Annotated in this window: 41 protein-coding genes and 1 tRNA gene (1 of these 42 running past the window's edge); 23 read left to right on the top strand and 19 right to left on the bottom strand. The window is 65.0% G+C overall.

The window, feature by feature from the left end; translation table 11 throughout:
- On the bottom strand, nucleotides 1-571 hold the 5' end (the start) of the coding sequence (locus IZR01_RS02705; protein WP_228558850.1) for an AfsR/SARP family transcriptional regulator. 2594 nt of this gene lie to the left of the window's left edge; only the first 571 of its 3165 coding nucleotides appear in the window; it begins with the start codon at nucleotides 569-571; the stop codon falls past the left edge of the window.
- 223 nt (nucleotides 572-794) lie between these two features.
- Between IZR01_RS02705 and IZR01_RS02700 the strand changes: the two genes are divergently transcribed.
- Nucleotides 795-1601 carry an alpha/beta fold hydrolase gene (locus tag IZR01_RS02700; protein ID WP_194922743.1) on the top strand — a complete coding sequence of 269 codons (807 nt, stop codon included), beginning with the start codon at nucleotides 795-797 and terminating at the stop codon, nucleotides 1599-1601.
- A gap of 136 nt (nucleotides 1602-1737) precedes the next feature.
- On the opposite strand, the gene IZR01_RS02695 is transcribed toward IZR01_RS02700, so the two are convergent.
- Complete coding sequence (locus tag IZR01_RS02695; RefSeq protein ID WP_194922742.1) at nucleotides 1738-2661, bottom strand: NAD-dependent epimerase/dehydratase family protein; 924 nt, start codon at nucleotides 2659-2661, stop codon at nucleotides 1738-1740.
- 121 nt (nucleotides 2662-2782) lie between these two features.
- On the opposite strand from IZR01_RS02695, the gene IZR01_RS02690 reads away from it, so the two are divergent.
- Nucleotides 2783-3757: a GlxA family transcriptional regulator gene (locus tag IZR01_RS02690; protein WP_194894494.1), complete on the top strand. Its 975-nt coding sequence runs from the start codon at nucleotides 2783-2785 to the stop codon at nucleotides 3755-3757.
- 141 nt (nucleotides 3758-3898) lie between these two features.
- Here the strand turns inward: IZR01_RS02690 and IZR01_RS02685 are convergent.
- Nucleotides 3899-3971: transfer RNA gene (locus IZR01_RS02685), tRNA-Ile, on the bottom strand.
- Nucleotides 3972-4578: 607 nt separating this feature from the next.
- On the opposite strand from IZR01_RS02685, the gene IZR01_RS52080 reads away from it, so the two are divergent.
- Complete coding sequence (locus IZR01_RS52080) at nucleotides 4579-4701, top strand: hypothetical protein (protein ID WP_267254748.1); 123 nt, start codon at nucleotides 4579-4581, stop codon at nucleotides 4699-4701.
- A gap of 490 nt (nucleotides 4702-5191) precedes the next feature.
- Here IZR01_RS52080 and IZR01_RS02680 read toward each other — a convergent pair whose 3' ends face one another.
- Nucleotides 5192-5647, bottom strand: a complete 456-nt coding sequence (locus IZR01_RS02680; protein ID WP_194894493.1) for a type 1 periplasmic-binding domain-containing protein — start codon at nucleotides 5645-5647, stop codon at nucleotides 5192-5194.
- 891 nt (nucleotides 5648-6538) lie between these two features.
- On the opposite strand from IZR01_RS02680, the gene IZR01_RS02675 reads away from it, so the two are divergent.
- Nucleotides 6539-17419, top strand: a complete 10881-nt coding sequence (locus IZR01_RS02675; protein WP_194922741.1) for a LamG-like jellyroll fold domain-containing protein — start codon at nucleotides 6539-6541, stop codon at nucleotides 17417-17419.
- Between the two features lie 12 nt (nucleotides 17420-17431).
- On the top strand, nucleotides 17432-17947 hold the full coding sequence (locus tag IZR01_RS02670) for a hypothetical protein (RefSeq protein ID WP_194894491.1): 516 nt from the start codon (nucleotides 17432-17434) through the stop codon (nucleotides 17945-17947).
- A 21-nt stretch (nucleotides 17948-17968) separates the two neighbouring features.
- Here IZR01_RS02670 and IZR01_RS02665 read toward each other — a convergent pair whose 3' ends face one another.
- Complete coding sequence (locus tag IZR01_RS02665) at nucleotides 17969-18400, bottom strand: transposase (RefSeq protein ID WP_228554626.1); 432 nt, start codon at nucleotides 18398-18400, stop codon at nucleotides 17969-17971.
- Nucleotides 18401-18533: 133 nt separating this feature from the next.
- Between IZR01_RS02665 and IZR01_RS02660 the strand changes: the two genes are divergently transcribed.
- Nucleotides 18534-19898, top strand: a complete 1365-nt coding sequence (locus tag IZR01_RS02660) for an ISL3 family transposase (RefSeq protein WP_194894489.1) — start codon at nucleotides 18534-18536, stop codon at nucleotides 19896-19898.
- A gap of 298 nt (nucleotides 19899-20196) precedes the next feature.
- Here IZR01_RS02660 and IZR01_RS02655 read toward each other — a convergent pair whose 3' ends face one another.
- On the bottom strand, nucleotides 20197-20628 hold the full coding sequence (locus IZR01_RS02655) for a hypothetical protein (RefSeq protein ID WP_194896067.1): 432 nt from the start codon (nucleotides 20626-20628) through the stop codon (nucleotides 20197-20199).
- A 707-nt stretch (nucleotides 20629-21335) separates the two neighbouring features.
- On the opposite strand from IZR01_RS02655, the gene IZR01_RS02650 reads away from it, so the two are divergent.
- Together IZR01_RS02650 and IZR01_RS02645 are read left to right on the top strand one after the other, a co-directional pair.
- On the top strand, nucleotides 21336-22172 hold the full coding sequence (locus IZR01_RS02650) for a vWA domain-containing protein (RefSeq protein ID WP_194922740.1): 837 nt from the start codon (nucleotides 21336-21338) through the stop codon (nucleotides 22170-22172).
- Nucleotides 22169-22981 (top strand): hypothetical protein, encoded by an 813-nt coding sequence (locus IZR01_RS02645; RefSeq protein ID WP_194896065.1) that lies wholly within the window; start codon nucleotides 22169-22171, stop codon nucleotides 22979-22981. Before IZR01_RS02650 ends, IZR01_RS02645 begins: the two co-directional genes overlap by 4 nt.
- 40 nt (nucleotides 22982-23021) lie before the next feature.
- On the opposite strand, the gene IZR01_RS02640 is transcribed toward IZR01_RS02645, so the two are convergent.
- Entirely contained in the window at nucleotides 23022-23231 is a 210-nt protein-coding gene (locus IZR01_RS02640) for a hypothetical protein (RefSeq protein WP_194922739.1), read from the bottom strand.
- Nucleotides 23232-23283: 52 nt separating this feature from the next.
- Here IZR01_RS02640 and IZR01_RS02635 point away from each other — a divergent pair, with 52 nt between their 5' ends.
- The 3 genes from IZR01_RS02635 (at nucleotide 23284) to IZR01_RS02625 (ending at nucleotide 26269) form a co-directional block, all read left to right on the top strand.
- Complete coding sequence (locus IZR01_RS02635; RefSeq protein ID WP_194922738.1) at nucleotides 23284-25116, top strand: hypothetical protein; 1833 nt, start codon at nucleotides 23284-23286, stop codon at nucleotides 25114-25116.
- A gap of 133 nt (nucleotides 25117-25249) precedes the next feature.
- A complete protein-coding gene (locus IZR01_RS02630) occupies nucleotides 25250-25840 on the top strand; it encodes a restriction endonuclease (RefSeq protein WP_194922737.1) in 591 nt (196 codons plus the stop codon).
- Between the two features lie 42 nt (nucleotides 25841-25882).
- Nucleotides 25883-26269 (top strand): hypothetical protein, encoded by a 387-nt coding sequence (locus IZR01_RS02625; RefSeq protein WP_194893306.1) that lies wholly within the window; start codon nucleotides 25883-25885, stop codon nucleotides 26267-26269.
- Between the two features lie 194 nt (nucleotides 26270-26463).
- Here IZR01_RS02625 and IZR01_RS02620 read toward each other — a convergent pair whose 3' ends face one another.
- Nucleotides 26464-26964, bottom strand: coding sequence for a YfbM family protein (locus tag IZR01_RS02620; RefSeq protein WP_212008538.1), 501 nt, complete (start codon nucleotides 26962-26964; stop codon nucleotides 26464-26466).
- Nucleotides 26965-27037: 73 nt separating this feature from the next.
- Between IZR01_RS02620 and IZR01_RS02615 the strand changes: the two genes are divergently transcribed.
- The gene (locus IZR01_RS02615; RefSeq protein WP_194893305.1) at nucleotides 27038-27205 is read left to right on the top strand and encodes a hypothetical protein; all 168 of its coding nucleotides are present in this window, start codon (nucleotides 27038-27040) and stop codon (nucleotides 27203-27205) included.
- Nucleotides 27206-27650: 445 nt separating this feature from the next.
- Here IZR01_RS02615 and IZR01_RS02610 read toward each other — a convergent pair whose 3' ends face one another.
- Nucleotides 27651-28832 (bottom strand): pentapeptide repeat-containing protein, encoded by a 1182-nt coding sequence (locus IZR01_RS02610; RefSeq protein ID WP_194922736.1) that lies wholly within the window; start codon nucleotides 28830-28832, stop codon nucleotides 27651-27653.
- Between the two features lie 90 nt (nucleotides 28833-28922).
- On the opposite strand from IZR01_RS02610, the gene IZR01_RS02605 reads away from it, so the two are divergent.
- Nucleotides 28923-29501, top strand: coding sequence for a hypothetical protein (locus tag IZR01_RS02605; RefSeq protein WP_194893303.1), 579 nt, complete (start codon nucleotides 28923-28925; stop codon nucleotides 29499-29501).
- Between the two features lie 92 nt (nucleotides 29502-29593).
- On the opposite strand, the gene IZR01_RS02600 is transcribed toward IZR01_RS02605, so the two are convergent.
- From IZR01_RS02600 to IZR01_RS02575, 6 genes are all read right to left on the bottom strand, one after another.
- Nucleotides 29594-31786 carry a DUF8548 family protein gene (locus IZR01_RS02600; RefSeq protein WP_194893302.1) on the bottom strand — a complete coding sequence of 731 codons (2193 nt, stop codon included), beginning with the start codon at nucleotides 31784-31786 and terminating at the stop codon, nucleotides 29594-29596.
- 314 nt (nucleotides 31787-32100) lie between these two features.
- Entirely contained in the window at nucleotides 32101-33105 is a 1005-nt protein-coding gene (locus IZR01_RS02595) for a C40 family peptidase (protein ID WP_194893301.1), read from the bottom strand.
- A gap of 13 nt (nucleotides 33106-33118) precedes the next feature.
- Nucleotides 33119-34345 (bottom strand): cytochrome P450 family protein, encoded by a 1227-nt coding sequence (locus tag IZR01_RS52940; protein WP_323746884.1) that lies wholly within the window; start codon nucleotides 34343-34345, stop codon nucleotides 33119-33121.
- Complete coding sequence (locus IZR01_RS02585) at nucleotides 34342-35589, bottom strand: MAB_1171c family putative transporter (RefSeq protein WP_194922735.1); 1248 nt, start codon at nucleotides 35587-35589, stop codon at nucleotides 34342-34344. The genes IZR01_RS52940 and IZR01_RS02585 overlap by 4 nt, the downstream gene beginning before the upstream one ends.
- Nucleotides 35586-36110, bottom strand: a complete 525-nt coding sequence (locus tag IZR01_RS02580; protein ID WP_194922734.1) for a hypothetical protein — start codon at nucleotides 36108-36110, stop codon at nucleotides 35586-35588. The genes IZR01_RS02585 and IZR01_RS02580 overlap by 4 nt, the downstream gene beginning before the upstream one ends.
- Nucleotides 36111-36177: 67 nt before the next feature.
- A complete protein-coding gene (locus IZR01_RS02575; protein WP_194893298.1) occupies nucleotides 36178-36708 on the bottom strand; it encodes a helix-turn-helix domain-containing protein in 531 nt (176 codons plus the stop codon).
- Between the two features lie 233 nt (nucleotides 36709-36941).
- Here IZR01_RS02575 and IZR01_RS02570 point away from each other — a divergent pair, with 233 nt between their 5' ends.
- The 10 genes from IZR01_RS02570 to IZR01_RS02525 all read left to right on the top strand — a co-directional run bounded on the left by IZR01_RS02570 (nucleotide 36942) and on the right by IZR01_RS02525 (nucleotide 53121).
- Complete coding sequence (locus IZR01_RS02570) at nucleotides 36942-37265, top strand: hypothetical protein (protein ID WP_194922733.1); 324 nt, start codon at nucleotides 36942-36944, stop codon at nucleotides 37263-37265.
- Nucleotides 37266-37309: 44 nt separating this feature from the next.
- Nucleotides 37310-38029, top strand: a complete 720-nt coding sequence (locus IZR01_RS02565; RefSeq protein ID WP_194922732.1) for a hypothetical protein — start codon at nucleotides 37310-37312, stop codon at nucleotides 38027-38029.
- 80 nt (nucleotides 38030-38109) lie between these two features.
- Nucleotides 38110-39408 (top strand): hypothetical protein, encoded by a 1299-nt coding sequence (locus IZR01_RS02560; protein WP_194922731.1) that lies wholly within the window; start codon nucleotides 38110-38112, stop codon nucleotides 39406-39408.
- A 5-nt stretch (nucleotides 39409-39413) separates the two neighbouring features.
- A complete protein-coding gene (locus IZR01_RS02555; protein WP_194922730.1) occupies nucleotides 39414-40940 on the top strand; it encodes an SCO6880 family protein in 1527 nt (508 codons plus the stop codon).
- A 2-nt stretch (nucleotides 40941-40942) separates the two neighbouring features.
- A complete protein-coding gene (locus IZR01_RS02550; protein WP_228558843.1) occupies nucleotides 40943-42466 on the top strand; it encodes a putative type IV secretion/conjugal transfer ATPase in 1524 nt (507 codons plus the stop codon).
- A 21-nt stretch (nucleotides 42467-42487) separates the two neighbouring features.
- Nucleotides 42488-44320, top strand: coding sequence for a type IV secretory system conjugative DNA transfer family protein (locus IZR01_RS02545; protein WP_194922729.1), 1833 nt, complete (start codon nucleotides 42488-42490; stop codon nucleotides 44318-44320).
- 191 nt (nucleotides 44321-44511) lie between these two features.
- Nucleotides 44512-45108 (top strand): hypothetical protein, encoded by a 597-nt coding sequence (locus IZR01_RS02540; protein ID WP_194893292.1) that lies wholly within the window; start codon nucleotides 44512-44514, stop codon nucleotides 45106-45108.
- Between the two features lie 45 nt (nucleotides 45109-45153).
- A complete protein-coding gene (locus IZR01_RS02535; protein ID WP_194893291.1) occupies nucleotides 45154-45606 on the top strand; it encodes a hypothetical protein in 453 nt (150 codons plus the stop codon).
- 54 nt (nucleotides 45607-45660) lie between these two features.
- A complete protein-coding gene (locus IZR01_RS02530) occupies nucleotides 45661-49629 on the top strand; it encodes a helicase-like domain-containing protein (protein ID WP_194922728.1) in 3969 nt (1322 codons plus the stop codon).
- A 33-nt stretch (nucleotides 49630-49662) separates the two neighbouring features.
- On the top strand, nucleotides 49663-53121 hold the full coding sequence (locus IZR01_RS02525; RefSeq protein WP_194922727.1) for a bifunctional DNA primase/polymerase: 3459 nt from the start codon (nucleotides 49663-49665) through the stop codon (nucleotides 53119-53121).
- On the opposite strand, the gene IZR01_RS02520 is transcribed toward IZR01_RS02525, so the two are convergent.
- The 4 genes from IZR01_RS02520 to IZR01_RS02505 form a co-directional block, all read right to left on the bottom strand.
- Nucleotides 53070-53660, bottom strand: coding sequence for a helix-turn-helix transcriptional regulator (locus IZR01_RS02520; protein ID WP_228554305.1), 591 nt, complete (start codon nucleotides 53658-53660; stop codon nucleotides 53070-53072). The genes IZR01_RS02525 and IZR01_RS02520 overlap by 52 nt on opposite strands.
- A 41-nt stretch (nucleotides 53661-53701) precedes the next feature.
- Nucleotides 53702-54184 carry an ATP-binding protein gene (locus IZR01_RS02515; protein ID WP_194893288.1) on the bottom strand — a complete coding sequence of 161 codons (483 nt, stop codon included), beginning with the start codon at nucleotides 54182-54184 and terminating at the stop codon, nucleotides 53702-53704.
- A 3-nt stretch (nucleotides 54185-54187) separates the two neighbouring features.
- The gene (locus IZR01_RS02510; protein ID WP_194893287.1) at nucleotides 54188-54493 is read right to left on the bottom strand and encodes a hypothetical protein; all 306 of its coding nucleotides are present in this window, start codon (nucleotides 54491-54493) and stop codon (nucleotides 54188-54190) included.
- A 1306-nt stretch (nucleotides 54494-55799) separates the two neighbouring features.
- Complete coding sequence (locus IZR01_RS02505; RefSeq protein WP_194922726.1) at nucleotides 55800-56882, bottom strand: integrase core domain-containing protein; 1083 nt, start codon at nucleotides 56880-56882, stop codon at nucleotides 55800-55802.
- Nucleotides 56883-57671 lie beyond the last annotated feature (789 nt).

Below are 57671 nucleotides of genomic sequence, written 5' to 3'. Positions count from 1 at the left end.
CCGCGGCCACCCGCTCCCGCAACGGATCGACGGCGAGCTCAGTGGCCAACTCCTCAACCACCCGGCCGGGACGACCCAGCGCGAGGTAGCACTGCGCCCGGTCCAACACGGCATCCAACCGCCGCTCAGCGAGCTGCGCGACGACATGCTCGGCGAACGGCATCCCGGCCACATCGGCCAACGCCGGCCCCCGCCACAACCCCAACGCCTCATCCAGGCTCTTCGCCGCCAGATCCGCCCTGGTACCCAGCAGCGCACCCCCCTCATCAACGAGCCGCAGGAAGCAGGACGCATCCACATCAGCGGGATCGACATCCAACAAGTAGCCGGTGGAACGGGCCACGACCACCGCCGGCCCGACCGCCGTCCGCAGCCGCTTGACCAGCGTCTGCAGCGCGTTCACAGCATTGCCCGGAAGATCACGCCCCCACAACCCGTCGACCAGCCGATCCACACCGATCACCCGCCCCGGCTCCGAAGCCAGGAACCCCAGCACCCCCCGAACCCGCGGCCCACCGAGGTTGACCACCTCGCCACTGTCGGCCACGGCCTGCACCGGCCCGAGAATCATGAAACGCACGCCCTCATGATGCCTGGCCCCGCCCGGAACCGGGACAACCGCCGCTCCGCAATGGCTATGGGTGCGGCGGTTCCGACCTGGCAGCGACCGGCCAACCTTCCGGCTACCGGAGAGTTCTCCACGTGAGCGGCCTTGACCCTTCGGTGACGGTACGGCCGATCGTTGTCTTAGCGGCCGATCCGGCCGCCGGGGACAAGCTATTCGAGGAGACCTCATGCCAAGCATCGTCACGACCGACGACACGTCGTTGTTCTACCGGGACTGGGGCACCGGCCGGCCGGTGGTGTTCGTTCACAGCATGCTGATGAGCAGCCAGATGTGGCAGCACCAGATGCAGTACGTGGTCGAGCACGGCTTTCGTGCGATCGCCTTCGACCGGCGGGGCCACGGCCGATCCGACGACCCCGGTACCGGCTACGACTTCGACACGCTCGCCGACGATCTCGCCGCCGTGCTCGACGGGCTCGAGCTCTCCGATGTCACCCTCGTCGGCCACTCGATGGGAGGCGGCGAGGTCATCCGCTACCTGACACGGCATCAGGCCCGGCGCGTCTCACGGTTCGCCCTCGTGGGCTCCACGGCACCGAAGCTGGACGTCGACCCCGCGAGTGGCGCGGCACTGCTGGAGACGCTGCGGGACGACTACGGCCGATGGGTGATGGACAACGCGGCCGCGTCCTTCGGCGCCGGACTCCCCGGCCGCGAGATCCCACAGCTGGAGAAGGACCGGACGATCCAGGAGTGGATGAGCGTGTCGCTCCAGGCCGCGATCGAATGCACCGCGGCCAACATCGCCGCCGACTTCAGGCCCGAGGCCAGCCGGATCCGGCTCCCGGCCCTGGTGATCCACGGCGACAGCGACGTCTTCGCACCCCTGGAGTCCTGCGGCCGCCGCTCAGCCGACCTGATCCCGGACAGCAAACTCGTGGTCTACCCCAACGGATCCCACATGCTCCAGCTATCGCATCGCCAGCAGCTCAACGCCGACCTGCTCGCATTCGTGGGCGAGAACACCCACTGAGTTGCTCGGGCGGCGGCGGCGAGACTTCGGGCATCCTGTTCGAAACGCTGCGGCTTCGACCGTGCCGCAGCTGATCGAACAACCCGTGTGCGGCGAGGCGCTTCCCGCCCTCGAAGTGATCGTTTCCCGGAAGCTCCTACAACTGGCCGTGGGCTGTGGCCATTTCGTCGAGGACGGCGGCTGTCCCGGTGGGTGTGACGTTCAAGGCCGCCGTCGTGATGGAGGCGTCGAGGACGTTCGGGCGGTCATACAGATACAGCATTTCCGGGACCTCGGCCATGACGGGGTTCGTCCGCCCGATCTCTTCGAGTTCGCTGACCGTCATGCGGCCCAGTTCGGGCGCGCGACTACCGGCAGTGGCCGCCAGACGTGCGGCCAGTTCGCGGACCGACGCCCCGGAGGTGGACGGTACGTGCCAAGCCCGCCCCCACGACTTCTCATGTCGGGCCGCGGCGATGAGTGTGCGTGCGGCATCACCGGTGTAGGTCCAGCTGTGCGGAGCGTCGAGGTCGCCGGGGTAGGAGACGGGCGAGCCGTTCAGCACCTGTGCACCGACCATGAGTGTGAAGGGCGAGATGGCGCCCGCGCCCAAGTAGTCGCCTGCTCGAACCTCGGTCACTCGTACCCGTCCCGCGTCGTGGGCGTCGAGGGCTTCATGCCACATCTGGGCTCGGATGTGGCCCTTGATGCTGGTCGGTCTCATGGGAAGGTCTTCGGTGACCGGTCCGTCGACGGGACCGTAGCCGTAGGTGTTTCCGAGCATGACGTAGTCCGTGCCGGTGCGTTCCACTGCGGTCAGCAGGGCTCGGGCCAGGGGTGGGAACTCGGAGGGCCAGCGGTCGTAGGGCGGCATGGCGCAGTTGAACACGGCCGCGGTTCCCGCCGTCAGCTCGATGAGGCGGGAGCTGTCGGTGGCGTCGGCTCGTACCAGCTCGATCCGTTCGTGCGCCGGACCACTGCCTCGGCGGGTGACGAGACGCACCTGCTCACCGGAATCGGCCAGAAGGCGGGCGGTGGCCGATCCGGTGGCTCCGGCTCCGACAACGACATACAAGGACACGTGGTCGCTCCTCGATCGAGGTGAACTGGCCGCTGCGAGAGCCGCGGCGACGACTCAACCCTTCCTCTCCGGTGGCCCGTAGGCTAGTGGCCCGAATGCCATACATCCGGAGGTTCGGGCCATGCATCAGGTCGCCGTCATCGCAGTCCCCCCAGCCACCACCTTCGACCTCTCGATCCCGGGCATGGTGCTTGGAGAAACGGTCGTCAACGGAGATCCCGGCTACCGGGTGCGGATCTGCACCGCCCGTCCTGGGCCGATCGCGAGCGGTGGCGGCCTGGAGGTCACCGTGGGTCTCGGGCTCGAGGTCGTCGCCGAGGCTGACACTGTCATCGTCACCGGCACCGATGCGCGCGAAGACGTCGATATACGAGTGCTTTCAGCCCTTCGCCGCGCGGCGGCCGCGGGCACGAGGATCGCCTCGATCTGCACGGGAGCCTTTGTTCTCGCCGAAGCCGGCCTGCTCGACGGGCGTGGCGCGACCACCTACTGGGCCAAGTCCGAGGAGTTCGCCCAGCGCTTCCCGTCGGTCGATCTGCGACCCGGTGTGCTCTATGTCGAGGACGGCAACATCCTGACCTCGGCCGGGCTGTCCGCCGGCATCGACCTGTGCCTCCATCTGGTGCGCACCGACTACGGCGCCGCAGTGGCGAACACGGTCGCCCGGCTGGTCGTCGCGGCACCCGTACGACCTGGCGGGCAGGCCCAGTTCATCGAGCGGCCGCTGCCCCCGGAGGCCGGTACCTCCCTGGCCGCGACCCGGGCCTGGGCACTCGACAGACTCCACGAACCGCTCACCCGCGCCGGCCTCGCAGTCCACGCACGAACCAGCATCCGCAGCCTGACCCGCAACTTCCACGCGGAGACCGGTCTGAGTCCGCTCCAGTGGTTACTTCACCAGCGGGTGATCCGGGCCCAGGAGCTTCTGGAGGCCACAGATCTGCCGATGGATCAGGTCGCCCGGCTAAGCGGCCTCGTCACCACCGACTCCCTGCGCCGTCACCTGGTGAGGAAGGTCGGTCTCACGCCCAGCGCGTACCGTGCCTCGTTCACCCGGCGGCCCCGAGTAGTGCGCGGCGACTGGCCGTCCCGCTGACGAGAAGGTGGACGGCCACAAAAGCGATCAGGCCCGGTCCCGAGCGACTTCCGACCTGGCATACCAACGACTTGCCACCGTAAAAGGGCCCTGACCTGGGATTTACCTGGTCAGGGCCTGATGTTTTCATTCTGTTAGGAGTGGGGCGTGTCGGACTCGAACCGACGACCAAGGGATTATGAGTCCCTATACCTTTCCACCTGTACATGCACCCTGACCTGCGGCGAGCGGACCATTGAAGTCGGCTCGTGGGCAAGTTTTGCCGCGTATGTGCCGCGTTCTGTAGACGACATGAGTGCTGCGAAGAGCGGAGCTTCAGAAGTCGGCAACGGCGCGGAGAGGGACGACCATCCCTGCGTGGGCAGCGAGGCTGTAACCCCCCAGTTGAGCCGGTCGGACCGTGTGATCTCCAGCTGTTGGCAACCGGGGTCCGAGGCCCTGGGATTCTCATCGCTCCGCAAGTCGTCCAGCAGATTGCTAGACCGCGTTCTCCTACCGGAGTACGGGTGGCTTGACCTGCTTGGACACGTCACGACGGAGCAGAACCGCTACGGAACTCAGAACGCGTCGCGTCAGGCGGTAGGCCATCGACAGGAACATCCCGTCAGGATCTCGACCCGACGACCACGGGTTGCAACTGACCAGGTCGCAGGCACAATCGTGTTTCCGAGCCCCACACGGTGGCCGAGTTTCGGTTCAGGGTCCTTGTAACGATTGGTCCACGGGAGAAGTCAGACTCTACCCACGGGGCTCGATCATGTGGTTGAGATACCTTGTCTCAACCACATGATCCGGACTGCAGGGTCAAGGAAGTCGGAACGGTGCTGGGCCTGCCGGTCGAGGAGCGCGGCAAGCTGGAGCCGCTGCGCGGGAAGATGAACAAGCTCGCCGACCGCGGCTGGCTGCGCAAACTCGGCGACGGCCGGTTCGCGATCGCGTTCTGAGGCGCTCTGGCAGCACTCCTTACCGGCGCGGGATCACATGCGGGTCGTTAAATAGCCGTTGACCTGCACGTGAACACGGGGGTGCGTCACGTGGTCGGCGGCTGTGGGGACGCGGGACCGTGCCTCGGGCCGCTCGGTGTCGTCCCGCACACGGACGATTATGCGGACGCTTATACGACTACAAACCGGGCGGCCTCGAACGGCGTTCGGTAAGGGATGCCATCCCAACTACGAACCGGCCTCGATTCGATCTCCCTGAGCATCATCTGCACCCCTACAGCATCAACGCATCACCGCGCCAGCCCCCGACCCTACTGGGCTTTGGGCGGCCGGCATCGGCCCGGCTGGCTCCGGCATGACCACCGAATGCTGCCGTTGCCAACATCAGCACCTTGCCACTGCTCACAACGAACGCCGGTCGCCGGGAATAGCTCACTGCGCGCTTGTCAAAGGCGTGCTATTCGATTGATTGTGACGAGCGGCCGGGGAATTAGTTGACGAGCTTCCTAATTGCTGCACTGACATTAAGGCTGGACAACTCCGATTGGTTGGTCAGCACAGCGGTGTTTGCCCTGCGCTGAGCAGACCCGATGACGACGAAACGGGTCTCTGGATGGTAGGCGGCTGCATCGTCCGCTGCCTGCGCAGGTCCATTTCCGACTGCGACGATTACAAGACAATTTTGCTGAAGGATGCCGCTCAGGTAGGCGTCGGCATCCGGCGCCTTCGGCGGTATCGTCGTTCGTTGGATGTTGATGCCACCACCTTTGGCGAAATCCTGCATTCCCGCCCACGCGGTCTGTGCGGCGGGGGATCCGTCGGTGAGCAGGCAGACTCGTTTGTTCGCCGCGACTGTGCTCACCGGTTTGGGCGGCACCGGGGCGTGGCGCGATCCCGAACGTGCGGCCATCACGGCGACAGCGCCGCCGACGACAGCGATGGCCAAAAGTCCCCCCAAGGCGCCTCGGCGGCTCAGGCGTGGCACGGTTCACCGATGCTTCGATCGATTGTCACGGGTTCCATGCCTACCGCAACGGCATGGCCTTCGCAACTGATCTACCAGGCGCTCTAGGTGTTAGAACGCGGCGAGCGTCTTCGAACATAGTAACGATATCGTAACGATGTTCGATCTCTGACATTCTGCGGCGTGACTGACTCTGAAGCGCTCAATTACGATCAGCCCGCGAACGGGGCGCTCGACAGTTGCACGTGTTGTTTGGCACATGGAAAACGAGGGCTCCGATGCGTGTACTTGGCGTGCGTTCGATCGTCCGGCGTTCAGTGGCTCGCTTCGGCGTCGTTGGGCTGACGGTGACTGTGGGCTTGTCCCCGACGTTGACGCAGGCGGCGCAGGTGCCGGGCTACGTGTGGGGCTTCTCGCAGAGTGATCATGGCGGCTCGCCGGCCACACCAAAACAGCCGTCTGGGACGGCCGCCGGCAAGGCGCACTACGTGCCGGCTAGCGCTACTCGGGCTACCAGCGGGGCGAAGGGCCATCCGGCTGGTAAATCGCCATATGAGCTGCCGGCCGACAAGCCGCATGCGAAGACCTCGAAGCCCCACACCTCAGACGCCCCGAAGGCTGCAACGCCGGTAGCGACGCGGGCAGTGACATCGGCCGCGGCGGGGAAGAGCAGCTTTGACGCGACGGCGAGTGTGCGGCAGGACCGCATGGGTAATGCTCAGACGGCCGTCTTCAAGAACCCCGACGGTACGTACACCGCTCGCCTTTACCCCGTACGCACCCAATATCAGCTGCCTGATGCATCGTGGGCGCCGATCGACCTGACGCTCGTCGTCGGGGGCGGACGGGCGTCTGCACCGGCGTGCTGACTCCATGGATACAAGCTTCGCGGCTACTGCCGACGGGCCCGAACTGATGGCCCTCAACACCGATGCAAAACATGGCGTGTCGTTCTCACTTGCGAGCGCGCAGTCTGTCGCCGGTCAAACGACTGGTGACGCAGAGACCTACCACGGTGTCGCGGCCGGGGCAGACCTGACGTTGAAGACTGACGTATCCGGAGTGAAGGAGAGCCTGGTCCTCCAGAACTCGTCAGCTCCGACGACGTGGATCTTTCCCTTCCAGGCCAAGGGGCTGTCCGCGAAGCTGGATACAGGTACTGGTGATGTGGACTTCGTGGACGCGAACGGCGCGACAGCCATACGAGTACCACATGGATCGATGACGGACTCGAAAATCGATCCGGTCTCGAACGATCCGGCGTGGTCGGGCGGCGTCACCTACAGCCTCGTTACCTATCAGGGGTCGCCAGCCCTGCAGGTCAGCCTGGACAAGGCTTGGCTCACTGACCCGCGGCGGGTCTTTCCGGTCACCGTGGATCCAACCTCGATGAACGACACCGCGGACACCTTCGTCGAGACTGTCGATAACACAGGCAACAACGAGGCTTCGCCTATCTTGAAGGTCGGCTCCTACGATGGCGGGTCCCACAAGGCAGCCTCCTTCCTCTCGTTCGCCTACTTCCAGTCGATGTTCAGCAATGATTGGATCAGGGGAACGTGGCTGAACCTCTACGATGCGTTTGACACGACTTGTCGAGCCGAGAATGTCTACGTTTCGCCGGTCACTGGGCCGTGGTCGGCGGGAGCGATTTCCGAGGCAGCCAATGGCTATCCCGGTGCGCCGATCGGGAACGCCTTCGGTGTTGCGGCCTTTGATAAGAGCCCGAAATGCCTAGGAACCAGCGGGACCGCAAACTGGGAGCAGATTGGACTGGACTCGTCCACCTTCGACCATTACGCGCACGGGTCCAGCTTCTATGGCCTGGCGGTCTGGGCGGACACTACAGGTAGTACCACGTCGTGGAAGGAGTTTGCGTCCAACCACAGTGCCAACGTCCCGTACTTGAGCGTTGACTACAGTCCTTACGCAGTGCTCTGGGGGGCGCTGCCAGCTTGGACTACGACGCCGACCGCCTTGCAAGGCGGGGCTATCCAGGTGCCCGTGGAGAACTGGGGCTACGGCACCTGGACTCCGTCCAACGGTTACGTCTTGCACTGGACGCAGACGAACAACGCGAACGGCGATGTCCTGGCATCCGGCAATGCGGCCATGTCATCCAACATCGGACCGCAACAGTCGGGGAGCGTCACACTGACGCTCCCGCCACAACCAGCCGGCATCACCGTGGGTGTTTCCCTCGACATGTGGGCGCCGGGAAGCGTCGCCTTTTCGAGCTACCTCGTTCCCACAGAGGCTTTCACGTATACCGGGGCGGATATCGCTCCACAGATCGACGGGGAAGCGCCGGCGTCGAACGTCACCTTGACCTCGACGCCGACCCTCATCGCGTACGGCCATGATCCGGACAACTACCCATCTGCGCTTCAGTTCGGGTTCTGGGTATGCCCATCTACGGCGACTTGGCCGACGGGCTGTATCTCGTCGGGTTGGCTGCCAGACGGGCAGAATGGTTGGAAGCTTCCGGCCGGAAGCTTGGCCTATGGCAAGCCGTATTATTGGATCACTCAAGACTACGACGGCGCGGCAACCAGCTGGCCGAGCCAGCCCGCATGGTTTACGACGGCCGTGGACCAGCCGGTGGTGACGTCACATCTGGCCCAGAACACCGACAATCACGGTTACGACCCCGAGTCCGGGAACTACACGACCGCCGCTACGGACCTGACTGTGCCCGGTTCAGGGATGCCGTTGCAGGTCGAGCGCACCTATAACAGCCTGGATCCACGGACTTCTGGCGCGTTCGGCGCATCCTGGTCCTCAGTCTTTGACATGCAGGCGGCCGTCGACAGCGACGGTACCGGCAACGTCGTCGTCACCTATCCCACTGGGCAGGCGGTCCGCTTCGGGTACAACCCGGATGGTAGCTTCACCGCGCCGTCAGGCCGGTTCGCGACGCTCACCGCCAACGGTTCGACCGGTTACACCCTGGTCGACAAAGACGGCACCACCTACGTGTTCAGCGGAGCCTCGGGCGCATCGGTCTTCCCAGTCTCGTCGATCACGGACCATTCCGGCCACGGTGAGTCGTTCACCTACACAGGCGGTCGGGTGTCTACGGTGACGAACCTGGTGTCGGGTCGTGCGCTGCACTTCACCTGGGGCACGCCCGCCGGTGCCAGTTCGCCGCATGTAGCTTCTGTGGCGACGGACCCGTTGAGCGGTACGGACCAGACCACCGCCATTACCGCCACCTACGGCTACACCGGCGACGATTTGACCTCGTTCTGTTTGCCGAAGCTCCAGACAGGGTGTACTGGCTACACCTATGAGAGCGGGTCCCACGACCGTTCGGTAACGCTAGACGCTGACCCGGACTCTTACTGGAGGCTCGACGATCCAGTGGGGTCCTCGCTGGCCTCCAGTCAGGTCATAGCCAACGAAGGATCCGACAACGCGACCTCGGTGAGCGCGACGTTCGGGGCCGCCGGCCCCACTGGGACTGCTACTGCGGCGGGGTTCGACGGCTCGACATCCTTCGTGCAGCTGCCCAACGGCCAGGTGGAGGGGACCACGTTCCTGACTTTGCAGGTGTGGTTCAAGACCTCTACGACTGGCGTGGCGCAAATGCTCTACGCAACCGGCCACGACCCAGCAAACACCCCCAGCCCCGGCGGCGGCGCGATGCCCGTCCTGTACGTCGGGACCAACGGCAGGCTGTACGGGCACTTCTGGAACAACACGGTTACCAGCATGGCCTCGACCGGGACAGTCACCGACGGGGCATGGCACCAGGCGGTGCTCACCGCGTCCGGCACTAGCCAGGTCCTGTATCTCGACGGCGTCCAGGCCGGCACCGAGAGCGGCCAGTTGGCCAACATCGACCCCTACGACATAGTCGGCGCGGGTGTGTTCAACAGCAACGGCTGGCCCGCTGCGCCTGGTGGCAACGTATGGTCCCACTTCAACGGGCAGATCAGTGACGTCGCGTTCTACCAACGTGCGCTGTCGGGGACGCAGATCGCGCAGCTGTATTCTGCGGTGAAGGTGCCGTCCTCGTTGCTGACCCAGGTCAAGCTCCCGTCCGGAAACATCGAGGCGGCTCCCGCGTACGACACCGAGATTGACCGACTGACTCAGGTCACCGACGCCAACGGCTCGGTGTGGGGCGTCGGCCGGGCGACGGTGAGCGGGACGTCCAGCGTGTACCGTTCGGCGGTCCTGGGCTCGAGTCCTTTCGGCTACTGGCGCCTGGGCGACGCCGGCGGTACGACCGCCGCCGACCAAACCTCCGGTGGCGTGGGCCAGCCTTCCGTCTACAGCAACGTGACCCTCGGCGTGCAGGGACCGTTTGGGCCGAACGACAACACCGCGGCGCAGTTCAACGGTACGAACTCGAACCTGCTGCTGCAAACGGCTGTCGCAGCTCCAACAACGCCCGCTGCTGTCGAGATGTGGTTCTCGACGACCAAACCCGGCGTACTGCTGTCAACGTCCGCTGACGCGATCACCGCCACCACCACAACTAACTCATACACCCCGACTCTGTACGTGGGCACCGACGGGAAGCTGTACGGCCAGTTCCACGAGTCCGATAACTCCATCGCACCCATAGTTACTTCGTCCCCGGTCACCGACGGCAAGTGGCACCACGTCGTGATTTCCACAGATGGGCTCATGCAGGAGCTCTACCTGGACGGTGCGCAGGTCGGGACGATGACTGGCTCGGGCTGGATCGGTGATGCCGGCACCAGGTACATGTATGTCGGTGCGGGTTTCATTGGCGGGAAGTGGCCTGCCCAGGCACACCAGAGCACGACCGACGCCACTGGCTACCCGAGTTTCTTCAGCGGCTCGGTCGCAGAGGTCGCCTACTATGAGCACCAGCTCACGCCCGCCGACGTCACAGCGCATTTCAAAGCGTTTGGTAGCTCCGTGTCGCACACAGCGCCGACTATGCGCGTGGAGATCACAGACCCGACGGGCAAGCCACTCACATACACATACGATCCATTCAGCGGGGGTCGTTTGCTGACTGCGTCTGATGCACTCGGCGCGACTACTACTTACGGGTATGACGCAGCTGGTTTTCTGAACACCGTGACCGACCCTAACGGCGATATCGTCACTACCGGTCACGATATCCGTGGCAACACTGTGTCGAAGACTACCTGCCAAAGCCTGGCACATGGAAATTGTGGCACGGCCTACTACACGTACTACCCGGACGACACGTCTACCTCGCTGACGCCCGATCCGCGTAACGACCAGATGACAACATTCCGGGACGCCAACTCTAGCGACCCATCGGATCCCACGTACCTGACCCGTTACACCTACGACGCCGCTGGGGACCTGACCTCTACGACCACACCGGCGGTCTCTGGGTTCCCACTAGGCAAAACTCAGACCACCGTTTTTACCGACGGTTCGGCGGCTTTCCCGGCAGCGGACTCGGGTAATGAGCCGGCTGGGCTGATTGATCATACAGCTACCCCGAACGGGGCTGTGACCAAATACCGGTACTTCCATAACGGTGACGTGGCCTCCGTGACTGATGCGGCGGGTTTGGTTACCAAGTATGCGTATGATGCTATTGGAAGGGTCCTCGCTAAGACGCAGATCAGTGACACCTACCCGGCAGGTTTGGTCACCAGTTACACCTACGACGCTGCCAGTCGCGTCCTGACCGAGACCGATCCCGCTACGGGCGACAGGGTCAGCGGGGTGACCCATACCGCGCTTACCACAACCGTCTATGGGCCGGACGGCCAGGCGACATCGGTGACTGTCAGCGACGCTACCGGTGGGGACAAATCCCGGCAGACGATTAACGTCTACGACAGCTCAGATCGGCTCCACACAACAACGGACCCCACCGGTGCAGTCAGCACCTATGGATACGATGCTTATGGCAACCGGAGCCAGGTTATCGACGCCGCCGGCAACGAGACTGATCAGTTATTCGACCCGGATGACCGCCTGCTTACCACCACGTTGCACAACTACACGGGCGATCCAGTCCACCCCAGCGCGGCAACGAATCTCGTACGTGAGTCGCGGGCGTACGACCCTGCTGGGCGGTTGGCGTCCGTCACCGACGCCATGGGCCGGACTACCCAGTACACGTATTTCGACAACGGTCTGTTGCAGAAGACATTTCACCCGGACCCGGCTTCGACCACCGGGGGCGGGACGGTTGCCGAAGAGCGAATCTACGACAACGTAGGAAACACAACTGCGGACTGCAACTTCGACTGTCAGACTCCGGCCTCTGGGAATTTTTATTCCGGCAACAGCTACACCCAGAACGTCTACGACGCATCCAACCTGCTCACTAGTTCGGCAACTAAGTCCGGAATAGACAGTGACGGCTACGACATCCTGCGCGATGCCTCCTACTCCTACGACCCGGACGACCACCAGACCGCAGTGACCACCTCCAGCACCGACAACGCGACGGTCGACACCACCGACTACACCTATGACCCGCTTGGACGTGTCACGAGTAAGACTGTCCAGGACTCCAACAACGCCCAGTCATGGAGCGCATCGCTGGGCGGCAAGTGGAACCTCGACGACAATTCCACCGCGACTGTTCCGGACGGGTCTGTCGAGAATCACCCGGGCACGCTTACCGGCAACGTGGTGTGGTCGTCCGGCATGACCGGCAACAGCACTAGCTCCGCGCAATTTGACGGCACGCCCGGCGAGTCCATCACCACCAACGGACCGGCGGTCGACACCAGCAAACCGTTCACCGTTTCCGCCTGGGTCTATCTGAATGACACTGCCAGCGACCACCCTGCCCTGACCCAGGACGGTACGAACGGCGGAGTTGGCTTCTGGCTTGGCTATGACCACGTCTTGAATGCTTGGTGCTTCACCACGGACAATGGCGACACCGCTATCCCGTTAAGTTCGTCCTCCGCATCCTCGCCAGCCGGCTCGGTCCAGACAGGCGTGTGGACGCACCTTGTGGCAGCGTACGACGGTACCCGCGTGAATCTCTACGTCGACGGCAATTGGCAGTCCCGCGCGGATAATTGGCCTACCGGCTTCGACACCACCGGTCCTGTCCAGATCGGCGGAGCCCCGAATGGTCAGTCCTTCAGCGGCAACATTGAGAAGGTCAGTATTTACAACCGCTCGCTGTCCTGGAATGAGATTGTCGCGCTCTATGACGGCGCTGTCTCGGCTGGTCCGGGGCTCAACGGACTGGCTGGCAGTTGGCCGCTGACTTCCGAGTACACCTATACGGCTAAGGACACCTCAGCATCCGGCGACCAGCACGGCTACGACGCGAGCCCCGGGTATTTCGAAGACATCCTCTGGTCGCCCGAGCACGGGGGTTCCGCAGTGTTCGATGGCGCCAACATGGCGCTCGAGGCTAACAACACCCTGAATACCGGATCCGGACAGAGCTTCACCGTCACCGCCTGGGCCAAACTCACATCCACCGCAGGCACTGCGGACATTGTTTCCCAGAGCGGCACGCAGACCTCGGGATTTGACCTCCAGTACGACAGCACTGACAAGGCCTGGTCCTTCTCCCGCGCCACTCAAGACGTCGCGAATCCTACGGTCGTCCGTGCTCATGCGAGCTCGCCTCCTGCGCTGGGCGTATGGACACACTTGGCCGGTGTCTATGACGCGACGACAAACACACTGACCCTCTATGTGAACGGCAGTCTCGCCGGGACGGCGACCGACACCACGCCGATTGCGTCCACCGGAAGCCTCGTGATCGGACGTGGACAGAACAACGCAGCACCGGCCTATTGGTTCACTGGAAAGATATCCGGCGTCCAGGCGTACTACCGCGCACTTTCGGCCACCGAGATCGGGACCATCTACTCGGGTGGTTCTCTCCTGAAGCCGACGAACGTACTGACCACCACCTGGACGTTGGATCAGCGTGGCCTCGTGGTCGCCACTACCGACCCCCGCGGTAACGCGCCGGAGGCCACGAAGGCCGGCTACACCACCACCTACACCAACGACGAGGCCGGGCGCCGGGTCACCACCACGCTTCCGACGGTGAACGTCGAGACCGCTGGCGGTGCACCGGTAGCCACTCACCCCATGTCCCAAACCGGCTATGACAGCTTTGGCGACGCCGTGGAGGCCCAGGACCCGAACGGCAACATCACCGCCACCGCCTTCGACGGCGACGGCAGGACCACTGGAACAACCTCACCGCCCTATACCGCACCCGGGACCACCACTGCGGTAACGAGCACAACCACGACCGATTACACCAGCATCGGTCAGGTCAAGGACGTGAAGGACCCTCTGGGCAACATCACCAGCTTCACGTACGACCAGCTCGGCGACGCCGCAACCCGGACCGACCCGCCGATCGATGGGAACACCACCGGCGGCGTCTCGCACAACGTGTACTACCCCGACGGCCAGGTGCAAAGCAGTACCGATCCGACCGAGGCCCAGAGCCAGGCCACGTACGACTACATGGGCCGAGTGGCGACCAGTACCCAGATCGTGCGCCAGCCGACCGCACAGGCCGACACCACGACCTACGGCTACGACAGTCTGGGCGACGTCACCAGCGTCAAATCACCGTCAGGGGTCACCACCGGTGCCACGTACGACGCCATTGGAGAGCGGCTGACATCGGTAGACGGTGCGGGCAACACCACCTACTACAACTACAACGAGACGGGTCTCCTGAACCAGATGGAGTTCCCCGACGGTACCTGGCAGGAAGTCGACTATGACCTCGCCAGCCGTCCCGTGACCGAGACCGACTATGACGCCAACAACGCAAAGATCCGATCCACCAGTATCGGCTATGACTTGGCAGGCAACAAGATCTGGACGAAGGACGCGCTGAACAACCAGACGACCTTCGCCTACGACGCCGCCGACAGACTCATCTCTCAGACCGAGCCGGTCACCGCGAATCACTCCATTACCACTATCTACGGCTATGACGCGGCCGGGAACAGCACACGCTACACCGACGGCAACGGCCAACCATGGACCACGACATACAACACTTGGAATACACCGGAGTCCACGATCGAGCCGTCCACACCGGCTTTCCCGAACCTCGTCGACCGGACCACCACCCGGACATACGACAAGTCTGGCCGTCCGGCGACCATCACCGAACCCGGTGGAGTGGTCATCGGCCGATCCTTCGATGCCCTAGGTGACGTCACAAAGGAGACCGGGACGGGGGCTCAGGCGGCCACCGCCGATCACACCTACGGCTACGACACGGCAGGTCGAATGACCTCCGTGGCAGCGCCCGGCGGCACTGATGCCTTTACATTCGACGACCGCGGCAATCTGATGAGCGCTTCCGGGCCATCCGGATCATCGAGCTTTGCCTACAACGCAGACGGCGCCATGACCAGCCGCACGGACGCCGCTGGTGCAGCGACCTACGGCTACGACACCGCAGGACGCCTGGCCTCCGTCGTCGACCCGTTGACCGGCAGTACCCTGACATACGGCTACAACGCCATGAGCCAGGTTTCGTCGATCGGCTATGGAACCGGTGGCGACGTCCGCACCTTCGGCTATGACAGCCTGCAAGAGCTGACCAGTGACACGCTCAAGACCTCGGCAGGCGCCACTGTTGCTTCGATCGGCTACGGCTACAACCTCGACGGCGACCTCACGACCAAAAACTCCACCGGCTTCGCCGGCGCCGCGACGAACACCTACACCTACGACTACGCCCAGCGGCTGACCTCGTGGAACAATGGCGCCGCCACTGTCGCCTACGGTTACGACGACAACTCCAACCGTACTGCCGTGGGCGCCACGACCCTGACATATGACGCCCGTAACCAACTCACATCGGACGGCACCAACACCTACAGCTACACGGCCCGGGGAACGCTGGCAGCCAAGACCCCGACAACCGGCACAGCAGAGGCCTACACTTTTGACGCCTTCGACCGGATGGCCACCGACGGCGGCCAGACGTACACGTACGATGGCTTGGACCGCCTGATGAGTGCGGGGACCGCAACCGGCTTCGCCTACAGTGGGACGTCCAACGATCTCGCCGCGGACTCTGCGGCTACCTACAGCCGTGATCCGTCCGGAAATCTGATCGGAGTCAGCCAGTCCGGTGTTAAGACCCTGGCCTATAACGACCGCCACGGCGATCTGGTGGGTTTGTTCCAGGGCTCCGGCACCGCCCTGACGGCTTCCACTGCCTACGACCCGCTGGGCGCAGTCACCGCCAGCAATAGCCAGCCAAGCCTGGGATTCCAGAGCGGATGGACTGACAAAACGACCGGCAAGGTCAACATGGCCTCGCGATGGTACGACCCTGCCACCGGCCAATTCGCAAGCCAGGACACCATCACGACCAGCCCGAACCCCATGTCGGCGAACGCCAACACCTACGGCTACGGGAATGGCGACCCACTCGACCACTTCGACCCCAGCGGCCACACCGCGAGCTTGACCGGCGGAGACGCAGGCGGTGATGAAACTGTTGGAGGGGGCGGAGCAGGCGTAGGCGGCGGAGCAGGCGGAGGCGGTGGAGGCGTCGCAACGATCGACACTTCGACATCGGACATGCCTGCGGACCAGGCCGGTGCCGAACCTCTCTCGCAAGAGGAATGGGCACAACTCGACGCCATCGAGAAGGGCATCGTCGAAGACGGTAAGGCCCTTAACCAAAATGAAGAGCAAGTCTACTCCGAAGGCAAGGCGGAATTTCAAGGGGTAGCGCGGGGTGAATTCGAACAGGACTTCTACTCTCTCGTTGAGAGCGGAGAGGCTATAGACAACGACCCAGTACAGCTGCTTGCCCAAATCAGGGTGGCTATGGGCTTGCCGGCGTTCCCTGATGGCGGTGCCGAGTACTCCGACGTTCCTGCATGCCATGGCACCGCATGCGGCAAGCCAGCGTCCGATTCGACCAGAAATACGTCGTGCAACACGAGTTGTGGCGGCGGCGGTGCGTTCGGCGCAGTCTTTACCTTTACCCCAGCGCAACCCCCACCCCCGCCCACGCCCACGCAGTATGCCGACAAGCCTGCGGCGCACCCGAAGGCGCCCAAGCTAGGTCAAGGCTCCGGCATCGACTACTCACCAACAATCATTGCGCAGGTCCTCACGGCGCTGGTGGTCCAGGTGACCCCGGAGGCCGACGCCTATAGTCCCCAAGACGCCGCCGCCACCTCGAACCCGGCCAGCGATTTGGCCACCGGCGGCACGGGTGATGAAGAAAGCGACGACCAATGCGGTAACGCTGCCGGAGGGTGGGTTACTTATGCCCCAACAGGGTTCGGTGGACGAGCTCAGGGTGGTGTTGCGTGCCTCACTAGCCGGTATATTGCTGCTGCCCCTGGAAGCCCTACGACGGAAGCGTCCGCGTACGGCACTCCTGGATATGGGGCGGCGAGAGCCTTTTCGCTGGCAATAGGTGCGTCAAACAATCCAGGGCAGGCAATTAATGCTTGCCATCTAATCGGAGCCCAGCTCGGAGGAAGTGGTACTGACGCGCGGAACCTGGCGACATGTTCACGGGCCGCGAATGCCTGGCCTATTGGTGTTCAGGGCTTCAGTAATCGCATGGACACATTCGAAGGTAAGGCTCGGTCCGCCATCAATGCAGGGCAAACGGTTATCTATTCAGACGTGCCAAGGTATTGGACTGATCGGTCGACCATTCCATATGCATTTGATCTTTCGGCGACATGCGCGGCGAACTGTGGCGCCGGAGCGGCCGATTTCTCTGTTAGTGTTCCAAATATCATCGCCGGTGGTAACGGGCAGTGGTACAACTTGGGGATGAATTGATGGAGGTTGTAGATGCCCGGTGATTGGCTGGAGAGATTGACTAGTCAGATGCCGCCGCGGCGTGCGGATGGAGGCTCCCCTGAAAGGCGACTCGGCGAGCTAGCTTCTGCGGATGAACTCCATATGCCATCCGATTATGTGCGCTTCGTGGAAGCGTATGGGTTTGGTGCGGTGGGCGATTATCTAATTGTGGATCGCCCAGCCCTGCCCCCTGCGGAGTACCTCGAAGAGTACGAATCTCCCTATCGGGCCTACTCGGGGAATTGTGGAGGTGTCATCTACTTCGCGACAACTGCTGACGCCGACGATGTTTTTTATCTTCTGAATCTTCATGATGGGGAGGGGTGTGTTGTTGTCAAGAGGCGTCATTTTTATGGCGCCGAGGAGATGTGGAAGAAGTTCGATTGCGGATTACTCGAATTCCTCGTCCTCACGCTCGATGCTCAACTTCCGGGAGGTAATCCTTTTAGCGGAACTCACCTTTGGGGTAGAGATAAGCCCGTAAAGTTTGTGCCGTCAGCTTACTAATGGAACTCGAAGTAGGTTTCGTCAGTTGAGGTAGGCGAGGTCGGGGTCGCGGAAGAAGCCGCGGACGATTTCGGGGGTGGCGGCGAGGCGTTGGAGGGCCTCGACCGCGATGGCGTAAAGCTGGCCGGGGGCTTGGACCGCGCGTCGGCCGGCGCGGGCGGCTTTGACGCTGTTCCACACCCACTCGTCAGGGTTGAGCGTCGGGGAATAGCCGGGCAGGAAGAACAGCCGCAGACGCCCGTGGGCGTTTTCCACGAAGGTCTTGACGTCTTTCGCCCGGTGAGATGGGGCGCCGTCCACGATCAGGAACACGGTGCCGCCGTCATCGGCCAGCAGTTGCTCGCAGAATTCGATGAACGTCGTCTTGTCGAAGGTGCCGGTGAAGCAGTTGAAATGGATGCGTCCGCGCTGTTCAATCGCCGAGATCATCGTCACCGGATCCCGTCTGCCCATGGCGGCTCATCTAAGTTGGCCGTGATGTTCGACCGTCCCGCTGGATCAGGGTCTTGATGGCAGCGAAGCGCCCGTGACGTTCTGTGATCATTCGAGTTGCTGAGACTTGAAGGATCAACGGAAGGCCACGGGCTTGGTCAACGATACGACGCGGCTATTCGGGTTGGACGGGGTGGCTGTCACCTCCGTGCGGCTCGGCAACGACGCGAGTCCGATGCTCGCACTGGTCACCGCCGATGAGCAGGCCCGATGCTGTCCCGAGTGCGGCGTGCGCTCGGAACATCCGCACGGCTGGGTCCGCACCAGGCCGAGGGATCTGCCCGTGGCCGGCCGCTCCACCTTGCTGACCTGGACCAAGCGGCGCTGGCAGTGCCGGAAAGGGGACTGCCCGCGCCGGACGTTCACCGAGGCCCTGCCACAGATCCCGCCGCGCTCCCGGCTGACCTGCAGGCTTCGGGAGTCGGCCGGGGCGGCGGTGGCCGATCGGGGCCGGACGGTCGTTCAGTCAGCCCGGGACCACGAGGTGTCCTGGCCGATCGCCCATGCCGCGTTCATGGCGCACGCCAAGCAGGCCTTGCCTGCCCTCACCCCTGCAACCGAGCGGCTCGGGATCGATGAGACCCGGCGCGGCAAGGCCAAGTTCCGTCTGGTCACTGGGGCCGACGGCACCGAGAGCTGGGAAGTCACCGCAGACCGGTGGCATGTCGGGTTCGTCGACCTGTTCGGTGGGGCTGGGCTGCTCGGTCAGGTCGAGGGCCGCACCGCGAAGAAGGTCTCGGGCTGGATCGAGGCGCAGACCGACGCCTGGCGCTCCGGCGTGCGGTTCGTCGCCATCGACATGTGCACCATCTTCAAGTCCGCCGTCCGCGCCTCGCTGCCGCACGCGACCCTCGTGGTCGACCGCTTCCACGTCGCCCAGCTCGCCAACACCGCGTTGACCGAGGTCCGTCGCCGGGTCACCGTGCAGCAGCGCGGACGCCGGGGACGCAAGGGCAACCGGGAATGGGAGCTGAGGAACCGGCTGACCCGCTCGGCCGCCCGTGTCCACGCCGACCACCTCGACCCGATGGTCGACGACCTCCAGAGCCTCCCAGTGAAGATCGGCGTGCCGATCCTGGCCGCGTGGAACGCCAAAGAAGACCTGATGGACGTCCTGGCCCTGATGCACACCCGCCCCGCCCGGACGGCGATCGCGCACCGGCTGTTCCGGTTCTACGAGTCATGCGCTGCATCCGGCCTGCCGGAACTGGAACGCCTGGCCACCACGGTCAACACCTGGTGGCCCGAGATCGAGGCCGCGATCGTCTCGGGCGTCAGCAATGCCGGCTCGGAAGGGATCAACAGATCGATCAAGACCGATGCCCGAGCCGCCTACGGCTACCGCAACCCCGCTAACCAGCGCCTGCGTGCCCGCTGCGCCACCACCCGCCGCGCCCGTGGACACCTCACCACCCACACCAGCGGCCGCCACAACCAACCCCGACGCTCAAGAACCTGACAGCAACAGTCACCGCAGACAGGCTTGATGCGGCATCCTGGACGGCATGGACACACCATCCGGCGAGTTCGTCCGCGTCCTGGACTACCACCTCGACTCGGGACACCCCAAGCCCGTCGAGGCGCTGCAGGCTTGACTGCGCGAGCGGGGCATCGAGGAGATGCCCTTCGGCGTCGATGACGTCCTCCTCATCGCCCCCTGCGGACGTGACGAAGAAGGCAACTGGGACCGCAGCGTCAAAGTCCACGTCCGCGGTGCAGCACTTCGCCGACTCAGCCTCCATCCTGACGAGCCGACCTCATCGATCGAACCGCAGACCTGAAGTCTTGCTGTCACGACCAAGTTCGTTGAGCCCCCATGCTCCGAGCCAGTTGAACAAAAATCCGTGGGCCCGGCGTCCGGAGTTGTGCCATTTGTTGACGCGGGTGCGCTCGGCGACTTCGGCGGTGTCTAGGCGGAAGTCCTCGATCAGCCAGTGCAGGTAAGCCCGGAGGCTTTCCAGGCTCTCGACGGTCTTGGCGTCGGCGTGCTTGTCGGCGACTTCGGCCGAGGCCGCGGGGGGGGTGTGGAGCAGGACCGCGAACTCCCACCACGTAGTCATCATCGGCTCGGTGAACGCGGGGTTCCCGAGCGCTGCTTGATCCTGAGCGAGCTCGGATAGTTCCAGACATAACGAACCCCTCGGTCTCCAGCGTGTGATCAGCGAGCCGAACACCACCAGGCGCGTCACCCTCCGTCTCACTGCAACCGTCGTTGCGTGGCTGGCCGCGACCGGCGCACGCTGTCGTCCGTCACGCAATTCGGGCGACGGTTCACACATGCTTCGGCTTGATGTCCGGTCTCGCCGTGGCCGGGAGTCCAGCGGACGTGGGAGGCCCTTCTCGTCGCGTCACGCCGCCACGGACGCCGCCAGAGATAGGCGGCCACAGCTGGAGTGCAGACGACTCGTCCCTGATTTCGCCAGGACTGCGGACGCGTGCCCGGTCCACGAGAAGGCCGGTTGGTCCGACGGGCGTCGCGGCTGCCGCAGCCATTGGTGGTGCCGGAGATCGTCCTCGGGTCAGGAGACTCGGTCAGCGTCGCGACGGACGTCCCGCGGATGCGGTGGCAACGCGTGGCGCAGAGGTTCGGGGTCCGGACGTCCCCTCCGCCGTCGAGAGGCTGCGACCGCCAGCCCTTTGACATACGTGCACCAATTGCGGGCGCCGTTGCTGCTGATCCACTGCCCGTACGGCGCGCGTGCGCCTACAGTTTAGGCCAGCGGCCCGTCAGAACCAGACCGCTTCGTCCTGTAAGCCAGCGATACACACGCCGATTCCTCCATGCGCCACACTGCTGTGCGCGATCGGTCACTGCCTGTATGATCGGCGGCCAGCCGCTACAACAGAACTCTGATACAGCAACACTCTGGCGGCATCGAATCGATGGGGGATGCCCGTGACCTACACGGCCGAAATCAGCAGGTCCAATCCGGGATGTTTCGTGTTCCTGGTCGACCAGTCCGGGTCGATGTCCGATCCGATCGGCGGCGAAGCCCCGGGCCGCAAAGCCGACGTCGTCTCCGACGCCATCAACCGGCTGCTTACCGAGCTGTCCGTGAAATGTGCCAAGGAAGAAGGCGTCAGGGATTACTTCCACGTGGGGGTCATCGGCTACGGCCAAAGCGTCGGCCCGGCGCTCGGCGGTCCGCTGTCCGGGCGTGACCTGGTTCCGCTGAGCCAGATCGCAGACAACCCCGCGCGCGTGGAGGAGCGGTCGAAGAAGGTCCCGGACGGGGCCGGCGGCCTGGTGGAGACGACGGCGAGCTTCCCGGTGTGGATGACGCCGATCGCCAACGGGGGAACGCCGATGGTGGCCGCCCTCGGCTACGCGCGGCGCCTGATCGGGCAGTGGTTGGACGAGCATCCCGGAGGGTTCCCGCCGATCGTGCTGAACCTGTCCGACGGCGAGTCGACCGACGGCGACCCCGGCATCGCTGCCGGCGACATTACGTCCCTGGCCAGTGCCGACGGCGGTGTCCTGCTGTTCAACCTGCATGTCTCGTCAGTCGGTGGCACCCCCGTCGAGTTCCCGGACACCGACGCCGGCCTCCCCGACGCCCACGCCCGAACCCTGTTCGGTATCTCTAGCTTCCTTCCGGCCCACATGCGCACGTACGCCGCCGCACAGGGCAAGAAGGTCAGCGACGGCACCCGAGGATTCGTCTACAACGCTGGCATCAGCGCCGTCGTGCAGTTCCTCGACATCGGAACCCGTGCCACTGAGCTGCGGTGACCGCCACACCAGGCTACGTATCACGGTTCCTCGTACCGAAGGACGGGAACAACGCCGACCAGTGCGAAGACGCCCTGGTCGTCTGGCCGCCGGCCGCGTACGACGAACCGGTCATCGGGGCGTTCCTGGCGGTCCTGTGCGACGGGGCTTCGGAGAGTCTGCTGGCCCGCGACTGGGCGAACCTGCTCGCTGAGCACCTCGCCGACCGGATTGACCGGCGGCCCGGCACCGTACGTTCGCCGCGGGCTGCCGCCGCGGCGATCGCGGAGGCGGCCCGAGGTTGGGACAGTTGGCTGGCCGCGTACATCGGGCGCCGGGCAAACGGCGGCAAGCCGCTAGCCTGGTACGAGAAGCCAGGGCTCGAGCGCGGAGCCTTTGCCACGGTATTGGCCGTCAGCGTTCGCCCCGACGAACACTGCTGGCGATGGAACGCGGCCGCACTTGGAGACACCTGCCTGTTCCATGTCCGCGACGATCAACTGCTGCAGGCGTTCCCCGTCACGGACCCGGCGGAGTTCGGCGTCACACCGGCGCTTGCCGGCAGCCGCAACGAGGACGCCGCGCTGCTCGCCCGGCACATTGCGGTCGCTGCCGGAGACTGCGACTCCGGCGACGTTCTGTTCCTGGCTACCGATGCGCTCGCCGCGTGGTTCCTCGCCGAAACCGCGGCCGGTAGGCAGCCGTGGAACGTGCTCCGCGAGTTCGCAGGCCAGGAAGCGTCGGAGTTTCAGGCCTTCATCACCTTGCAGCGAGCCGCTGGAGACATGCGTAACGACGACGTTGCCTTCGTCCACTTCGACTTCGGATAGGGGCCATGGCCGGAAACCAGATGTTCCCCAGCGGCGCCGACTACGCCGAGGCGATCCAGAACCCCCAGTTCTGCTTCAACGATCCCGACCTACGCGACGGACGCCCGGCGCTGACCAACCTCAGGCAGCCCAAGCCGATCTCCGGCAACTTCGCCTCGGTATTCTCTATGACCGCACCCAACGGCCGGCGGTACGCGGTCAAGTGCTTCACCCGCGACGTCGCCGACCAGCGCACCAGATACGAGGCCATCAGCCGCCACCTCACGACCATCGACGACCGCACCCTGTCACAGCCGTGGCGTATGGACTTCACCTACCTGCCAGACGGGATACTCATCCGCGGCAAACGTTGGCCCGTCCTCAAAATGGCCTGGGTCGACGGCACCGGTCTGATCAGTTGGTTGGAGACATACCGTGCGGACCGCACCGCCGTCGGGAACCTCGCCGATCGTTTCGCCGAACTCGTGACCGACCTCGAAGCGAGCAGGATCGGCCACGGCGACCTCCAACACGGCAACCTGCTCGTAGCGCACGACGGCACTCTGCGGCTGGTTGATTACGACGGCATGTACGTGCCGGCGTTGTCCAGCGCACGAGCCGCCGAGGAAGGCCACCGCCACTACCAGGCACCGATGCGGAAGAACTCCGGCGACTTCAGCGAAACCATCGACCGGTTCTCCGCATGGGTCATCTATCTGTCCCTGACAGCGCTCGCCGCCGACCCCAGCTTGTGGGATCAGCTGCGAGCGACAGACGCCGAATACCTGTTGACCTGCGACGAGGACTACATCACGCCATCAGCCTCCTGGCGGCTCAGCCAGCTGATCGCGGTCGGCGGGGAGACCGGACGAATAGCCGAGATGGTCCGCGAACTCGCCGGCAAAACCACACAATCAATGCCAGAACTGCTACCGGCACTGCGCACCACGCAGGCGAACCCCGTGAACAGAGCATCCACGGCACCCGCCGCCGTCCACCGGCCGGCATGGCTTGACGACCACATCGAACGGACACCTCCTCCCGCGCCGACGCGGTTCACTGACCGCCGCGTGTCCGACGTCATCTTCGCCATCGCCGCCGTGATGACAATGGCCCTGGGCGTCCTCGGCATCGTCCTCGCACCGCTGATGGCGTACATCGGCGCCGCCGTAGTCATGGCCAGCCTCGTGATCTCCGACCTTGGCAGGCGCGCTCGACCGGAGTGGAGAACCGCCCGAGACACCCACCGGTCACGCGCCAAGCAGATCGCCGCCTTCGGCGACCCGGCCAGCCATCTACAACACCTGGAGCGCGACCACTTCAAACAGGACGCGCAGATCACGCAACAACTAGAAGGCGTTGCGCTAGAACAGCGAGAGACGGTAACCCGGCGGACGCACGACCTAGCGCGCGTCGACCGGATCCTCGCCGGGCAGCTCTCCGCGATCTCCCAGCGCAAGCAGCGGCTCGAGACTGACCACAGCCTGCGAGCTTCCTCAGAGCTCCAACGGATCCAGGCCGCCCACGTCCAAGACCGGCTGCGTCGCCACACGATCCACCAGGGCATCAAAGGCATCAACGGCCTGGGCCCCGCGGCAGCGGCCACCCTCAGTGCGCACGGTGTCCACACCGCCGCCGACATCGAGATCGTGCTGGTTGCCGGAAGCAGCAAATACCCCACGCGCATGGCGTACTTCGTCCTTCCCAACGGCAGCAGGACGCGGATCGACGGCATCGGAGAAGTCCGAGCGAAAGCGCTGCTCGCATGGCGTGACGGCCTGACCCGCGAAGCGCTGCGCAGCGCGCCGAGCACGCTCTCGGCCGCCCAGCAGTCCGCGCTGCGCAACGCCCTGGCTGCCGACCTCGCTCGCTTGGATACCGAACGCCGCACGGCCGAGGACGCGGCGAGGGTCGAGAAGACCAACATCAACGTGAACGCCGGACAAGGGGCGACACGGCTCGCCGACCGGCACCGGCAGCTGACCGCGGAGCAGACGGCGGCCCGGGCAAAGTTCACATCGCAGACCGCTGCATTGCGAGACCAAGTCAACCAGCGGACTCACGTGGTTGCCGCGGCGGACGCCGAGCGTCGTGCGCGTCGTCGGCTCCGGCTGCACCGGTACCTGTTGTTCGCATTATTTGGATCGTCACGATGACTCTGCCTGACCTCGTGACCGTAGGGAACCTGTCGTGACCCGCCGAGGCACGTCAACCACGACGGATGTGACGGTACTTGCCACCCGGTTGGTGATGATGACCGCCGTGGGCATGGTGAAAGCCGTCAGGAGGATGCCATCGCTCATCCTGTTGGCGGTCCCCGTGATTCTGGTGGTCGTGGGCGAGGACAGCGCTGCGGACCCGCTGCGCGGCGCCGCCGTCACGATCGTGACCGTCGCGGCCGCTGGACTGTTCGGCCGCTGGCGCTACCGCAGATGGCAGCAGCACCTGGCGGAACAAGCGGCAATGCAGCGGCTGCACGCGCTGCGCGCGCAGCACATCTCGACTTACCACTCGATGAACCCCCGGCAGTTCGAGGAAGCCCTGGCCTACCTCTGCGGTCGCGACGGGTGCGCCGGCGCCGCAGCCACCGGAGGCTGTGGCGACCTGGGGGCGGACGTCGTCGCCGTCACCCCCGACGGCCGACGACTCGTCATCCAGGCCAAGCGGTACTCCGCCGGAAACAACGTGTCGGGTCCGGACCTGCAACGGTTTGGAGGCACCTGCTTCGCAATCCACGGCGCGCACGTCGCCGTCGTCGTCACCACAGGCGGGTTCACCAAGCAGGCCCGCGCCTATGCGGCCAGCGTCGGCATCCGGCTGGTCGACAACGGGGTTCTTGCTGCCTGGGCGTCGGGAACCGGCCCGCCCCCGTGGCAGTGACCCCTATAATCGAACCCTGATTTACCCGCTAACGTCAGTCGAATGAACAGCATACTGCGATACTGGGGATATCTCGCAGCACTCGGCCTCGTCCTGGCGTGGACAACGCACAACCGCAACTGGGTCCTGATCCTGGTGCTGTCGGTCGTGGTCGTCATCTACAGCTTCTTCCGAGCCCCAGCGTGGTGCGGGGCCCCGATCCGGAAGAAGGACGCCTACTGCCGCAACAACGCCTACGGGCTGCTGATGGGATGTCACTTGCGGCAGCATCGATGGGAGAAACTCAAGATGACCGTCGCGCCGAAAAGGTGGCGCGAACTCGTCGGGCGCTGCCTGACCTCCACGCAGCAGAAGCTGGCCGTCCTGGCCGGGATCGCGGGTTCGATCTCGACGATGCTGGCCCTGATCAAGGTCTTGGCCAAAGCCTGAGCACTATTCGTGAAGTGCGCGACGGGTGCAGGCGTAGTGGACCTCGGTGGTGCTCTCCTTACTGAGGTCCAGCGGATCGTGCATACCGCAGGAGGGGCCAGAGCTTCTCGCCCGAGCGCTCGATCATGGTCCAGAACTCGTCGCCATCCAAAGCCCTCAACCCTCCCTCAGCAGACCGGCGGTGCCGGAAATCGTCAGTCGAGCCAGACGATGACGGCCTGGCCGCATGCCGCGGCAGCCGCGAAGAACAGCGCCAGATCGCCGTAGTAGCCCCGGGCCCAGTCCAGCTCGCCGGGCGAGTCCCAGCCCAGCGGGTAGACCTTCGCCTCAGCCAGCTCGCCGACGCCGACCCTGCGGATCAGGTCGTCGTAGGACACCCGACTCATCTCTCGCGCGGCCACCCCAACCCGCTCGACCGGCACGAACCGCGGCGGGCCGTAACCCCAGTCCCCGTCTTCCGCGAACGGCTCCTCGCCATGGACGACATCCACCGGGAAGTTGAAGCGCCGGAACAAGAACCCCAGCATGTCCCACGTCTTGTAGGTGGTGAACAGCCGCGCGTCCGCCGGCGGGAGTTCCTGCTCGTCCTCGACATCCTGAATCTGCTCGATGAGCTCCAACGCCCAGTCCGGATCGCTCACAGCCCGGGTCAGCTCGTCCGGCGTGACCCGCAGATACTCACCGATCATGCTCATGCGCGCCAGGATAGAGCGCCCGTAGGACAAGCAGTGAAAACGTCCGTCAGACCCGCCTGCCATCCTGAGCCTCATGTCATCCATCGAAGCGTTGCGACGTGAACATAACGCGGAGGACGGCACGTTCCTCCTGCTCGCTCGCGCCGAAGGCGTATGGAACCGCGACGCCTTCAACCGGTTGCAGCGCGTCATGCGCGAGGTCTGTGAGGAACTGGCCGACCGGGACCGGATCGACCGATGAATCGCTGACGCGTTCTGGTTCGCCGAAGGCTTCGTCCGCGAAGACCAGTCCTTCGCCCGACCCGAGCCAGCGGAGTACTTCGAGGAGGCGAACAGGAGGATGTTCGACCTCTGCTCGTGGCTGTTCAGCGGCCAGAGCCCGTACCTGCCGGGCCACGACTGGCCCGACCCGTAGCCCGCCAGCCTTCCCACCAAACTTTCGCAGGCGAAGAGCAGACGAAAACTCGATGGGAAAGCGAAAGATTCAACGGGACCCTACAGCCGTTAAACTGGTGGAGTCCACATATCTGAACCGCGTCGTATTCTCTGTCCCCGGTCAGGCGACGAGTTCAGTCGTGTCGTGGGGCCTTGTCTGAGGTCGGCTGCTGTCACGTGGGTCACGTTGCGGCTGGCCTCAGCTGGCGTCAAGGAACTCGCCGACACAGAAGGGCATGAGCAAATTCTGGTTACGGCTTTGCGGGCACGCCCGGCGGGTTCCGCGCGGCGTCGGGCGGGGCGAATCCGTCGGGCCACACTGACAGGCGCTCGCCGAGGAACATGGCGCGGGTGAACGATGGCGGCGGGTCGGGGAAGACCGATCGGTAGAACCAAACGGCCTCGCCGAAGGTCACGTGGTCGAACGACGTGGTCGCCGCGAAGTGAGCATCGGTGAAGTGTGTGATCTTCGTAAAGGTCGCGCCGTTGAAGCTGGCCGAACCCGCGAACCGGGATTCGCGGAACGCCGCGCCCATGGCAAATCGAGTGTTCTTGAACGATGCGTCGCCTCCGAACTCGACGTTGGCGAACCCTGTGACGCCGTTGATCTGCACGTCGTCGAACCGTACGGCACGGTCGAACTTCACGCCGTCGAAGTTGGCCCAGCCGAACAGAGCGCCCTGGAAGTCGACCTCGTTGCCTTGGTGGAAGTGCGCGCCCCTAAATATGGCGCCTCCGTCAAACGCTGTGTGGTCGAACTCGCAGATCCCGTCAAACTCGGTCTCGACGAAGTAGGCGCCTGCGGTTTTGGCGTGCCGCAGTGAGACATTGGTAAGGCGGGCGCCGCTGAGGTCAACTACGGCGTTGGCCCAGAAGCTCTTGTGGTCGGGTCGCAACCGTGCGAACACTGTGGCCTGGGCTGCTGCACGAACCTTTACTTCACCCGGGTCCGCGGTGTTTGGATCGTATGGAATGCACAAGTAGGCACACAGCACTTCCATGCAGGTCTGCCCGTCGCGTTCTGAGTCGTCCGCTATTCGGGCGAGAGCGTAGACACCGCCGAGTCGCACTGCGGCGGCCGTGTTCCCGAGCTGGGCTATGGCTTGCGTGTATCGCTCGGTGAACAGCTTGTCCTGGTCACGTATGTGGTTGGCCTCGTCGGTTCTCTGCTTCCGATACGCGACGTAAAGGCCGGCGACCGCGCCGGACCCACCGACCACCAGCAGCGCGGTTTTCGCGACGTCCAGCCGGTTGGCCTTAGCGCCCGGAATCAGCCACAACAGCAGCAGGTAGACCCCAGCTGTGCCGATGACGCCGGCTACCAGTAGCGCCGCGTAGATAGCAGGGAACGGCCGTGGGCGGTACGGCCGCGGCTCTCGGTCTCGACGAAGCGTCAGAACACGACGGTATCTCTTCTGCACGCCCGCACTCATGGCCGAAGGCTAGCCGTCGCGTCATGGCGCGGGTGGCGTATTGCCCCGAACCGGCACCAGCGCTCGTCATACCGCGAGAACCTATGGTCCATGTCCATGCCGACCTGGCTCGCTACAGTCCTGATCGCCGCTGGCACTTCCGTGGTGGCGCGGATGGTTCCCGACCTGACCGTCGTGTCGCGCCTCGATGCGCGCAAGGCCCGTGTGAAGGCGGTGCACGATGCCCGCGACCGCTTTTCGAACTGCGTGATTACGATGCTCACGCTCTGCGGGGCGCTCGCGGCTTGGGACATCCCTGATGACGTATCCGATGTTGTGCGTGCGCGGCTGGAAGGCGAGAGCGAGCGATGGCGGGGGCTGATCGATGAGACCACGGTGTGGTTGATCGACAACTCGGCGTTCTACGCGCTGAGCTGGCCGCGTAATCTACGGGTCATCGCCGGCCGGTACGCCACCGAGACGCGCGGCGTGTGGCTGTCTGAGCGGACCGAGGCTGACAAGGTCCGGCTGCTTGGGGACCTGACAGCACACATTCAGTCGATCTACTTCATCCGTTTGTGGCGGGTGATGGCCAGGGCTGAAGCGCTGCGGAACGTACAGAACGCATTCGATGCGCTGAACTCTCCGCCGGTGCCCATGCCGCTTCCGGTTGTCGAAGAGTCGCCGTGACACGCGCGGAGCCCAGCGGCATGACACTGCCGACTGGTGACGGGCTGTCAGACTACTCCGATGCCGTTAAGCAGGAACCTGTCGGTCGAGCATCACTGTGTGGTGGAATCGTCCCTAAGCGGGTCGACTCCGGGGGCGGCTGCTTCAGCGGCCTCCGGAACTCCGAGATCCGCCAGCACACCTCGCCAACGCTGTCGCCAGGCGTCTCGCGCGTGTTCGTCCGCCATCATCGCGTCTACTGGCACTTCCTGGCCAAACGGCCAGAGGGCATCGGGTTCAGCGGCGAGGCAGAGACGGGCAAGAAATGCCCGGCGCACCAAGTCACGCATACGGTCGACGGCGAATGCGAGGCTGACGCGGGGAGGCATATCGCTGGGCGCCGTCGAAAGACCTGTGGTGATGTCGCGTAGGTCTTTCTCGCTGATGCTCCCTCCGTGCACCAGTTTCGAGCGCAACTTGTAGAGCCTGCCTACATCTTCAAAGATTGCGCGCCCGGAGTCCACCTCGGTCACCAGAAGGGCAGCCGCGCGTCCGCGGAGACGCAGCGAGATCGCGTCAGTCTCATTGCCGTCGCTGATCAGAACCGCTTCGAGTGCGGTGGCCAGGTCAACGATCGCCTCATAGTCATCGTGTGCCTCGTGTGCGCGATTGAACCGGTACAACGCGACGTCGAATGTGGTCGTCACTTTGCCCGCACGTTTGACCTTCGCCGCGTCCAGGTATCCTCCGAGAGCTGCGAAGGCTGGGGCGTGGCCTGTGTTCAACTTGACGACTCGCTGCATCAAGGTGGATATAGCGCCTTTGCCGAAGACGTGATGCGCGGGGTAGCGCCTCGATACGGAGCTTGCAGGTCCGGTGATCTCCCAGCAAGACTGATGAGTGCCGGCCAACAGTAGTCGGGCGAGTAGGAGGAACCGATCAACGTCGCCCTCGATTCGGCGACTCGCCGCATACGCCTCGACGGGGGAGCTCGACGTGGTTGCGATGACCAGGCTCTGTGGAGGGTCGAACGTGTGGGGAGGACGCTCGTCGAGCGCCCGGGGAATCATCTCCTGAGTCCGTTCGAGAAGACTGCCTGGTCCAGTCTCCGGGGAGACAGTGATTTCTCCGATTTTGACCGGCTCATCGGTCTCGGTGGTGAGGTGCGAGACGACGCGGCAGCAGTGCAGCTGCTCGGTTCCCACCTCCAGAAGTGCGAGCCAATCCTCGATTGTCTGGCCCACGAGCTCGTTGTCGGCCTCGAAGTCAGCCAAGGCGACGGCGCAACGCGCGATCGCTGCTTCGAGAAGCCCGAAGATGTAGGAGTTTGCGAATTCTAGATTCGGCTGCCTCGGCGGAGTCGTCGACAGCATGAACCGCTCGGGGAAGAGGCGCTGGACCGCGGCTTCGAGTTCTGTGAACTCCGGCAGGCCCATCACATTGCTTCCTTCGTAGTCGTTGCCGACGCGCAGGAAGGGCCGGTAGACCGAGGCTGGCACAACTCTCAGCTCAGCAAGCGCCGGGAGCGCAGCACCGACAAAGGCACGTGCAACGGTCCTGAGGTGGTCGGTCGTGGTGGCAAGGTCGCGGTTGCCCCTGTAACCGGCCTGGTACTCCCAGATCTCGTGGTCTAAGGCGCTCAGGTCGGCGCCAGTGCGCTCGGCAGCAGCCTTAACCAATTCCGCTGCCGTGTCCGAGGACAGAGCATCCTCTGTGACACCGAGCCCTGCGGCGACAAATCGGACGATCATCCGGTCTGGTTTCACGTCAGGCAACCCCAGCAGCATCCGCAGGTAGCGCCAGGAGATTCCCGCCTCCTGGGCGGGGACCGTCAACCATGCATCTCGTGCATCTCGGCCGAGATCCGTTTCGTCGGCTTCGACAAACTGCTCGGCGGAGTCGATTCCGAGATCGACCAAGACCTTGGCCGCCAGAAGCACAGCTTGGCCCCTGCTGGGCGCATCCGGCTGTGTCGACACCCTATTACGTGTGCCGATCTTGTCGATGAACTCGGTGACGCCACCAAGGCGCTCGTAGAGGCCGAGAAGATCGGTCAAGGAGTCCTTCGACGGGTCAGCCCCCTCCCGCATACGGACAGTCCGGTACCGACCGATGACGCCTCGCGCAATTGGGTACCGTGTCTCGATCGACCAGATCGAGCTGATAACCGCGAGCGCAAGGCTGCCCGGGTGTTCCGTCACCAGTGTCCACTCGTCCTGGGGCCGCAGGTGCTCGGCGCACGCACCAACGATGCGCTCTACATCGCTGAGACTGCCGTCTTGTGCTCGCAGAGCCTCGTCGCTCAAGGCTGCCTCCTTTGGATAGCAGAACCTTCCCACAACGACCCGCAAGATCGCCTGAGGATGAGGACAGGCTGGGCCTGGAGAACGCCGACTGTAGTCGGCTGTCGAGTTGAGGACTGCGGCGGTAGCAGCCTCATACCCGAGAACCACCCGCGTGGTGGAAGCGCGGACGCTCTCTGCGAATGACGCTGTGCCGCATCGTCAGGCGGCGGCCAGATGCGTAACCGGGTTGCATCCAACGCAACGGGCAATGGCCTAGCTGTCGGGGATCTCGCCACTGCGGTTAGGAAACACCAGGTCAGTGGCGAGAATAATGTCTAATTAAGCTGACGCCGGATCGCGACAAGGTTCTCCCTCCAGTAGCCTGCCAGTGGGCTTAGTTGGACGTGCAATCCGGTGTGTGGTGCCTCCACCAAGATCCCCTGGCCCAGGTACATACCGACATGTCCTGGTGCGGTCACCGTTCCGTCCGACCCTGCTACGAACAGTAGATCGCCAGGTTGAAGGCTGTTCGTGTCGTAGACAGGTATGCCGACGGTGGACTGTGCGATGCTGCCGCGTGGGATCGCGATGCCCGCGGCGCGGTAGGCCATCATCATCAGGCCGGAGCAGTCCCAGCCGTCGGGACCGGTCCCGCCCCAGATGTATGGCTTCCCGATTTGCGCTAGAGCGAAGCTGATGGCCGTGACTATCGGCGCGGGGACCCCGGCTGGTATGTGGTAGCCGGCCGCCTTGGCAGTTGCTGCGGCGACCGCGAGGCCGCTCGAATCCTGTGGTGTGCAGTTCGCGCCGCCGGTGAAGGCGGCGGCGAGGGCTTGGGCTTCGTCTTGCCATTTGGCGTAGGCGTAGGGGAAGCCGCTGTGCTGGACTGCCTGAGCTGCGTCGGTGGTGGACATCGAACGCCAGCCCGGGACCTGGAGCAGTCTGCTGTAGAACTGCCGGGCGGCGTACGCGGGAGTCAGGATCTGCGCGGGGCTGCCCCAGCCTTGCGACGGTCGTTGCTGGAACAGCCCCAGGCTGTCGCGGTCTCCGTAGTTGAGGTTCTGGAGGCCGGATTCTTGGAGGGCGGTGGCTATGGCGATCGCCTCGCCGGGCGCCGGGACGCCCATGCTGATGCCGACTTCGGCGATGATTTGGGCGTTTCCGAGCCGGGCGGCGCTCAGATTGCCGGTGTTGGGTGAACCACCGTTGAAGCCGGCCGTGCAAATAGATGTCGTGGTTGAGACGGGTGCTGTGATGATGGCCCCTGCTATGGCGGCGACTGCGGCCACGGCGAGCAGGGGCGCGGATATGGCGGCGGCTATCGCGGGCTTGACGGGCATTGTGCCCTCCTCATCAGGCGGGCTGAGCCGCGAAGGTGACGGGCAGTTCGGTTAGGGCGTGTTGGCGGTGATCGGGCTTCCACGGCAGTTCTTGTTCCGGGATGGCGAGCCTGAGATTCGGCAGCCGGCGCACCGCGGTCCACAAAGCGGTCCGCACTTCCATCCGTGCGAGCGGGGCGCCGAGGCAGTAGTGCGGTCCGTGGCCGAAGCCGAGGTGTCCGCTGCTGGCGCGATCGAGGTCGATGGCGTCGGGGTTGGTGATGTACTGCGGGTCGCGGTTCGCCGAACCGATCGCGAGTAGGACGGTGTCGCCCGCCGGCACGACTCGCTCGCCGACGCGGAGGTCTTCGAGGGGGAAGCGTCGGATGGCGGTGAGCATGGGTCCGTCCCGGCGTAGCAGCTCTTCGACGAGTGCGGCCATGCGGGGCGTGTGCGGATCAGGTTCCTCACGGACGAGGTTGGCTAACCCAGGTTCGCTGAGTACGGTCGCCATGGCGTTGGAGATCAGGTGCACCGTGGTCTCGAAGCCGGCCCACAGGATGAGGAAGGCCAGCGAGGTCAGCTCATTCTCGGTCAATCGGTCGTCACCATCCCGCGCGGTGATCATCGCGGTGAGCAGGTCGTCGGCGGGCTCGGTGCGTTTGCGATTGATCAAGGCCACCAGGCAGGCATGCATGCCAGCCACAAGGTCGCGGGTGGAGGGGCGATTCGGATCGTTCGGCGTCATCAGCGAGCGGGTGTAGGCCTGGAACGCGGCGCCGTCCGACTCCGGGATCCCGAGCAGGCCGCAGATGACGACCACGGGCGTCGGAACAGCGAGTTCAGCGACGAGGTCGGCACGGCCGTTCGGAACGATCGCGGCGACGAGGCGGTCGACGGCTGCCTCGACGCGCTCCCGCTGAGCCTCGACGCGGCGCGGGGTGAACGCGGAGGAGACCAGGCGGCGCAGCCGTGCGTGTGCCTGGTCGTCGACGTTCATCAGGTGCTCGTCGAGTGCCGGGGGTAGACCGAAGCCCTGGTAGCCGTGACGGGAGTTGCGCGCTTCGATGGACATCCGCGGGTCGGAGAGCAGGGCCTTGACGTCGTCGTAGCGGCTGATCACCCAGACCTGCCCGCCGCTGGGCTTGACCGCTTGGTGGGCGCCGCCGGCCTCGCGCAGCCGCGCGTACGAGTCGTACGGGCATCCGGACAGGTGTGGTGCCATTTCGATCGGCTCGGTGAAGGGCTGGTTGGTGGTCACGCGATACCTCCGGTCGGGGTCAGGTCGGTGTCGGCGATTTCGCGACGACTCGCCGTATGCTTCACGAAGTGTTTGGTGACCTTCAGCAGCCACGCCAGTTCGGCATCGAGGTCAGCGGGGGAGTTCCCAACTGTGGGTGATACGGGCCGGTCACGTGCCGCCGCGGCTTCCCGCGCGTCGAGCGCACCATGAATCTGTTGAGCGGTGACTGCGGCGTCAAGTTCGTCGCCTGCGAGTCCGTGGCCAGCTAGGCACGCGCGAAGGAGCTCAGAGTGCGCGGTGTCCTGGTACGGCCGAAGGGTGAGGATTCCATCGCGGATCTCGACGACGCGTCGCGCGACGTGATACTCCACATCGCTCAAGACGCGGGCAGCCGTGCGCACTCTGTTCAGGACGCTCCCAGAACCGAGGCTTCGCGGGGCATCGAAGGCAATGGAGGAGTCCAGTGTGTAGAAGCTCGCCCAAAGCGGACGCAACCGGATGTAGGCCATCAGGCGCCGTGAACGTTGAGCGAGCGCGGAGATGCGCGGTCCCCACCAGTGCAGGGTCAGACCGATCATGACCAGAAGTGCGCCGAGTCCAGCGCCGACTTCGGCGACGTTTTCCAACGGGGAGATGTCGACGTCGGCAAGGGCGGCGGCGATGTCCGCCAACCGAGTGATGCTGTAGAACAGTCCGATCGCTGCGCCGATGCTCGCCGTGATCAGCCCGGTGCGGAGCCAGCTGGGGCTCATCACCTTCGAATACCGGCGGCACAGGCGGATGACCTCGACTTCGGCGGTCGTGTAGGTCGTCAGGTAGATGACGAGGTAGGCGTCGTACTCGACCGATCCGCCGTACCAGTCCTTGAACGACTGCTGGAGATGGTGCGTCGAGTCGCTGTGCACGAACAGCGTGATCATCGCGGTGAGCACCACAACGACGGTCGAAATCGTGACCTTGACATGGCGCCGCGCTCGATCCGGGGCGTATGACCACAGCTGTAGGAGGGCGAGTTGGCTGGCGCTGTAGCACACGACCAGGCACATAGTGATGAGCGTGTTCGACTCGGGCAGGCCGGTCCAAGCATCGGTCCGGTTCCAGACCTCTGACCATCCGGCGGTGAAAATCAGCGCGAAGGACAGATAGAGGAACCAGGCGGCCAGACGCGCCGGTTCCTTGAGGATGGCAGAGAACCGCTTTGCGCTGGAGAGCACGACCGCCCAGGCGAACAGCGCAGCCAGCGGATACAGGGTGGTGTTCATCGCTCGCCTCGCGACAGAGAAGTCGTGATGCGCGCGATGGCTTCATCGGCGCTGGGATCGGTGGCGCGCGGTACTTCTCGAAGCGGTTGGCGTCCGATCCGGCGCAGGATCAACGTGGCGATGAGCTCGGCTTCGAACTCGTCGTCCTCGGCGTATGAGTCGCGGCCGAGCACTCGGAAGACATCGCTGACCTTCATGCCGGCCGCGATGGTTCGCGCCAGGTCCTTGCTGAGCTCCTTGCCGGGCACGTGGGCGCGCAGGATGTGCCCGATCTCGTGGAAGACGATGTGCTGCTGGTGTAGCAGCGAGGTGTCCTCTTCGTAGAAGACGTAGTCGGCGTTGGACGTTCTCATCCAAGACCCGCACAGTCCGCCGATCACCATCGATTGCGACATCAGGACGATGCTTCGGCCGATGTGCTGGCCGAGTTGTGCACAGAAATCCTGGAGATCGAACAGGGCGGGAAGGTCGAGGCCGGCGACCAGCGCAGAGCACTCGCGGCGCGACTGCTCCCGATTCACCGCAGGTCACCCGGTGCTCGAAGCGGCACGAACTCGCGCCGCAGCGGGGTGGAGCTGCGGTCGAGTGCTACTCGCCCGTGTCCGGCGGCGATTCGGCCGGAGGTAGTCCTTCGACCTCGCGCACCCGGTCGATCATGCTCAAGACCAGCTTGACGCTCTCCGGCGGCAGCCCGACCGTACGCATAGCCACGTCCTGGACGCCGGCGTGCTGGAGTGCGGCGACCAGCTTGAGCTGATCGTTCGTCTCCTCGGTGTCCTCGTGCTCGTCGAAGTACGACAGCGGTACTCCGAAGAACTTCGCAAGACCCTGGACCGCGTCCATCATCGGGTTCGTTCTGACCCCGTTGACCAGTTGCGACAGGTAGCCGACCGAGATCGATGCGCCGCCGGCATCCTCGATCGCCCGAATGGCCTCCCGGTAGGAGTACTTCTTGCCGTCGGGCTTGCGCTTGTTCTCGAAAAGGTACTGCAGCCGCTCCGCGATGACGCCTGGGTCGGCCGTGCTGTGCTGCGGTGACGGGTCGTCGGGCGGGGTCGGTTCGTCGGTCGCAGCAGGCGCTGCCGGCTTCTCGCCCGCTCCCTTGGCCTGCTTGCTCATCGACTGCCCTTTCCCGGTGTACGAGCTGCCCGATTGCTGTCCGCTCAGGTGAACACTGCTGGGTCATTTCAGCTTACCCCGTTCGCTCCAGTTGACGTGACCGATTTAGCACAGCTTATGGTGGTTTCATGCTGTTCGCAGAGATGAACAGTTGGCCCGCATCCGAGGACCGCTCGAGATGCCTCGGCCGGATCCGCGAGGCGATTGCGCCTCGCCAACCACCTAAGGAGCAGGTGAAGGTCATGATCGGGATGCTCATTCAGCAGGCCGCAGTCCAGGTGCTCAGCCACGCCGCCAGCGTGATCCCCGACCCGCCGCCGGCGGCGCCGGTCGGATCGGGTGCGATCGCCACTTTGTTCTCCTGGCTCAAGTGGGGCGCTCTGACCTGCTGCGGAGGGGCGGCTGTCATCGGCGGCTGCATGATCGCCGCCGGCAACACGTCGCGTCGGGCCGAGATGGCCGAGCGCGGAAAGGTCACGCTGTTCAGCTCCGTGATCGGGGCGGTCGTGGTCGGGGTGGCGGTGGGCCTGATCACTGCCTCCTACGGCTTGAGCTAGGGCCGCCACCGATCGCATGCGTATCGCCATCACCAGGAGTCACAATGCGCAACCTTATCGGCGCAAAGCGCCTAGTTCCGGGAGCTTTCGCTGCCGGTGTCGTGCTGGTCATCGGGGCAATCGCGGTTCCGCTCATCTGCGCCCGGGATGGCAGGAACGCAGGGAACAAGCCTGCGATCCCGGCGTCTCCTTCATCCCCTGCCGTAGCCCCATCGGGCGCGATTTCCCTGGTCCAGGGCGCCCGCACTGCCGCCGGCATCCAGGTCGGCTTTCCGCACACGACAGTCGGCGCGGTCAGCGCGGCGTCGGAGTATGTCGATGCCGCGGCATCCACGCTTGACCCGGACTACGCCGCGTCGGTGATGCGCGTAGCCGGCGACCCGGGCAACACGGCCCTGCCATCGAACCTCGCCACGAGCATCGGCAAACTTCGGGCCGCCCTACAGCTGCGGCCCGCCGGGCCGTTGGATCCGCCGGTGACGTTCCAGACCACGGCGCAGATGTATCAGCTCCGGAACGTCGCGGCAGACGACGTTCTGGTGCTCCTGCTCACCGACAGTACGTTTATCAACGCGCAGGGCGGGACGGCTCAAACCACCGGCGTATTTCCGGTTCAGATGCGCTGGATCGCGGGGGACTGGAAGATCGGAGCCGTCGGCCATACCGACCAGGACTACTCCGCGCTCGCCGCTACCCCCGATACCCAGGCAGCAGCGAGCCATGGCTGGCTTGCCCTCGTAGGCGCCCCGGGCGGTGCGTCGTGATTCCCGTGGGAGTGGTCTTCGAGCCGCCCGGATCGGGCTCCGGATGTCTTGACGGAGACATCGGCAAGTGCCTGACAGATGTGGCTGCGCTGCCGGGCAAGGCAGCCGAAGCCGTCACCTCTGGGGCGGCGTCCGCGGTCAGCGGCGCGGTCGGTGACGTGGCCAGCTCAGCGTGGGATTCGATCTGCCAGTCCTTCGCCGGCGCCTTCACCACGGTGTTGAAGTGGTTCGGCGGCGTATTCGCCTCGATGCCCGACCCAGACCTCGGCTCGATCCACGGGGTCTACGCGATCAGTCTGACGCTCGGCATGATCGCTGCGGTGTTCTTGCTGGTGCTGCAGGCCGGCTCCGTAGTGTGGACCCGCTCGGGTGCGCCGCTGGCCCAAGCGTTGGCCGGACTGCCCAAGGCAGTGCTGGCCTCGCTGCTCACCCTCGCCGTCTCCGGTCAGATCATGGCAGCCTCCGACGACCTGGCGAACTGGATCGTGTCGTCCAGCGGCAGCAGCATGACGGGCTTCACTCAGCGGCTGACCACCTTGCTTGCACTCAGCGCGCCGCAGGGGCCTGCGACTCCGTCGGTGTTGCTGCTTCTCTTCGGCCTGATCGGCATCGTCGTCGTGCTGTTTCTGTGGCTTGAGCTAGTGCTGCGCAACGCAGTGTTCTGCGTCTTGGTGGCAGCCGCGCCGATCAGCGCGGCCGGTCAGATCGGCTCCTCGACCCAGGAGTGGTGGCGCAAGCTGGTCAAAGCCGGCGTCCAGCTGGCCATGGTCAAGCCGGTCATCGCGCTGGTCTTCGTCATCGGCTTCGACACAACGGGAAACGCCACCGGCATCACCGGGGTGGTATCTGGGATGGCCGTGCTCTTCATGGCTGTGTTCGCCTGGCCCGTCATCGGGCGGCTGTTCACCTTCACCTCGGCCTCGGTGGGCGGGGCGATGGGCGCGGGCGCGTTGGTCGGAGCGGTCGCCAATCGCACTGCGGGCGGCGGACCGGGTATCGATCCGTCTGCTTTCGGTCAGTTCTCCGAGCGCCAAGCCATGTCGGCCAACGCCGCGCGAGGCGCTGGGGCTGGCACGGCTGGTGGTGCCGGCGGGGCCGGCAGCGCGGCGGTTGGCTCGGCGGCCGGTCCTGCCGGATTCGCGGTCGCCGCGCTTCAGACGCTGCACAAGACCATCAACGCGGTGGCCTCGCGAATGGAGCAGCAGGCCGGACACGCAGGGCTGGAGGGTGCGAATCCGACGGCGTACCCGGCCGGATATCCGACGTACGGCTCGGTCCGTATGCCCCAGAGGGCGATCTCAGGTGGTTCGAGCAGCACACCTTCCGGACCTGAGACCGCGGATCCGACCGGCGGTGCTGCGAACAGCGGAAAGGCGTGATCGACATGTCTGCACACACTCCCGCCCGGACCTACGCGGGCTGGCAGCACGAGAAGGTCAATTTCCTCCTTGGACTCTCTGGCCGCCGCGCTGTTCTTGTCGGGGCCGCTGTCTTCCTCGGCCTCCAACCGCTTGCCTCCGGCCACGTCGCCAGCGCCATCGTGTTCTGGCCCCTCGCCCTCATGCTCGCCGGATGTGCCTACATACGCGTGGCGGGTCGCACCCTCGACGAATGGATGATCACAGTGGTCTCCTACAACCTGCTCAGGCTTCGACACAAGACTGTCTTCCTGGCTGGTGCGTTTGCTCCAGAGCGTGGCGTTGAGCCCTCCCGCTTGGACCTGCCCGGCGTTCTTGCTTCCCTGAGGATTCTCACGGCCCAGGACGGCGTGGGCCGGGATATCGCGGTCCTGCATCACCCTCAGGCCTGTACCTACACGGCCGTGGCGGCGGTCGATCCGGCCGGCTTGGGCCTGCTCGATGCAGATCGCGCCGAGGCGATGGTTCAGGCGTGGGGCGAAGTCCTCGCCTCGCTGTGCACCGAGGAACAGCCGATAGCCCGGGTCCAGTTCGTCTCACGCACCGTTCCGGAGACCGGGGGAGCGCTACGTTCCTGGCACACCGGCCACCTCGATCCCGCCGCCCCGCTCGCCTCGGTCATGGCGAACGAAGCACTGCTCGCCGCCAGCCCGGCTACGTGCCGACGTCAGATGTGGCTCGCCGTCTCACTCGATGCCAGACGTGCCCTGGTAGCGATACGTGCGGCGGGCGGAGGCGAAAAGGGAGCCTTTCGTGTCCTCGGACAGCAAGTACGAGCTCTTAGCCCTCAGCTCATGGGCGCGGGTATCACGGTCGCGCGTTGGCTGGACTCGCCGGAGCTGTCCGAAGTCATCCGCACCGGGTTCGACCCGCACGCCGCGGTCATGCTCGACCAGCGCCGCGCAGCGGCGGACGAGCTGACAGACCGCGGTGACCTTCCCACCGTCCGAGCAGGCCTCGACCCGGCGGTCGCTGGCCCGACCGCCGCCGAGAACTCGTGGTCGTCATACCGACACGATGGTGCGGTCTCGGTGACATACGCGATCCATGCCTGGCCGATATCCCCGGTCTACGCAACTGCGCTGGCATCGCTGCTGGCCGACGCGACGCATCGGCGCTCGTTCTCGTTCGTCGTCGAGCCGCTCGGGCCGCGAGCAGCGCAGAAGGCGGTGATGGTTGAGCGCACGAAGCGCGAGGTCGGTATCAGATTGCGTGCTCGTACCGGTCAAGCCGTCTCCGCATCTGAGCAGGTAGCGCTTGACCGGGCCGCGGCCCAGGATGCCGAGCACGCACACGGGTCTGGCTTGTGCCGGTTCACCGGCTACCTCACGGTGACGGTCGACGATCCGGACGAGTTGGCAGACGCATGTGTGCAGGCTGAGGCTGGCGCGGCGCTGGTCGGGATCGAACTCAGGCGAATGTATGGCGCTCAGGACACGGGTTTCGCCATGACTCTCCCCGTTGGTCTCGGCCTTCCGGCGAAGCGGTGGTGAGTATGATGCGCACCCCTGCGACCAGGCGTCGCCAGCGCGATGCCGCCATGAGCCTTCCAGCTGTCGCCATGACTGACCTTCGGCCTCTCGTCCCCGCCGTTCTCCGTGCCACGGAGGCCACCGCAGTCGACCGGGGCAAGCCACACCGCGCTGGCGGAGCTCCGCGCCGCGGGACCAATCGGCCGTACTCCGGCCGCGCTGTCCGTGCACCGCAGCCTCGGGTCTACCGGGCCGCAACCGCACAGCTCGCCGGGCTCTACCCGTTTCTCTACGGCGGTGGCATCCCGGCGATCGGACCCTACATCGGCACGAACCTACTCACCGGCGGGGCGTTCTCCTGCCATCCGATCGCCTGGCTCAACGCCGGACTGATCACCAACCCCAACGTGCTGTTCACCGGCATTCCCGGGGCGGGTAAGTCCGCGCACATCAAAGCTCTTTCTCTCCGGCTGATGTCCTACGGTGTCAAGACCCTCGTTCTCGGCGACCTGAAGAACGAGTACAGAGAACTCGCGCAGGGGCTCGGTGTGGAGCCGGTCCAACTGGGCCCGGGGCTGCCCGCCCGGCTCAACCCACTCGATGCCGGACCGCTCGGTGAAGACCTGCCCAGTGATCCTGTCGAGTTGGAGGAACGCCTGGCCGAGATCCACCGGCGACGGCTCACGTTGCTCAACGCCCTGCTGGCCACGAAGCTCGGGCGCCCGCTGTCTCCGACGGAAGAGGCCGCAGTTTCGCTCGCCATTCACGAGGCGACGGGACATGCCCGCGGGGCCACTCGCCTGGTGGATCCGACATTGCCGCAGGTGTGGGCCGTACTTCGAGACCCAACGGACGAGATGGCCCAGGATCTACGGGTCCGCGGTGGGGATGCCGAGGAACTACGCGAGCTCGTGCGACCGGTCACTGATGCGCTCCGTGCCATGGTCCACGGTTCTCTCTCAGGTCTGTTCGACGGCCCGACCACCGTTGCGCTCGACTTCACCGCACCGATTCAGACCGTCGATCTTTCGCGGCTCAATGGGCGGGGGGACGAGACGATCGCGATGACCCTCGCATGCGTCTCCTCTTGGGGTCAGTCCGCGATCGACGATCCCGCGGGCCCGGTGCGTTTTGTCGTGCGCGATGAGCTGTGGCGGGCAATGCGGATTCCCGCGATGGTGCGCAAGCTCGACGGTGACCTGCGTCTGTCTCGTGCTACCGGCACGATCCAGGGCCTCGCCACCCACCGGTTGGCCGACTTCGAGACTGTCGGCGCGGCCGGCAGCCCGGAAGCAGCCATCGCGGCGAACCTCATTGCCAGCTGTGACGTGCGGGTGTGCCTGGCCCAGGACGTCGCTCCGCTCGCGATGACCCGCGACGCCATTGGGCTGACAGGCCCCGAATGCGCCTACATCGCCTCCTGGGGCGCGGCGCATATCGGCCACGCACTCTGGAAGGTCGGACGCCATCACTCGGCTGCGGTTCGTCTGGAACTGACCCCTCTCGAACGCGAGTGGTTCTACACCAACCAGCGGATGTCCGCCTAGACGGAAGGAGGCTGGTCCACGATGGGTTCACGTTCTGACGGTCCGTCTCCTGCCCGGCATCTCGTGCATGATGGCAAGGACTTGGTTCTCATGATCGCGGTTGGCGTGCTCATGATCGCCGGGTTCGGTACCTGGATGTGGGGCGAAGCGGCCGGGCTATTGGCGCAGGGCGGCCTTCCCCACGTTTCGCCCTCGGGGAGTCTGTCGATCGTCCTGCGCCTGCCCGGGCATCTGAGCGATCCGCGCTCGGCTTGGCCGACCGACGTAGCCGCAGTACTTCCTGGGCCCGCATTGTTCTACGGCGCGGGTTGTCTTCTGCTCGTCGCTTCCGCCGGATTGACGGTGGTCGGTCTTCGCGTGTGGGGTCGCTTTAAGCGACGTGATGACGGATTCGCTACGCGCAAGGAACTCACGGTCCACTTGGCCGCATCGGCGGTCATCAAGCGCGGGCCGGTGGTGCGCCCGAGCTTGAAGAAGACCCCGTTCGGGCTGACCGACGTCGGGCTGCCGCTCGGCGACTCCGTACCCGACAAGCTGAAGCTGGCTGTGTCGACGGAGGACTCGGTCGTCGTGATCGCTGCTCCCCGTCAGGGCAAGTCTTCACAGGTGGTCATTCCATGGGTGCACCGCTGGCCGGGGCCCGCGCTGGTCACGTCGATGCGGATGGATGTGCTGCTGGCCACTGCGGCGTTGCGGAGCTTACAAGGCCTCGTTGCGGTCATGGCTCCGACTGGGATGACGTCGTGGCCTTCGATGGTCCGCTGGTCGCCTACCTCTGGTTGTAAGAACCTGGACAAAGCTCGTGAGCGAGCTGAGGTGATGGTCACCGTCGGGCGCAGTGAGAAGCAGGACTCATCGAACGCCGGGTACTTCGGTGCCAACGCTACTAACTTGCTCACCTTGTGGTTGCATGCCGCCGCGCTCGCCGGCCGCTCCATGCTCGACGTACTTGCCTGGTCCCTCAACGATCGCGACGACACCCCGGTCAAGCTCCTGCGTGATCACCCGGCTGCCGCACCCGGCAGTGCTCAGTTGCTCGACGGCCTCTATCGAACGCCGCCGGAGACCAAGTCCGGCCTGTGGACCACCGTCCAGACGGCGCTGGCCCCGCTGCTCTCGCCGACCGCACAGGCCACGTTCTGCCCGGAAACCGAGTCTGACGGCTTCGACCTGGAAGCGTTCCTGCGTGCGAAGGGGACCATCTACCTCCTGGTCGAAAGGAAACAAGCGAGCGCTCTCGCGCCGCTCATCGCGGTGTTCGTTGACGAGCTGATCGAGACCGCGAAGCGCATCGCCGACACGATGCCGGGCGGCCGGCTCGATCCGCCGCTTGCCCTGTTCCTCGACGAGATCGCCAACGTCGTCCCGCTCCCGTCCCTGCCCGACCTGATGTCGTTCGCCGGCGGTTCCGGCATCTTCATCGCAGCCATCCTCCAGTCCCGTGCCCAGGCCGAAGCTCGCTGGGGCGCGGAACAAGCCGCGATGCTCTGGGGCGCCGCGACCGTGAAGCTCATCCTCGGTGGCCTGTCGGGCAACGAATTGCGTGATCTCTCGGAGAACTTGGTGGGCGAGTACGACCGGCACATGACCAGCTACCAGCGCTCGGACGACGGCTCGATAACCACCGGTACCTCGATTCAGCAGCACAAGACCATGACCGCCGAGGAAATCCGGACACTCAGCTCGGCCGAACGCGAAGCGCTGGTCATCCACGCCACCACTCCAGCGGTGAAGATCCGCATGACCCGGCACTACGAGGGTCCCGACGCGGCGCTATACGCCAACGCGGAAAGGGCCGCGTACACAGTCCTCGCTGAGCATTCCGCACCAGTGATGAAGGAGGAGATCCCGTGAGCGCCTTCGACGAACGCCATGCTGGGCCGCCGTCTGTCGCCCCGAACGCCGGACGTCGGATCCGCGGCCGGCCCCGGCAAACCGCGAGCGGCCTGACACGCAGGACGCGGGGCACGCCGAAGGCCGCGGAGGATGGTGAGGGCCAGACCGGAGCTGGTGGTTCTCATCGATCGCTGTGCGAATGGCACGCCATGACCGAGCCGGAGTACACCCTGGCCTGGGAGCAGCTGCGCAACTGGACCGCGTGGCTTGTCGGTCGCTACCGCTTGGTTCTCGAAGATCGGCTACCCGGTTGCTGGCCACAGCACCCAGAACTCATCGAAGAACTCTGGGCGCTGCGCGCTTGGCGAGCGGAGGCTTACGGGCCCGAGGGCGCTGGACAGTCAGCCGTCTACTGGCATCAGGCCCTTGTCACCTTTCTTGGCCACGTTTCGATCTGGTGGGCTGGCGGTTGCAGAGCCGGTCACGCGAGCCCTAACACGGATCTCAGCACCGAGCAGACCGGTAGGTGGGTGGGCGCCGACCCGCTGGCCGGGATTCCGCAGCTGCTGCGCCCAGCCTCCTCCGAAACCGGGGCGATCACCATGCCCGAACTCAACATGCTCTCCGGGGCGCAGATGCGTGCCCTGACCAGGGCCGGACTGGCTCATCCGCAGCACGCGAGCATCGCTGCGTTCACCTACTACGACGGTTCTTGGTGGGCCATCGCCCCCGCCGAGGACGAAGACGCGATGTGGTTCCGCGCCGACCACACGGAGCTCGCCTTCGACAGCACCTTCCACCGTTAGTCCATTGTCACCACCTGAAACGCTGAACTGAGATCGAGGACTCCCATGACCACCACCGAATCCAGAGCCAACCGGGCAGACCACCAGGCCTATATCGAGGCGGTGCGCGTCGCGCTGCTGCTGGAAGACATTCGCGTCGGTGACGCGACCTTCAACACCGGCACCGTCCGCTCGGCCTCGATGACGCTGCTGCCGCCTGACGACGACTTCGATGATCCCTGGCATCACACCTTCGTCAGTGCCGAGCGCGTGGAACTGCGGTGGACCGAAGAAGACGGCTGGTCCCTGCTGGCTCTCCACGCCGGTGCCGGAAGGCGTCTGCCGACAATCTGGCGCGCCGGCTTCGGGGCGGTCCTGCCCGCCAACGAGATCCGTGCCTGGCTGGCGGTACTGCTGACCATGCCCGGCGTCTCGCCGAGCCAGGACGACGGTCCCTACCGCTCCCACCAGTCGGACGATGCCGCGTTCGAAGCCTCCCTCGCCTTCTACGCCATCTGAGCTGCCCGCAAAGCCCCGGCTCGCCGCCGGGCCGCACCACACGGAGGCCGCACGATGGCCGAAGCCACCATCGCCCAGAGCACGGATGTCGGTCCGATCCGCCGCGCTCGTGCCAGCCTGGTCGCGCTGGAAGCCCTGGACCAGCTACACCAGGCTCCGCATCAAGCACCAGCATCGGAAGACCTGGCGAAGCTACGCGGCTGGTCCGGATGGGGACCGCTGGCACCAGCCTTGGAACGCTCTCGAACTGGAAGCTGGAAGGAGATCGGCGAGCGCATAGCGTTCCTGCTTCCCGAGGATCATTACAATCACGGGATTCAGGCGGCCTACAACGCCTTCTACACACCGCCGCAGATCACTGCGGCATGCTGGCAGATCCTCACCGACCTGGGATTCTCCGGCGGGAGGATCCTCGAACCAGGTTGTGGTGCCGGCGCGTTCATCGCGAGCACCCCCGATGCGATACCCGCGGCCTGGACCGGTGTCGAACGTGACCCCACCACGGCCGCCATTACTCGGATCCTTCACCCGGACGCCACGATCCACGCGGCGAGGCTGGAGGAAACGTCGGTTCCGTCGTACGGCATGGACGCGGTGCTGGGCAACGTACCGTTCGGGGACACCAAGGTCTACGACCCGACGGCGCCGCGCGAACTGACTGCCAACCTGCACAACTACTTCATCTACCGCTCGGTGAAGGCGTTGCGGCCCGGGGGCGTCGCTGTGCTGGTCACGTCGCGGTACACCATGGACGCGGCGGGAAGCACCGGCCAGATGGCCCGGGCTCTGATAGCCCGCGAGGCCGAGCTGCTCGGTGCGATACGTCTGCCCAACGACGCTCTCACCTCTGGTGGTACGGAACCCCTCGTCGACGTCCTGGTGCTGCGCCGCCGTCGGGCTGGCGAACCGGCTCGTCCCGGCCAGGACCAATGGATCACGACCGGACCATCGGTCGGGGGTCAGCAGGTCAACGGATACTTTCTGACGAACCCGAGCATGGTGCTCGGCGACCTGGCCGAAGACAAGGCACCGCGCTGGGGCCGCACTCTGCGGGTTGACGCCCGTCCGGACGATCCTCCGATCGAGCTCGCGATCGCGGCCGCCGGGGGTGAGATCGTGCGCCGGGCCGCCGAGACGGGCCGACGGTGGTGCGTAGATGCCGGTGCCGCGCCGATCACCGCGGAGACCGCGCCCTTCGAACTGCGCGCCGACGGCAAAAAGGAGGGCTCGTTCCACCTGGTCGACGGTCTCGTGTACGAAGTGGTCGATGGTGCGCTTGCCGCGGTCGAACGACCCGGCAAGGAACTGCCGAAGCTGGTGGCCCTCCGCGACGCGGCGCTCACCCTGTTGAACGCAGAGCCCGACCACAGCCGGCCTGACGAGGAGCTTGCCCCTCTTCGGGCCGAAGCGGCGCGTCGCTATGACGCTTACGTCAGGGCTCACGGGTATCTCAATCGGTACACGGTCGTGGAAGGGAAGCCCGACGAAGACGGTTCAGTGACCGCCTCGCGTCGGCGGCCGTCGATGGGCGGATTTCGCCGTGACCCGGACTTCGTCACGGTCCTGGCTTTGGAGGACTTCGACGACGACAGCCGCACAGCGACCAAGGCCGCTCTGCTCACCCGCCGCGTCAACCGGCCGCGTGAGCGCGCGACGCACGCTGAGAGCCCCGCTGAAGCCATCGCACTTTGCCGCGATGAGCTCGGTAGGTTCGACTTCGACCGCGTGGTCGCGCTGCTGGGAGTCGACGCGCAGGAAGCGGCGCGGCGCCTCACCGGGCTCGCGTTCATCGACCCGGACACGAATAGCTGGGTGCCGGCCGATGAGTACTTGAGCGGGAACGTGCGGGCCAAGCTGGTGCGAGCACGAGCGGCGTCCGTCATTGGCAGCGACCGCTTCGGCGGGAACATCCCGGCGCTCGAAGCCGTCATCCCCGTAGATCTCGAACCGGAGCAGATTGAAGCCAGCCTCGGTGCACCGTGGATCCCGGCCACGGACGTACGAGACTTCGCTCAGGAACTGCTCGGATTCCCGGTGAAGGTCTGGCATGAACCACGCACCAACACGTGGAGTGTGACCGCCACTCGGCGCGCGGAAGAGTCCGCGGCAGCCACGGCCGATTGGGGCACCACCCGGCTCAACGCGTATCGGCTGCTCGAATACGGTCTCAACGGCAAGGCGCCTGTGGTCTATGACGTAGTCGACGACAAACGCGTACGCAACCAGGACGAGACGATCGTTGCGAACGACCGCCTGGACGCCGTGGCCGGACGTTTCGCCGATTGGTGGCGGGAGGAACCTGATCGCGCCGACCGCCTCACTTACGCCTACAACCAGGTCTTCAACGCCGTCGTTCCCAGGAAGTACGACGGCGGGCACTTGACCTTCCCCGGTTTGGATGCTGAGTTCGAGCCGTATCCTCACCAGCGCGACATGGTCGCCCGCATGATCTCCGGAGACGACGCGCTGTGCCCGTATCCGGTGGGTACCGGCAAGACGGCGACCATGTTCATGGCCGCGATCAAGCTCAAGACTCTCGGGCTGGCGTCCAAGCCGCTGATCATTGTGGTGCCCTGCACGCTTGAGCAGATCGCTCGCGATGGTAAGCGGCTGTTCCCCAACGCCCGGATTCTCATGGCGGGCAAAGAGGATCTTGCGACGGCCCGCGGACGCAAGTTGTTCGCGGCACGCTGCGCGATGGAGGACTGGGACGCGGTGGTCATGTCCCATCCGTCCTTCACCTCTCTGCCAGTCCATCCGACGGTCAAGGTGGAGTACCTGACGGCGTTGGCCGCCGACTACAGAACGGCGCTTATCGAGGCGAACGCGGACTATGCCGACCCGCGCAAGATCAAGCAGATCGCCAAGATGGTCGACAACCTGGACGCCCAAGCCAAGACGCTGTTGAACCACGCCACTGACGACGGGATCTTCTTCGAGCACCTGGGAACCGACTACCTGCTCGTCGATGAGATGCACTACTTCAAGAACCTCGGCGTGCCGGTGCACACCGACGGCTTCGCGATCAACGGTTCCAAGCGCGCTCAAGACCTGGACATGAAGCTGACCTGGCAGCGCAGTCGGCATCCAGGCCAGCCGGTGGTCACCGGATTTACCGGTACCCCGGTCTCCAACACACTCCTCGAGCTGTTCATCCTTCAGCACTATCTCCAGCCTCAGCGTCTGGAAGAGCTTGGGCTGACCTCGGCGGACGCCTGGGCGAAGCTGTTCGTGCGCTTCGCAACCGGTGTCGAGATCACTCCGGATGGCGGCTTCCGGCTCAACCGCCGCCCGGTCGAGATCATCAACATCCCCGAGCTGATGCATACAGTGGCCGAGTTCGCCGAGCTGCGGGCGCCGGAGGCCTTCCCCGTCGTGCGGCCCGATGCCGAGCGGCACGTCGTGGTCATTGACGCTTCCGATGCTGTGCGCGACTACGTGCATGATCTGGCGGACCGGGCGGACGACATCCGGGCCGGGGGAGTGCCGGCCAACGAAGACAACATGCTCAAGATCTGCTCAGACGGTCGCAAGGTGGCGCTTCACGAATCACTTGTCGGACTCGAACCCGAGGGTCCTGGCAAGGTCGGTGCGGTCGCGGCGAACGTCGCGCGCATTTACCACGGGACCAAGGACCTCGAACTCGTCGGCGACGGCTCGGGCACGCTCGGGCGGCTCCAAATGGTCTTCTGTGACCTCGGCACACCGAACAAGGACAAGGGAAACCAGGTCTACGGCATCATCCGACAGCAGCTGATCGCCGCCGGCGTCCCGGTGCGGGGTATCCGCTTCATTCACGAAGCCGCCACGGACGCTCAGCGCCTGGTGCTGTTCGACCAGTGCAACAAGGGAGAGGTCAACGTCCTGCTCGGTTCCACCGACAAGCTCGGAGTCGGTGTCAACGTCCAGCGCCGCGCTGTCGCGCTACACCACGTCGACGCGCCCTGGCGGCCTGATCAAGTGGAGCAGCGCGAAGGGCGCGTGTGGAGACCGAAGAACCTGAACTCGAACGTGGATATCTAACGCTACGTCACCAAGGATTCCTTCGACGCTTTCATGTGGCAGACCCTGGAGCGCAAGGAGAAGGCCCTACGCCCGATCCTGGCCGGCCAGGTCACCGCACGCAGCATCGAGGACATCGGCGATGTGGCGTTGGACTACGGCCAGATCAAGGCGGTCGCCACGGGCAATCCGATGCTGGCTGAGCTGAACGAGCTGAATGTCAAGGTCAAGAGCTTGGCGAGCCTGGCGGCCAGCCATCAGCGCAATCAGCGCCGCCTGCGCGCCGACATCCACACCCTCAACATGCAGGCGGCCGCAGCAGCGACCAACTGTCAGGCACTGGAGAGCGTCGCCCAGTTCGCCACAGCCTTCGGTGGCGAACTGCCGTGGCGTGATGTCCTCGGCAACTCCATCCCTCACGAAGCTGTGCCCGCGCTCCTCGGAGACCTAGTCGAGTCCACCATTGCTAAGGGCTACTGCGACCACGAAGTGTTGTGGCGCGGCATGACTATCGACTTCACCTGCACCAGGAGGGGACGCGAAGAGCTGATCTCTGCGCGCATCATCACCGGCGATAACCGGCACCGGGTAGACGTCCCTGTGAATAGGGCCTGGACGGCCAAGGGCCAGCACTGGCGTATCAGGGATGCCATCGCGGCCTCGGTTGACAGTGCCGAGCAGGTCGCGGCCGAGACGCGGGCGAACATCGAAGTGCTCCGACAGCGGATCGCCGAGAACGAAGCCGCCATCGGCCAGCCGTTTGCCGACCAAGCCGCTCTGGACGAGGCGCGTGGGCAGCGCGCCGTGCTCGATGCGGCGATCCGCGAGCAGGCCCGGAGAGATGAGGAAGCACGCCGCAGCCGCGTTGCGCGCACCGCGGAGAAGGCTGCTGTTGCCGGCGTGGATGGCGAGAGAAACGCGCTGCTTCTTCGAATGCTTACATCCATGTCCGCCGTTGTCTCGCGCGGGGAGGCTGAGCCCGAGCCGACGAGGCCGCAGACTGCCCAAGTCACGCATGAGTCTGTCCGCGAGCCTACGGCTAGGAGCACCCCAGATCTGGTCGAATCGCGGCCCGCAGCAGGGGAGCTGTCGCCGGCCCAACCAGAGGGCGCTGCTTCGACGACGCAGCCCGAGCCCGAACCCAAGCAGGCGACCGAGGCCCGTGCTACTTCTCCTGAGCCGGACTCGCGAGCGTCGCTTCCCGCGCTCCGCCGCATTACTCAGGAATCCACAACCCAGGAGCCATCGGAGATGTTCGAGCGGGCGATCGCATTGGCCAATCAAGGATTTCACGTCTTCCCGCTCAAGCCAGGCACCAAGAGACCGATGTTCAAGGCATGGGGAAGCCTGGCGAGCACCGATCCCGCGCAGATCGCTCGCTGGTGGAGAGCTACGCCGAGCGCGAATATCGCCATCGCCTGCGGGCCGTCGAATCTGCTTGTCATCGATTTGGACAAGGCCAAGAAGCCTGGCGGACCGCAACACGGCCAACAAACGCTGACCGCACTGGCGGCTGGCCACGAGCTGCCCCGCACGCTCAGCGTCGCCAGCGCTCGTGGTGGCCGGCATCTCTATTTCCGTCAACCTGAAGGTACCGAGCTGCGGAATACCGCGGGCAGCGAAACCGCCGGCCTCGGCCCGCTGATCGACACCCGCGGCCACGGCGGCTTCATCGTCGCGCCAGGCTCTGTCTTCGAAGGCGGGAGCTACCGCGTCGAGGACGACGCGCCTGTTGCGCCGCTGCCCGGGTGGATCGTCGATGAACTTGGCAGGCGGAAAGCCCCTGCGGAGCCAGCCCTTGCGCCCGCGCGTCCGCGTACCCCTACGACCGATCGACGGCGTAGCGCATACGGCAACGCGGCCCTGAACCGGTCGGTCGACACCGTGGCCACAGCACCGGAGGGGACGCGCAACGACACCCTGAACCGGGAAGCGTTTCGCATGGGCCGCCTCGTCGGCGGTGGCGTTCTGCAGCGAAACGACGTCGAGAGCGAGTTGGTGACCGCGGCGCGCCACGCTGGTCTGTCGCCCGGCGAGGTGGCGAACACCGTCAGGTCCGGCCTGACTGCCGGCGCCAGCCACCCGCGCTCCATTCCCGACCGAGACCCCCTTCCCAGGACCCGCCGACAGCACAAGGACAACGTCATGACTACAACAGAGCATGAGCCGGAACCCGCAGCCGAGGCCGTTGCCGCGCTTTCGACCGCCACTGAGGCTGTCGCACCTCAAACACCGGAGCGGAGCGTCGAGAACTCGGAGGCTACTGCGGTCGATGCCGGCGCGGGTGAGGCAGCGCTGGTCATGGCAACGGCTTCTTCCGCCCCGCTCCCCGAGACGTCACCGGAGACCGCTGCCGAAAGAGAGCCCGCCCCTGAACCGGCGCCGACCGCCGAAACTCACGCCTCCGGAAACATCTGGAATGATCTCCGCGCCAGCTTCGACAATGTCCATCAGGTCCTTGCCAATTGGGCCGACCGTGACGTGACAGACGATCTGAAGCCAGCGCTGGACGAGGCGTCGAGGCGCATAGCTGAGATCGTAGACACACGTGGTCAAGCCGACGGTCCTCTACCAGTTGCTGATTCGCGAGGTACCGAGGCCGTCGACCAAGGCGCGTACGACCAAGCGGCAGGCTTCGTGGAACCGGTAGACACCGCGTATTCGGAAGCCCGAAATGCTGGACTCCCCGCCGAGAGCCCTGAGTGGGTGGGGATCAGCGCTATTCGCGACGCGGTCCACAACCTGTGGGACACCGTCAAGGCCGTCGCCGGCAGATACTGGGCCGAGCTGTCTGCGGACGTCCGCGTCGCAGGACCTCTGAAGTCGCTCGCCACCCGGGCCGCTCGAGGAATTGCGAACCTGGCCACCCGCGCGGTCAACCATCTCGAACAGCGTGGTGCGGAGCAGCGGCCCGGCGTCGAGTCGCTGGCGAGCCTTCGTGAGGCGTATATCAACGCACGCGGCGAGGTACGTGCGCACGCGGCAGCGTACGAGTGGCAGCGGATCTCGGCCCTCTGGGGCACGGTCGGCACCCTCGCTCGGCAGACCGGCGACGTAGGAATCCGCGCGGTGGTCGCCCGCAGTGCCGATGCCATCTCCGACCACGCGGACGCGCTCAGCCGCCGGGTCGCTCAGGATGTCCATGCTGGCGCTGCTGCCCGCGCGCTCACCGTCCTCGCCCGCGCAGCCGAGCGCCATGCCTCCGTCCTTCGTGCCCCCAACACCGGTCAGGTCCCAGACACCGGGCCCAGTCGCGCTTTGGGCTCGGCGGGCTCTGCTGGCGCTACAGCCCCCGCCGGCCCCGGGCAACAGGGCGCGGATTCACGAGCGCTTCAAGCAAGGGCAAATGAGGTTGCCCGGCTCGCGCAAGCCAAACTGGGCCAGGCGCCCAGGCCGGATGCCGTTCCGAGCAAGCCGCATGGTGCCAACCTCCCTCGCGGTCATCAGGAGAACCCGATGAGCTACCGGCCGCCGGCTTCTTCGCAGGAGTCAGCGAGAGGACCGCGTTGGTGAACGTGGTGATCACCCTTCTGAGCGGCTGCCAGAGTATTGATCAGATCTCGTAGCTGTCGATCGAACTGGTCACTGGTGCCAGCCCACCTTGAGAAACTATCGAGTCGCTCCAGGGCGACGGTGTAGCCCAACTTCTGTGCCCAGACAATAAGTGCAATCGGCCGCGGAGGTACGCGAACCAGCTCCCACCGCTGGATTGAGTCCCTGCTGACGCCGACGCATCGACCGAGTGCTTGCTGCGAAAGTCCCAAGGCCAAACGGCGGTTACGCAACGGAACGGCCAGACGCCGTCGCTCGAAGACCTCCCAGGGCTCGCCGGCTCGCACGCGCAAACGTCCGGACAATACCTCGCCATCCCGGCCGAGGACTACCAAGCGCCGGCCAAGCGCACGGGCGAGCAACATCAGATGTGCCAGGGTGGGCTCGACGGCCCCGGTCTCCCACTCGGAGACCGCTCTACCTCTCACCGGCAGCCCGACCGCCAGTTCATTTTGGGAAAGCCCGGCATCCAGTCGGGCGGATCGGAGGTCCCCGGTCATTCCCGCGAGCGTCCGCTCCGCCCTAAGGTCTACACGCAGCGTCATCGGCGTTCCCGGCCCCAGTGACACTGCTCAGGTACTGTCGGATGCCGCTCGGGTCGTAGTGTTCCCGGTATCAAGATCTCTGCCCATACCGACCGTGAAGTCTGATCGCCGATCACTCCCCACACCGACGACACCGCCGCGATCATTGCCAGACCACGTCCGGCTTCGGCCTCATCGCCGAGGTAGTCGAGGTCTTCGGCGCTGTCGATCGACGGGAGTTCGCAGATGTGCGGCACGGTCGGCCCGCCTTCGTCGATCACACGGATCTGCCACCGGTCCGGGAAGCCCGCGACCTGAAGCGTGAATTTGCCGCCCGGTTCACCGCTCTCGCTGTGCTGGATAGCGTTGCCGGCCAACTCCGACGCGACCATCTCCATCACATCGGCGCCTTCACGGTCGCCAGCCACGAGGCGCGTGAACTCTCGGACTGCCGTCAGGTACTCGGGTAGCCCCTCGAAACTCTTGGACCAGTACGACACGGCTCACCTCGCCTCGCCCGCATTGCCGTCAGGCCCCAGGTAGACCATGGCATCTGTGACGTGCTGATTGACAACCTCAGCAGCCTTCTTCGGCTCGATACCCCGCTCGTACATCGCCAGACACAACAGCGACGCTCGCAAGCCGTCAAAGTGTCCTGACCACGCGGTGAGCTCCACGGAGCTCTCCGGGCCGAGCGCGATCGGGTCGAGGCCCATGACGGCGGCCAAGTAGAGCAACGTGCCGTAGCTGTCCGTGTGGCCCTCTTCGTTGACGCGTTTGAGAATCCTGTCCTTGGCGCTCTCAGCCATGTGCACCCATCCTTGATCGTGGACCGCGAGACTTGATGTGTTGGTGACGCCATAACGCTGGGGTGTGGCCGGGGGCGTCTGAAGCCCGCCTAGCCGGCGGAGTGGAGACTGTTCGGCGTAGCCCGCGCTCCGAGATACGGTGGCGGCCCGGCTTCCCAGGCTGGCTATTGCCCCGTCTGCACCAAATGCAGACCGCTAGCAGAGGCGCGGCGCAAAGCGCCCTTGATGGCTTTTGGGAAGCGTGACGTCCGTGAACGGCTGACCGTGTGGGGTAGTAGCTGTAGCACCAGACCGTTAGCGCCAGAACCGCAGTCTGCATCCGCTCCTCCGTCGTTCATCGAACGTGGGGATCGCGGTCGGTGATGTGCCGCATCCCGCTCTCGACGGTAAGAGATGCCTGGTCAGACCGATCCAACATAGTGTTGGGATGCGTCGTCGCGCGCGGCAACGTAGTGGTGGAAGTTCGAGGAGCGCGCTCGGGCCTCTTCGAAGTCGCTGCCTGACTGCCCTACACGATCCACAGCCCGGAGGGCGTCTGCGATCTTCCTTCTGCTCGCGGTCGGGCACGTACTCGCTATCGTCCCGTTTTCGGCGGGGTAGCCACAGCTCTATCTCGAGGCGTTGTCCATGGATGACTCGTCCGCTGGTGCTGATTGTGATGCGGTGGACGGTGAGGTAGCCGGGTGTTGTTTGTAGCGGTATCGCAATCCTTCTGGCGACGAGCGTCGGTTCCGGTGAGGAGATTTGTAACTGTGAGCAGGTGAGATCCGCAGACTAATAGGGCAATAAAGCCATCGCCTGTGTGGATCTCTACGGCATCGCGCCCTTCGGTATCCCTGGGTACTACTTGCTAGCAGGCGAAGAGGTCACGTGTCGGGACTGGCTCCCATGCAGTGCAGTGTGCGAACATCTCCTGACCTGGTCGATCTACACGGTCGGCACGAACGCTCATTCTCGGCGTCCCAATACGCCGATACGACCGGGCCTGAACCCGAGCCGCCTTTCCCGACTGCCTCATCAGAGTCACGATCTATTGATTACTGGTTTCGCCAGCCAGCCTTGTTCTCGTCCGCCTAGACCAGCCGCCGGTGGAACAGTGCCGCTAAGCCGTTCAATAGCTTCGATGAGGACATCGTGGATATGTTGCGCGGCTGCCGGACTGTGGTCTGTGCGCGCGGCCAGGTCGTTCCAGATCTTGGCGATGGGGCCCCACCAACTGTCGTGCAGGCGCAGTTGGTCCTGTTGGGCTCGGAAATACGAATGTGGGGTTGATCTGCGGTTCTCTGGTGGGGAGCGTGGGGTGCGGTCAGGAGGCGATCTGGTACTCGTGGGTGAGTCCGCCGAGGATGGCCTTTCGGCGGATCCGGTAGTCCGCGAGGTTGACCGGAACCGGCGGCCCGGTTTCGGCTTGCGCCGGGGTCAACTGGCCGAGCGCTCGGTGCGGCCTGGCCTCGTTCCGGTGTGCCAGGTAGGTAGTCAGGGTCTGGCGCAGGTGCTCTTGGTTGACGATCAACATCCGGTCGAACAGTTCGCGACGTAGCTCCCCGATGACCCTCTCGCAGATCGCGTTCGCCTTCGGGGCCCGCGGCGGGCTCTTCAGGATCCGGAACCCCTCGTCAGTGAACACGGCGTCGAACCCGTCGGTGAACTTCGTATCGCGGTCCCGGATCAGGAACTTGAACTCCTTGCCGCGCTCCGCGAGGTCCATCAGGACGTTGCGGGCAGCCTGGACCGTCCACTCCCCGGTCGGGTTGGTGGTCACCCCGGCCAGGCGGGCCCGGCGGGTCCCGTGCTCGATGAGGACCAAGGCATAGAGGCGCTTCAGCCCGATCGTGTCCACATGCACGAAGTCGATCGCCAGGATGCCGTGGGCTTGGGCGGTGAGGAACTGCTTCCATGTCGGGCCCGAACGCCGCGGTGCCGGATCGATCCCGGCGGTGTGCAGGATCTCCCACACCGTCGAGGAGGCTATCCGGTGGCCGAGCTTGACCAGCTCGCCTTGGATCCGGCGATGGCCCCACGCCGGATTGTCCTTCGCGATCGCAAGAACGAGCTTCTTCACCGCCGCTGCGGTCGGCGGCCTACCTGGTTTCCGCCGGGCGCTGTAGTCCCACTTGCGCGCGACCAGCCGGCGATGCCAGGCCAACAGCGTCGCCGGGCTGACCGGGAACACCTCAGCCCACCGCCGGCGCGAGATCAACGAGGAGAGCGCCGCGAACCAAAACCGGTCGGCCGGCTCGTAACGGACCCTGACGATCTGACGGCGCAGGACCGCATTCTCATGCCGCAACACCAGCAGCTCAGCGTCCTTTGACACCTCACGGCGGAGCAAGACCGCCACGGAACTCAAGACACGGCGCGTTGCACAGTACACGAGAGACAGGAACATCGAGCCAGGATCCCAGCTCGACCATCGAAGGCCACATGTGCCCAGGCCACAGGCGCAATCGTATTTCCGAGCCCTACAGGGTAGAGGATGTCGCGGTCGCGGATCAGGAACTTGATCTGGTCGGCGGCCCCGTCGATCTCCATCAGGACGTTACGGATCTGCTGGACGACCCACACGTTAGTGAGATTCGCGGTGGCACGCCGAGGACCCGAATGCGGCGGGTGGCGTGCTCGATCACCGCCAGGATATAGGCCTTGGTGCCGTCGAGCAGTTCGACGGTGAAGAAGCCGCAGGCGATGATCGCTTCGGCTTGGGACCGCAGGAAGTCGGCCCAGATCGGTCCGGCACGGCGGGTAGCGGGGTCGATACCGTGATCCGGCAGATCCGCCGGGCTGGGAATCGGTCGCGCAGTTCGTGGACGACGGTGAAACGTTCCCTGGCGGGCGTGTGATGGATCAAGGTCTCGGCCGCCTCGTGCAGGGCATCGGCTTTCTCGCGCAGCGTTTGCAGTTCGTGCTTGTGGCGGCGTAGCTGTCCGCGGGCATCGGTGAGAGCAGCTTCAAGTTCACGGCGGCTGATTCGGTGCGGTATGAACAAGAACGCTGGCACCGGCAGGTGGTCCGCCCTCGCGCTGTTGCGGTTTCGTGCCATAGCGGACGCAACAGCGGGACCCGCTCCGCCACATGTCAAAGCCCACCGACGGCTACGTGGTGACAGAAACCGTGCTGACTTCAACCCTACGCAGACCCCGATCAGGTCCACGAACTGCATGCTGTACCCGACCCGACC

Source organism: Catenulispora pinisilvae (assembly GCF_015356865.1).
GTDB lineage: Bacteria > Actinomycetota > Actinomycetes > Streptomycetales > Catenulisporaceae > Catenulispora > Catenulispora pinisilvae.
Note: the sequence above shows the minus strand (reverse complement) of the source record. Positions and strands in the feature narration are given on the sequence as shown.

What these genes read in the sequence shown, in the direction of transcription:
- IZR01_RS02615 (WP_194893305.1), top strand. Translation starts at nt 27,038, where the DNA reads ATGTCATCCATCGAAGCGTTGCGACGTGAACATAACGCGGAGGACGGC.
- IZR01_RS02555 (WP_194922730.1), top strand. Translation starts at nt 39,414, where the DNA reads ATGTCTGCACACACTCCCGCCCGGACCTACGCGGGCTGGCAGCACGAG.
- IZR01_RS02635 (WP_194922738.1), top strand. Translation starts at nt 23,284, where the DNA reads ATGGACTTCACCTACCTGCCAGACGGGATACTCATCCGCGGCAAACGT.
- IZR01_RS02700 (WP_194922743.1), top strand. Translation starts at nt 795, where the DNA reads ATGCCAAGCATCGTCACGACCGACGACACGTCGTTGTTCTACCGGGAC.
- IZR01_RS02585 (WP_194922735.1), bottom strand. Translation starts at nt 35,589, where the DNA reads ATGAACACCACCCTGTATCCGCTGGCTGCGCTGTTCGCCTGGGCGGTC.
- IZR01_RS02545 (WP_194922729.1), top strand. Translation starts at nt 42,488, where the DNA reads ATGGGTTCACGTTCTGACGGTCCGTCTCCTGCCCGGCATCTCGTGCAT.
- IZR01_RS02525 (WP_194922727.1), top strand. Translation starts at nt 49,663, where the DNA reads ATGTGGCAGACCCTGGAGCGCAAGGAGAAGGCCCTACGCCCGATCCTG.
- IZR01_RS02510 (WP_194893287.1), bottom strand. Translation starts at nt 54,493, where the DNA reads ATGGCTGAGAGCGCCAAGGACAGGATTCTCAAACGCGTCAACGAAGAG.
- IZR01_RS02690 (WP_194894494.1), top strand. Translation starts at nt 2,783, where the DNA reads ATGCATCAGGTCGCCGTCATCGCAGTCCCCCCAGCCACCACCTTCGAC.
- IZR01_RS02675 (WP_194922741.1), top strand. Translation starts at nt 6,539, where the DNA reads ATGGATACAAGCTTCGCGGCTACTGCCGACGGGCCCGAACTGATGGCC.
- IZR01_RS02640 (WP_194922739.1), bottom strand. Translation starts at nt 23,231, where the DNA reads ATGGCCTCGTATCTGGTGCGCTGGTCGGCGACGTCGCGGGTGAAGCAC.
- IZR01_RS02610 (WP_194922736.1), bottom strand. Translation starts at nt 28,832, where the DNA reads ATGAGTGCGGGCGTGCAGAAGAGATACCGTCGTGTTCTGACGCTTCGT.
- IZR01_RS02595 (WP_194893301.1), bottom strand. Translation starts at nt 33,105, where the DNA reads ATGCCCGTCAAGCCCGCGATAGCCGCCGCCATATCCGCGCCCCTGCTC.
- IZR01_RS02605 (WP_194893303.1), top strand. Translation starts at nt 28,923, where the DNA reads ATGTCCATGCCGACCTGGCTCGCTACAGTCCTGATCGCCGCTGGCACT.
- IZR01_RS02550 (WP_228558843.1), top strand. Translation starts at nt 40,943, where the DNA reads ATGATGCGCACCCCTGCGACCAGGCGTCGCCAGCGCGATGCCGCCATG.
- IZR01_RS02540 (WP_194893292.1), top strand. Translation starts at nt 44,512, where the DNA reads ATGACCGAGCCGGAGTACACCCTGGCCTGGGAGCAGCTGCGCAACTGG.
- IZR01_RS02670 (WP_194894491.1), top strand. Translation starts at nt 17,432, where the DNA reads ATGCCCGGTGATTGGCTGGAGAGATTGACTAGTCAGATGCCGCCGCGG.
- IZR01_RS02620 (WP_212008538.1), bottom strand. Translation starts at nt 26,964, where the DNA reads ATGAGCATGATCGGTGAGTATCTGCGGGTCACGCCGGACGAGCTGACC.
- IZR01_RS02630 (WP_194922737.1), top strand. Translation starts at nt 25,250, where the DNA reads ATGCCATCGCTCATCCTGTTGGCGGTCCCCGTGATTCTGGTGGTCGTG.
- IZR01_RS02530 (WP_194922728.1), top strand. Translation starts at nt 45,661, where the DNA reads ATGGCCGAAGCCACCATCGCCCAGAGCACGGATGTCGGTCCGATCCGC.
- IZR01_RS02625 (WP_194893306.1), top strand. Translation starts at nt 25,883, where the DNA reads ATGAACAGCATACTGCGATACTGGGGATATCTCGCAGCACTCGGCCTC.
- IZR01_RS02535 (WP_194893291.1), top strand. Translation starts at nt 45,154, where the DNA reads ATGACCACCACCGAATCCAGAGCCAACCGGGCAGACCACCAGGCCTAT.
- IZR01_RS02565 (WP_194922732.1), top strand. Translation starts at nt 37,310, where the DNA reads ATGCGCAACCTTATCGGCGCAAAGCGCCTAGTTCCGGGAGCTTTCGCT.
- IZR01_RS02520 (WP_228554305.1), bottom strand. Translation starts at nt 53,660, where the DNA reads ATGACCGGGGACCTCCGATCCGCCCGACTGGATGCCGGGCTTTCCCAA.
- IZR01_RS02575 (WP_194893298.1), bottom strand. Translation starts at nt 36,708, where the DNA reads ATGAGCAAGCAGGCCAAGGGAGCGGGCGAGAAGCCGGCAGCGCCTGCT.
- IZR01_RS02665 (WP_228554626.1), bottom strand. Translation starts at nt 18,400, where the DNA reads ATGGGCAGACGGGATCCGGTGACGATGATCTCGGCGATTGAACAGCGC.
- IZR01_RS02505 (WP_194922726.1), bottom strand. Translation starts at nt 56,882, where the DNA reads ATGTTCCTGTCTCTCGTGTACTGTGCAACGCGCCGTGTCTTGAGTTCC.